Source organism: Methylibium sp. T29-B, from assembly GCF_000576225.1.
Classification (GTDB): Bacteria; Pseudomonadota; Gammaproteobacteria; order Burkholderiales; family Burkholderiaceae_C; genus Methylibium; species Methylibium petroleiphilum.
The window spans coordinates 1-54,432 of record NZ_AZSN01000002.1; the positions used below are offsets into that span (position 1 = coordinate 1).

At 68.8% G+C, this 54,432-nt stretch carries 58 protein-coding genes and 6 pseudogenes (1 of these 64 only partly in view); 46 read left to right on the plus strand and 18 right to left on the minus strand.

The genetic code is table 11. The annotated features are described in order from the left end of the window. From Y694_RS00445 to Y694_RS00455, 3 genes and pseudogenes are all read left to right on the plus strand, one after another. Positions 1-261: PHB accumulation regulatory domain-containing protein (locus tag Y694_RS00445; RefSeq protein ID WP_036228801.1), on the plus strand; the 261-nt coding region annotated here is incomplete at its 5' end. A 63-nt stretch (positions 262-324) separates the two neighbouring features. After that, positions 325-1,739, plus strand: a pseudogene (gene rimO / locus Y694_RS00450) (30S ribosomal protein S12 methylthiotransferase RimO). Positions 1,740-1,746: 7 nt separating this feature from the next. Further along, positions 1,747-2,946, plus strand: a complete 1,200-nt coding sequence (locus tag Y694_RS00455; protein ID WP_036228806.1) for a cystathionine beta-lyase — start codon at positions 1,747-1,749, stop codon at positions 2,944-2,946. Positions 2,947-2,955: 9 nt separating this feature from the next. On the opposite strand, the gene smpB is transcribed toward Y694_RS00455, so the two are convergent. Then, positions 2,956-3,423, minus strand: a complete 468-nt coding sequence (gene smpB / locus Y694_RS00460) for an SsrA-binding protein SmpB (protein ID WP_011829215.1) — start codon at positions 3,421-3,423, stop codon at positions 2,956-2,958. A 29-nt stretch (positions 3,424-3,452) separates the two neighbouring features. Between smpB and Y694_RS00465 the strand changes: the two genes are divergently transcribed. Together Y694_RS00465 and Y694_RS00470 are read left to right on the plus strand one after the other, a co-directional pair. Further along, entirely contained in the window at positions 3,453-3,914 is a 462-nt protein-coding gene (locus Y694_RS00465; RefSeq protein ID WP_011829216.1) for a type II toxin-antitoxin system RatA family toxin, read from the plus strand. Further along, complete coding sequence (locus Y694_RS00470; protein WP_036228810.1) at positions 3,901-4,221, plus strand: RnfH family protein; 321 nt, start codon at positions 3,901-3,903, stop codon at positions 4,219-4,221. Before Y694_RS00465 ends, Y694_RS00470 begins: the two co-directional genes overlap by 14 nt. Here Y694_RS00470 and Y694_RS00475 read toward each other — a convergent pair. Then, positions 4,205-4,702, minus strand: coding sequence for a DUF4124 domain-containing protein (locus Y694_RS00475; protein ID WP_011829218.1), 498 nt, complete (start codon positions 4,700-4,702; stop codon positions 4,205-4,207). The genes Y694_RS00470 and Y694_RS00475 overlap by 17 nt on opposite strands. A 149-nt stretch (positions 4,703-4,851) precedes the next feature. Here Y694_RS00475 and guaB point away from each other — a divergent pair, with 149 nt between their 5' ends. From guaB to Y694_RS00495, 4 genes and pseudogenes are all read left to right on the plus strand, one after another. Further along, complete coding sequence (guaB, locus tag Y694_RS00480; protein WP_011829219.1) at positions 4,852-6,321, plus strand: IMP dehydrogenase; 1,470 nt, start codon at positions 4,852-4,854, stop codon at positions 6,319-6,321. Between the two features lie 45 nt (positions 6,322-6,366). Continuing rightward, positions 6,367-7,653 (plus strand): annotated as a pseudogene (locus Y694_RS00485) (MFS transporter); the annotation flags it as partial. Between the two features lie 24 nt (positions 7,654-7,677). Beyond that, positions 7,678-9,282: a glutamine-hydrolyzing GMP synthase gene (guaA, locus tag Y694_RS00490; protein ID WP_011829221.1), complete on the plus strand. Its 1,605-nt coding sequence runs from the start codon at positions 7,678-7,680 to the stop codon at positions 9,280-9,282. A 216-nt stretch (positions 9,283-9,498) separates the two neighbouring features. Then, positions 9,499-10,899: a site-specific integrase gene (locus Y694_RS00495; RefSeq protein ID WP_051495430.1), complete on the plus strand. Its 1,401-nt coding sequence runs from the start codon at positions 9,499-9,501 to the stop codon at positions 10,897-10,899. 116 nt (positions 10,900-11,015) lie between these two features. Here Y694_RS00495 and Y694_RS00500 read toward each other — a convergent pair whose 3' ends face one another. The 5 genes from Y694_RS00500 to Y694_RS00520 all read right to left on the minus strand — a co-directional run bounded on the left by Y694_RS00500 (position 11,016) and on the right by Y694_RS00520 (position 14,684). Beyond that, positions 11,016-13,322: a copper-translocating P-type ATPase gene (locus tag Y694_RS00500; protein WP_275452070.1), complete on the minus strand. Its 2,307-nt coding sequence runs from the start codon at positions 13,320-13,322 to the stop codon at positions 11,016-11,018. 61 nt (positions 13,323-13,383) lie between these two features. Then, positions 13,384-13,650: a hypothetical protein gene (locus tag Y694_RS00505; RefSeq protein ID WP_152543424.1), complete on the minus strand. Its 267-nt coding sequence runs from the start codon at positions 13,648-13,650 to the stop codon at positions 13,384-13,386. 25 nt (positions 13,651-13,675) lie between these two features. Next, positions 13,676-13,855 carry a DUF2933 domain-containing protein gene (locus Y694_RS00510; protein ID WP_081771227.1) on the minus strand — a complete coding sequence of 60 codons (180 nt, stop codon included), beginning with the start codon at positions 13,853-13,855 and terminating at the stop codon, positions 13,676-13,678. A 70-nt stretch (positions 13,856-13,925) separates the two neighbouring features. Then, positions 13,926-14,336, minus strand: coding sequence for a hypothetical protein (locus Y694_RS00515; protein WP_036228817.1), 411 nt, complete (start codon positions 14,334-14,336; stop codon positions 13,926-13,928). 87 nt (positions 14,337-14,423) lie between these two features. Continuing rightward, on the minus strand, positions 14,424-14,684 hold the full coding sequence (locus tag Y694_RS00520) for a heavy-metal-associated domain-containing protein (protein ID WP_036228819.1): 261 nt from the start codon (positions 14,682-14,684) through the stop codon (positions 14,424-14,426). Positions 14,685-14,859: 175 nt separating this feature from the next. On the opposite strand from Y694_RS00520, the gene Y694_RS00525 reads away from it, so the two are divergent. From Y694_RS00525 to Y694_RS00545, 5 genes and pseudogenes are all read left to right on the plus strand, one after another. Further along, positions 14,860-15,207 carry a copper-binding protein gene (locus Y694_RS00525; RefSeq protein WP_197028703.1) on the plus strand — a complete coding sequence of 116 codons (348 nt, stop codon included), beginning with the start codon at positions 14,860-14,862 and terminating at the stop codon, positions 15,205-15,207. 231 nt (positions 15,208-15,438) lie between these two features. After that, positions 15,439-15,822: a hypothetical protein gene (locus Y694_RS00530; protein ID WP_036228823.1), complete on the plus strand. Its 384-nt coding sequence runs from the start codon at positions 15,439-15,441 to the stop codon at positions 15,820-15,822. A gap of 79 nt (positions 15,823-15,901) precedes the next feature. Further along, positions 15,902-17,137, plus strand: a complete 1,236-nt coding sequence (locus Y694_RS00535) for a TolC family protein (protein ID WP_036228824.1) — start codon at positions 15,902-15,904, stop codon at positions 17,135-17,137. After that, positions 17,134-18,621: an efflux RND transporter periplasmic adaptor subunit gene (locus Y694_RS00540; protein WP_036228826.1), complete on the plus strand. Its 1,488-nt coding sequence runs from the start codon at positions 17,134-17,136 to the stop codon at positions 18,619-18,621. The genes Y694_RS00535 and Y694_RS00540 overlap by 4 nt, the downstream gene beginning before the upstream one ends. Beyond that, positions 18,618-21,799, plus strand: a pseudogene (locus Y694_RS00545) (efflux RND transporter permease subunit). Before Y694_RS00540 ends, Y694_RS00545 begins: the two are co-directional and overlap by 4 nt. A gap of 67 nt (positions 21,800-21,866) precedes the next feature. Here the strand turns inward: Y694_RS00545 and Y694_RS00550 are convergent. Then, the gene (locus Y694_RS00550; protein WP_036228828.1) at positions 21,867-22,256 is read right to left on the minus strand and encodes a DUF2917 domain-containing protein; all 390 of its coding nucleotides are present in this window, start codon (positions 22,254-22,256) and stop codon (positions 21,867-21,869) included. A gap of 173 nt (positions 22,257-22,429) precedes the next feature. Between Y694_RS00550 and Y694_RS00555 the strand changes: the two genes are divergently transcribed. The 11 genes and pseudogenes from Y694_RS00555 (at position 22,430) to Y694_RS00605 (ending at position 34,083) form a co-directional block, all read left to right on the plus strand. After that, positions 22,430-23,653 carry an efflux RND transporter periplasmic adaptor subunit gene (locus Y694_RS00555; RefSeq protein WP_051495434.1) on the plus strand — a complete coding sequence of 408 codons (1,224 nt, stop codon included), beginning with the start codon at positions 22,430-22,432 and terminating at the stop codon, positions 23,651-23,653. Positions 23,654-23,673: 20 nt separating this feature from the next. After that, positions 23,674-26,808 carry an efflux RND transporter permease subunit gene (locus tag Y694_RS00560; RefSeq protein ID WP_036228832.1) on the plus strand — a complete coding sequence of 1,045 codons (3,135 nt, stop codon included), beginning with the start codon at positions 23,674-23,676 and terminating at the stop codon, positions 26,806-26,808. Between the two features lie 10 nt (positions 26,809-26,818). Further along, entirely contained in the window at positions 26,819-28,261 is a 1,443-nt protein-coding gene (locus Y694_RS00565) for an efflux transporter outer membrane subunit (protein WP_036228834.1), read from the plus strand. A gap of 100 nt (positions 28,262-28,361) precedes the next feature. Next, complete coding sequence (locus Y694_RS00570) at positions 28,362-28,793, plus strand: hypothetical protein (protein WP_036228837.1); 432 nt, start codon at positions 28,362-28,364, stop codon at positions 28,791-28,793. A gap of 146 nt (positions 28,794-28,939) precedes the next feature. Beyond that, positions 28,940-29,287: a hypothetical protein gene (locus Y694_RS00575; protein WP_036228838.1), complete on the plus strand. Its 348-nt coding sequence runs from the start codon at positions 28,940-28,942 to the stop codon at positions 29,285-29,287. Between the two features lie 11 nt (positions 29,288-29,298). After that, entirely contained in the window at positions 29,299-30,741 is a 1,443-nt protein-coding gene (locus tag Y694_RS00580; RefSeq protein WP_051495437.1) for a TolC family protein, read from the plus strand. Positions 30,742-30,758: 17 nt separating this feature from the next. Continuing rightward, a pseudogene (locus Y694_RS00585) lies at positions 30,759-32,181 on the plus strand (multicopper oxidase family protein). Positions 32,182-32,205: 24 nt separating this feature from the next. Next, a complete protein-coding gene (locus Y694_RS00590; RefSeq protein ID WP_051495439.1) occupies positions 32,206-32,751 on the plus strand; it encodes a cupredoxin domain-containing protein in 546 nt (181 codons plus the stop codon). Next, on the plus strand, positions 32,748-33,242 hold the full coding sequence (locus Y694_RS00595) for a DUF411 domain-containing protein (RefSeq protein WP_036228842.1): 495 nt from the start codon (positions 32,748-32,750) through the stop codon (positions 33,240-33,242). Before Y694_RS00590 ends, Y694_RS00595 begins: the two co-directional genes overlap by 4 nt. After that, positions 33,239-33,610 (plus strand): copper-binding protein, encoded by a 372-nt coding sequence (locus Y694_RS00600; RefSeq protein WP_051495442.1) that lies wholly within the window; start codon positions 33,239-33,241, stop codon positions 33,608-33,610. Before Y694_RS00595 ends, Y694_RS00600 begins: the two co-directional genes overlap by 4 nt. Positions 33,611-33,696: 86 nt before the next feature. Then, complete coding sequence (locus tag Y694_RS00605; RefSeq protein ID WP_036228848.1) at positions 33,697-34,083, plus strand: hypothetical protein; 387 nt, start codon at positions 33,697-33,699, stop codon at positions 34,081-34,083. A gap of 36 nt (positions 34,084-34,119) precedes the next feature. Here Y694_RS00605 and cueR (Y694_RS00610) read toward each other — a convergent pair. After that, positions 34,120-34,592: pseudogene (gene cueR / locus Y694_RS00610) on the minus strand (Cu(I)-responsive transcriptional regulator). A gap of 2 nt (positions 34,593-34,594) precedes the next feature. After that, complete coding sequence (locus Y694_RS00615; protein WP_036228957.1) at positions 34,595-37,045, minus strand: heavy metal translocating P-type ATPase; 2,451 nt, start codon at positions 37,043-37,045, stop codon at positions 34,595-34,597. 199 nt (positions 37,046-37,244) lie between these two features. Here Y694_RS00615 and Y694_RS26960 point away from each other — a divergent pair, with 199 nt between their 5' ends. The 5 genes from Y694_RS26960 to Y694_RS00630 all read left to right on the plus strand — a co-directional run bounded on the left by Y694_RS26960 (position 37,245) and on the right by Y694_RS00630 (position 39,086). After that, positions 37,245-37,481: a heavy-metal-associated domain-containing protein gene (locus Y694_RS26960; RefSeq protein ID WP_409072455.1), complete on the plus strand. Its 237-nt coding sequence runs from the start codon at positions 37,245-37,247 to the stop codon at positions 37,479-37,481. Positions 37,482-37,538: 57 nt separating this feature from the next. Continuing rightward, positions 37,539-37,973, plus strand: a complete 435-nt coding sequence (locus tag Y694_RS00620) for a c-type cytochrome (RefSeq protein ID WP_231497443.1) — start codon at positions 37,539-37,541, stop codon at positions 37,971-37,973. A gap of 54 nt (positions 37,974-38,027) precedes the next feature. Continuing rightward, positions 38,028-38,471, plus strand: coding sequence for a hypothetical protein (locus Y694_RS00625; protein WP_036228958.1), 444 nt, complete (start codon positions 38,028-38,030; stop codon positions 38,469-38,471). A gap of 212 nt (positions 38,472-38,683) precedes the next feature. Further along, on the plus strand, positions 38,684-38,848 hold the full coding sequence (locus Y694_RS23965) for a hypothetical protein (RefSeq protein WP_155935767.1): 165 nt from the start codon (positions 38,684-38,686) through the stop codon (positions 38,846-38,848). Further along, positions 38,820-39,086, plus strand: a complete 267-nt coding sequence (locus Y694_RS00630) for a DUF305 domain-containing protein (protein ID WP_152543435.1) — start codon at positions 38,820-38,822, stop codon at positions 39,084-39,086. Before Y694_RS23965 ends, Y694_RS00630 begins: the two co-directional genes overlap by 29 nt. A gap of 88 nt (positions 39,087-39,174) precedes the next feature. On the opposite strand, the gene Y694_RS00635 is transcribed toward Y694_RS00630, so the two are convergent. After that, entirely contained in the window at positions 39,175-40,191 is a 1,017-nt protein-coding gene (locus Y694_RS00635; RefSeq protein ID WP_036228853.1) for an NAD(P)-dependent alcohol dehydrogenase, read from the minus strand. A 120-nt stretch (positions 40,192-40,311) separates the two neighbouring features. On the opposite strand from Y694_RS00635, the gene Y694_RS00640 reads away from it, so the two are divergent. From Y694_RS00640 to Y694_RS00665, 6 genes and pseudogenes are all read left to right on the plus strand, one after another. Beyond that, positions 40,312-41,265 carry a LysR family transcriptional regulator gene (locus tag Y694_RS00640; protein ID WP_051495445.1) on the plus strand — a complete coding sequence of 318 codons (954 nt, stop codon included), beginning with the start codon at positions 40,312-40,314 and terminating at the stop codon, positions 41,263-41,265. A gap of 91 nt (positions 41,266-41,356) precedes the next feature. Then, positions 41,357-42,190: a PhzF family phenazine biosynthesis protein gene (locus Y694_RS00645; protein WP_036228856.1), complete on the plus strand. Its 834-nt coding sequence runs from the start codon at positions 41,357-41,359 to the stop codon at positions 42,188-42,190. 98 nt (positions 42,191-42,288) lie between these two features. After that, positions 42,289-42,672, plus strand: a pseudogene (gene cueR / locus Y694_RS00650) (Cu(I)-responsive transcriptional regulator); the annotation flags it as partial. A 286-nt stretch (positions 42,673-42,958) separates the two neighbouring features. After that, on the plus strand, positions 42,959-43,270 hold the full coding sequence (locus tag Y694_RS00655) for a hypothetical protein (protein ID WP_036228858.1): 312 nt from the start codon (positions 42,959-42,961) through the stop codon (positions 43,268-43,270). A 12-nt stretch (positions 43,271-43,282) separates the two neighbouring features. Beyond that, positions 43,283-44,128 (plus strand): RNA polymerase sigma factor, encoded by an 846-nt coding sequence (locus Y694_RS00660; protein ID WP_036228861.1) that lies wholly within the window; start codon positions 43,283-43,285, stop codon positions 44,126-44,128. Then, on the plus strand, positions 44,125-44,649 hold the full coding sequence (locus Y694_RS00665; RefSeq protein WP_036228863.1) for a PaaI family thioesterase: 525 nt from the start codon (positions 44,125-44,127) through the stop codon (positions 44,647-44,649). The genes Y694_RS00660 and Y694_RS00665 overlap by 4 nt, the downstream gene beginning before the upstream one ends. Here Y694_RS00665 and Y694_RS00670 read toward each other — a convergent pair whose 3' ends face one another. Genes Y694_RS00670 through Y694_RS00680 form a run of 3 tightly spaced genes read right to left on the minus strand, consistent with a single transcriptional unit; the run spans position 44,650 to position 46,440 of the window. Further along, the gene (locus tag Y694_RS00670) at positions 44,650-45,327 is read right to left on the minus strand and encodes a glutathione S-transferase family protein (RefSeq protein WP_409072456.1); all 678 of its coding nucleotides are present in this window, start codon (positions 45,325-45,327) and stop codon (positions 44,650-44,652) included. A gap of 23 nt (positions 45,328-45,350) precedes the next feature. After that, a complete protein-coding gene (gene gstA, locus Y694_RS00675) occupies positions 45,351-45,959 on the minus strand; it encodes a glutathione transferase GstA (RefSeq protein WP_036228868.1) in 609 nt (202 codons plus the stop codon). Between the two features lie 55 nt (positions 45,960-46,014). Then, on the minus strand, positions 46,015-46,440 hold the full coding sequence (locus Y694_RS00680) for a DoxX family protein (RefSeq protein WP_051495447.1): 426 nt from the start codon (positions 46,438-46,440) through the stop codon (positions 46,015-46,017). A gap of 79 nt (positions 46,441-46,519) precedes the next feature. Here Y694_RS00680 and Y694_RS00685 point away from each other — a divergent pair, with 79 nt between their 5' ends. The 4 genes from Y694_RS00685 (at position 46,520) to radC (ending at position 49,160) form a co-directional block, all read left to right on the plus strand. Beyond that, the gene (locus Y694_RS00685; RefSeq protein WP_036228869.1) at positions 46,520-47,404 is read left to right on the plus strand and encodes a LysR family transcriptional regulator; all 885 of its coding nucleotides are present in this window, start codon (positions 46,520-46,522) and stop codon (positions 47,402-47,404) included. Between the two features lie 232 nt (positions 47,405-47,636). Further along, the gene (locus tag Y694_RS00690) at positions 47,637-47,903 is read left to right on the plus strand and encodes a hypothetical protein (RefSeq protein ID WP_036228872.1); all 267 of its coding nucleotides are present in this window, start codon (positions 47,637-47,639) and stop codon (positions 47,901-47,903) included. A 109-nt stretch (positions 47,904-48,012) separates the two neighbouring features. Then, positions 48,013-48,411: a tautomerase family protein gene (locus Y694_RS00695; RefSeq protein WP_036228873.1), complete on the plus strand. Its 399-nt coding sequence runs from the start codon at positions 48,013-48,015 to the stop codon at positions 48,409-48,411. A 227-nt stretch (positions 48,412-48,638) separates the two neighbouring features. Next, the gene (radC, locus tag Y694_RS00700; protein WP_036228876.1) at positions 48,639-49,160 is read left to right on the plus strand and encodes a RadC family protein; all 522 of its coding nucleotides are present in this window, start codon (positions 48,639-48,641) and stop codon (positions 49,158-49,160) included. A 54-nt stretch (positions 49,161-49,214) separates the two neighbouring features. Here radC and Y694_RS00705 read toward each other — a convergent pair whose 3' ends face one another. The 4 genes from Y694_RS00705 to Y694_RS00720 form a co-directional block, all read right to left on the minus strand. Beyond that, positions 49,215-49,712: a CIA30 family protein gene (locus Y694_RS00705; protein ID WP_049820785.1), complete on the minus strand. Its 498-nt coding sequence runs from the start codon at positions 49,710-49,712 to the stop codon at positions 49,215-49,217. Between the two features lie 44 nt (positions 49,713-49,756). After that, positions 49,757-50,074 (minus strand): type II toxin-antitoxin system RelE/ParE family toxin, encoded by a 318-nt coding sequence (locus tag Y694_RS00710; RefSeq protein WP_036228879.1) that lies wholly within the window; start codon positions 50,072-50,074, stop codon positions 49,757-49,759. After that, a complete protein-coding gene (locus Y694_RS00715; RefSeq protein ID WP_036228883.1) occupies positions 50,071-50,322 on the minus strand; it encodes a type II toxin-antitoxin system ParD family antitoxin in 252 nt (83 codons plus the stop codon). The genes Y694_RS00710 and Y694_RS00715 overlap by 4 nt, the downstream gene beginning before the upstream one ends. A gap of 134 nt (positions 50,323-50,456) precedes the next feature. Beyond that, entirely contained in the window at positions 50,457-50,870 is a 414-nt protein-coding gene (locus tag Y694_RS00720) for a MerR family transcriptional regulator (RefSeq protein ID WP_011829260.1), read from the minus strand. Positions 50,871-50,934: 64 nt separating this feature from the next. Here Y694_RS00720 and Y694_RS00725 point away from each other — a divergent pair, with 64 nt between their 5' ends. From Y694_RS00725 to Y694_RS00745, 6 genes are all read left to right on the plus strand, one after another. Beyond that, positions 50,935-51,285, plus strand: coding sequence for a mercuric transporter MerT family protein (locus tag Y694_RS00725; RefSeq protein ID WP_011829261.1), 351 nt, complete (start codon positions 50,935-50,937; stop codon positions 51,283-51,285). A 9-nt stretch (positions 51,286-51,294) separates the two neighbouring features. Continuing rightward, a complete protein-coding gene (merP, locus tag Y694_RS00730) occupies positions 51,295-51,579 on the plus strand; it encodes a mercury resistance system periplasmic binding protein MerP (protein ID WP_011829262.1) in 285 nt (94 codons plus the stop codon). A 1-nt stretch (position 51,580) separates the two neighbouring features. Further along, positions 51,581-51,802 carry a GDCCVxC domain-containing (seleno)protein gene (locus Y694_RS22985; protein WP_081771238.1) on the plus strand — a complete coding sequence of 74 codons (222 nt, stop codon included), beginning with the start codon at positions 51,581-51,583 and terminating at the stop codon, positions 51,800-51,802. A 970-nt stretch (positions 51,803-52,772) separates the two neighbouring features. Then, a complete protein-coding gene (locus Y694_RS00735) occupies positions 52,773-53,246 on the plus strand; it encodes a single-stranded DNA-binding protein (RefSeq protein ID WP_231497444.1) in 474 nt (157 codons plus the stop codon). 76 nt (positions 53,247-53,322) lie between these two features. Next, complete coding sequence (locus tag Y694_RS00740) at positions 53,323-54,186, plus strand: DUF932 domain-containing protein (protein ID WP_036228891.1); 864 nt, start codon at positions 53,323-53,325, stop codon at positions 54,184-54,186. Positions 54,187-54,236: 50 nt separating this feature from the next. After that, positions 54,237-54,432 carry the start of a hypothetical protein gene (locus Y694_RS00745; RefSeq protein WP_231497445.1) on the plus strand. Its footprint extends 215 nt past the window's final position, so 196 of the gene's 411 nt are visible here — the first part of the coding sequence; its start codon is at positions 54,237-54,239; the stop codon falls past the right edge of the window.

Here is a 54,432-nt window from a genome sequence, read left to right on the forward strand (position 1 = left end):
CTGCTGGGCTCCTACCTCGAGAAGAACATCCAGGCCTTCACCGAGATGCAGAGCCGCTTCGCCGAGCAGTCCGGGCTGAGCACCGGCAAGGCCTACAGCCCCGAGCTGTGGGCGCAGTTCATGAACGTGCAGGCGCCGATGATGCAGGGCCTGATGAGCAGCTACCTCGACCAGTCGAAGAACCTGTTCGTGCAGATGCAGGAGCAGATGCACAAGCAGACCGAGAGCCTGTTCTCGGCAACCACCGGCGCGAAGAAGTAGCCGCCACCGGCCGGCCTCGGCCCACGCGAAGGCAGGACGACCCGGATCGGCGAAAATCCGCCGATGACCCAGACTGCTGATGCGGCTTCGACCGCCCTGACCTCGGGCGACGCCGCCTCCCGCAACATCCCCAAGATCGGCTTCGTCTCGCTCGGTTGCCCCAAGGCGCTGACCGATTCGGAGCTCATCCTCACGCAACTGCGTGCCGAGGGTTACGACACCTCGAAGAGCTTCGCTGGTGCCGACCTGGTGATCGTCAACACCTGCGGCTTCATCGACGACGCTGTGAAGGAGAGCCTCGACACCATCGGCGAGGCGCTGGCCGAGAACGGCCGGGTCATCGTCACCGGCTGCCTGGGCGCGAAGGCGGGCGAGGGCGGCGGCAACCTGGTGCGCCAGATGCACCCGAGCGTGCTGGCGGTGACCGGGCCGCACGCGACGCAGGAGGTCATGGACGCCGTGCACGTGCACGTGCCCAAGCCGCACGATCCCTTCGTCGACCTGGTGCCGGCCTACGGCGTGAAGCTCACGCCCAGGCACTACGCCTACCTGAAGATCAGCGAAGGCTGCAACCATCGCTGCAGCTTCTGCATCATCCCCAGCATGCGCGGCGACCTGGTGTCGCGGCCGATCGGCGACGTGCTGAACGAGGCACGTGCGCTGTTCGAGTCGGGCGTGAAGGAACTGTTGGTGATCAGCCAGGACACCTCGGCTTACGGCGTCGACGTGAAGTACCGCACCGGCTTCTGGGACGGCAAGCCGGTGAAGACGCGCATGACCGACCTGGTGGAGCGCCTGGGCGAGCTGGCCGAGCACTTCGGCGCGTGGGTGCGGCTGCACTACGTCTATCCCTATCCGCACGTCGACGAGATCCTGCCGATGATGGCCGCCGGCCGGGTGCTGCCCTACCTGGACGTGCCGTTCCAGCACGCGCATCCCGACGTGCTCAAGCGCATGAAGCGGCCCGCCAACGGCGAGAAGAACCTCGAGCGCTGCAGCGCTGGCGCGAGGCTTGCCCGCAGATCGTGGTGCGCTCGACCTTCATCGCTGGCTTCCCCGGCGAGACCGAGGCCGAGTTCGCGCACCTGCTCGACTTCATGCGAGAGGCCCGCATCGACCGGGCCGGCTGCTTTGCCTACTCGCCGGTCGAAGGCGCGAGCGCGAACGCGCTGGCCGGCGCCTTGCCCGAGGCCGTGCGCGAGGAACGCCGGGCGCGCTTCATGGCGGTCGCCGAGGCGGTGTCGGCCGAGAAGCTGCGCGAGCGCGTCGGCGCCGAGATGCAGGTGCTGATCGATGCTGCACCGGCGCTCGGCAAGAAGGGCGGCCGAGGCCGCAGTTACGCCGACGCGCCCGAGATCGACGGCGTGGTGCACCTGCTGCCGCCGCAGAAGGCCTCGAAGCAGTTGCGCGTGGGCGAGTTCACGCGCGCCCGCATCGTCGGCACCCAGGGCCACGACCTGGTGGGCCAACCGCTGTGAGTCGCGCATGAGCGGCGGCAGCGACGACGGACGGCGCGGGGACGATCCGCTCACCACCGGCCTGATCCACCACCGCTACGAGCCGCCGGCTGGCTTCGGCGCGGTGCCGCCGGCGGTGCACAAGGCCTCGACGGTGATCTTCCGCAACGTGGCGGCCCTGCGCGCCCGCAACTGGAAGGAGAAGACCGGCTACACCTATGGCCTGCACGGCACGCCAACCACCTTCACGCTCGAGGAACGCATCGCGACGCTCGAGGGCGGGCGCCGGACCCTGCTGGCGCCGAGCGGCCTCGCGGCGATCGTGCTGGTGAACCTGACCCTGCTCAAGTCGGGCGATGAGGTGCTGCTGCCGGCCAACGTCTACGGTCCCGGCAAGGAGCTGGCACGGCAGGAGCTGGCGCGCCTCGGGGTCACGCACCGGTTGTACGACCCGCTGGATGCCGCGGCACTGGCTGCGATGATCGGACCGCAGACGAAGCTTGTCTGGCTCGAGGCGGCGGGATCGGTGACGATGGAGTTCCCCGACCTGGCCGGCCTGGTGGGTGCCTGCCGGGCGCGGGGCGTGACGACCGCGCTCGACAACACCTGGGGCGCCGGCATCGCCTTCTCGCCCTTCGATCAGGGCGTCGACATCTCGGTGCACGCGCTGACCAAGTACCCGTCGGGTGGTGGCGACGTGCTGATGGGCTCGGTGACGACACGCGACGAGGCGCTGCACCAGCGCCTGACGATGACGCACATGCACCTCGGCCTGGGCGTCGGTGCGAACGATGTGGAGTTCGTGCTGCGCTCGCTGCCGACGCTGGCGCTGCGCTATGCCGCGCACGACGCCGCCGCGCGCCGGCTGGCGGCGTGGTGGCAGACGCGGCCCGAGGTGGTGCAGGTGCTGCACCCGGCACTGGCCGGCGCACCCGGCCATGCGCACTGGGCCGCCAGCTGCCGTGCCGCAGCGGGGCTGTTCTCGGTGGTGTTCGATGCGCGCTTCACGCAGCCGCAGGTCGACGCCTTCGTCGATGCGCTGCGGCTGTTCAGGATCGGCTATTCCTGGGGCGGACCGATGAGCCTGGCGGTACCCTACGACCTGACCGTGCTGCGCGGACCGGCCGCGGCGGGGCAGGGCACGCTGGTGCGTTTCTCGGTCGGGCTCGAGGCCGTGGAGGATCTGCAGGCCGACCTCGAACAGGCCCTGGCCATACTGCCGCCCTGAGGTGTGGGCTCAGGTGTCCTTGCGGGGGCTGCTGATCTTGTGCCGCATCAACTGGCCTTTCTCCCGCTCCCAGTCGCGCTTCTTCTCGGTCTCGCGCTTGTCATGCAGGTCCTTGCCCTTGGCGAGGGCGATGTCGGCCTTCACGCGCCCGCCCTTGTAGTGCAGGTTCAGCGGCACCAGCGTGTAGCCCTTCTGCTCGACCTTGCCGACCAGACGACGGATCTCGTCCTTCTTCATCAGCAGCTTCTTGGTCCGGTCGGCCTGCGGGTGGACGTGGGTGGACGCGGTGCGCAGCGGGTTGATCCGGCAGCCGATCAGGAACAGCTCGCCGTCCTTGACGACGACGTAGCCATCGGTCAGCTGCACCTGGCCGGCGCGGATGGCCTTCACTTCCCAGCCTTCGAGCACCATGCCGGCCTCGAACTGCTCCTCGATGGTGTAGTTGAAGCGGGCCTTCTTGTTGTCTGCGATGGCCATGAAGCCTCTCAATAGAATCGCTTCATTGTATGAAGCACGTCAAGAAGTCCGTTCTGCTGTGGTACTCGGCGCAGGAGATGTACGCACTCGTCACCGACGTGCCGGCCTATCCGCAGTTCCTGCCGTGGTGCGACCGCACCGAGGTGCTCGAATCGACCGAGCACGGCATGACGGCCCGCCTGCATCTGGCCTACCACGGCGTCCGCCACGCTTTCACCACCCGCAACGAGCACCAGGCCGGCCGGTCGGTCGTGGTCTCGCTGGTCGACGGGCCGTTCTCGCAACTGGAGGGTGTGTGGCAGTTCGTGCCGCTGGGCGCCCCGGCCGACGACAGCGCGGCGCCGCGGGCCTGCCGCGTCGAGCTCGACCTGCGCTATGCCTTCAGCAGCCTCGCGCTGGAAGCGGTGGTGAGCCCGGTGTTCGATCGCATCGCCAACACCCTGGTCGACTCCTTCGTCAAGCGCGCCGAGCAGGTGCATGGGCCGCGCTGAGGGTCAGCCGGTGCGGGTGGAGGTGGCCTACAGCCCGCGCGGGCGCGCGGTCGACCTGAGCGAGCTGGTGCTGGCCGAGGGCTGCACCGCGCTGCAGGCGCTGCAGGCGAGCGGCCTGCTGGAGCGGCACCCGGAGATCGACCTGGCGGTGCTGCGCGTCGGCGTGTGGGGACGTCTGTGTCCGACGGACGAACGGCTGCGCGAGGGCGATCGGGTGGAGGTCTACCGACCGCTGACGGTCGATCCGAAGGAAGCGCGGCGCCTGCGCTACCGCCGCCAGCGCAGCCTGCTCAGCGGCACTCGGTGACCATCGCCTGGCGGGTCTGCTCGACCTCTCGGGCACGGGCGGCGTCGTCGAGGATCTCGCGCTCGCCCTGGGCGTTGGTGCGGGCGATGCGCTGGCCGCTGTCGAGCGAGCGCATGTAGGTGCGGGCGCGTTCGCAGTTCTGCGCCTTCTGCTGGGCGACACGTGCCTCGTCGGCGCGTCGCTTGGCGGCCTCTTCCTGCTCGGCCTGCTTGCGCTTGGCCTCGAGCGCGGGATCGCTGGCGCTGGCGGCAGCGGCCGGTGCCGACGCCGCACTCGCGGCGGGCTGCACGACCACCGGCGCAGCGCTCAGCGGGCGCTGCAGGATGTCCTTCGCCGGCGTACCGGAGGGCGGCGGCAGATCGCTGTACTGGACCTGGCCTCGGCCGTCGCGCCACTTCCATTGCGCCTGGGCCGGCAGGCAGGCGACGAGCACGCAGGCGCCGAGCAGGGCGCCGAGCCAGCGGGTGGTGAGTGCGGTCATGGCGCGAGTTTAGCGGTCGACCCGCGAACGGCCGTGCAGCGCGACGGCAGGGGTCCGGTCGCCGGCGGCAGCGAGCGTGCATTCCTCACGCCGGAACGTCGCACAGAGCCGCCTCCGTATAATCTGCTTTTGCGACTGGAGCTTTTCCCATGCGCCTTCTCGGCAAAGCACTCACCTTCGACGATGTGTTGCTGGTGCCCGCCTTCTCCCAGGTCCTGCCGCGCGACACCAGCCTGGCGACGCGTCTGTCCCGCAACATCACGTTGAACCTGCCGCTGGCGTCTGCCGCCATGGACACGGTGACCGAGGCGCGCCTCGCGATCGCGCTGGCGCAGGAGGGCGGCATCGGCATCGTCCACAAGAATCTCAGCCCCAAGCAGCAGGCCGCCGAGGTCTCGCGCGTCAAGCGCTACGAGTCGGGACTCCTGCGCGATCCGATCACCATTTCATCGGGCGTTCGGGTCCAGGACGTGATCAACCTGTCGCGCCAGCACGGCATCTCCGGCTTCCCGGTGGTCGACGACGGCAAGGTCGTCGGCATCGTCACGGGTCGCGACCTGCGCTTCGAGACCCGACTGGATGCGCCGGTGCGCGAGATCATGACGCCGCGCGAGCGCCTCGTCTCGGTCAACGAGGGCGCCACGCTCGAGGAAGCCAAGTCGCTGATGCACCGGCACAAGCTCGAGCGCGTGGTGGTCGTGAACGCCGCCAACGAGCTGCGCGGCCTGTTCACGGTGAAGGACATCACCAAGCAGACCAACTTCCCGAACGCAGCGCGCGACGCCCAGGGCAAGCTGAGGGTCGGCGCCGCGGTCGGTGTCGGCGAGGGCACCGAGGAGCGCGTCGAGGCGCTGGTGAAGGCTGGCGTCGATGCGATCGTCGTCGACACGGCGCACGGCCACAGCAAGGGCGTGATCGAGCGCGTGCGCTGGGTCAAGAGGAACTATCCGCAGGTCGACGTGATCGGCGGCAACATCGCCACCGGCGAGGCGGCGCTGGCGTTGGCCGAGGCGGGCGCCGACGGCGTGAAGGTCGGCATCGGGCCGGGCTCGATCTGCACCACCCGCATCGTCGCTGGCGTCGGCGTGCCGCAGATCACCGCGATCGACAACGTGGCCACCGCGCTCAAGGGCAGCGGCGTCCCGCTGATCGCCGACGGCGGCATCCGCTACTCCGGCGACATCGCCAAGGCCCTGGCCGCCGGCGCCAACACCGTGATGATGGGGGGCATGTTCGCCGGCACCGAGGAAGCGCCGGGCGAGATCGTGCTGTACCAGGGCCGTAGCTACAAGAGCTACCGCGGCATGGGCTCGATCGGTGCCATGCAGCAGGGCAGCGCCGACCGCTACTTCCAGGACAACACGGGCGCCAACCCGAACGCGGACAAGCTGGTGCCCGAGGGCATCGAAGGCCGGGTGCCCTACAAGGGCTCGGTGATCGCCATCCTGTTCCAGATGGCCGGCGGCTTGCGCGCCTCGATGGGCTATTGCGGCTGCGCCTCGGTGGAGGAGATGCGCGAGCGTGCCGAGTTCGTCGAGATCACCTCGGCCGGCATCCGCGAGAGCCACGTGCACGACGTGCAGATCACCAAGGAAGCGCCGAATTACCGCGCCGACTGAACCGACACGGCGGCACGCCGAGGGCGTGTCGATCCGTGGCGCCCGCGCCGACGGCGGGCTGGAAAGACCGAGCCGATGACCTCCCCGCCGCGGGCCCGCGTAGCGGCCATGCCCTTCATCCTGATCACGGTGCTGATCGACATGGTGTCGATCGGCCTGATCATCCCGGTGCTGCCGCTGCTGGTCGGCAGCTTCACCGGCTCGCCCTCCGACACCGCGTTCTGGTTCGGCGTGGTCACCTTCGCCTTTGCGATCGCCAACTTCTTCGGCTCGCCGATCCTCGGCGCACTGTCCGACCGCTACGGGCGCCGGCCGGTGCTGCTGATCGGCTTCTGCGGCCTCGCGCTCAACTTCTTCTTCACGGCGCTGTCGACGGCGCTGTGGATGCTGGTGGCGGTGCGCCTCGTCGGCGGGGCGATGCAGGCGAATGCCGCGGTCGCCAACGCCTACGTCGCCGACATCACGCCGCCCGAACAGCGGGCACGGCGCTTCGGACTGCTGGGCGCGATGTTCGGCCTGGGCTTCATCCTCGGGCCGGTGCTGGGCGGGCTGCTCGGCGCGATCGACCTGCACCTGCCGTTCTACGTGGCAGGCTCACTGGCGCTGGTGAACTGCCTGTACGGCTGGCTGGTGCTGCCCGAGTCGCTGCCTGCCGAGCGCCGGCGTGCGATCGACTGGAAGCGCGCCAACCCGTTCAGCGCGCTCCGGGACCTGGCCGGCCTGAAGGGCGTGGGCTCGCTGGTGGCGGTGCTGGCGCTGTCGGGGCTGGTGCAGTTCACGCTGCACATCACCTGGGTGCTGTACACCACCTACAAGTTCGGCTGGGGACCGCTGGAGAACGGCTGGTCGCTGTTCGCGGTCGGGCTGATGTCGGCCCTGGTGCAGGGCATGCTGCTGGGGCGGCTGCTCAGGCGCTTCAGCGCGCAGCGGCTGGCGGTGACCGGCTTGGTGTCGTCGAGCCTGGCCTATGTCTGCTGGGGCCTCGCGACCGAGGGCTGGATGATGTACGTGGTGATCGCGTGCAACGTGCTCGGGTTCGGCGTCACGGCCTGCCTGCAGAGCATCGTGTCGAACGCTGCCGACCCGCGCACCCAGGGGCAGACGATGGGCGCGGTGTCGTCATTGAACAGCCTGATGGCCGTGGTGGCGCCGGTGATCGGTGCACCGCTGCTCGGCCTGGTGTCGCACCTGCCGCAGGGCGACTGGCGCATCGGCGCCCCCTACTACTTCTGCGCCGTGCTGCAGGCCACGGCCATGCTGCTGGCGCTGCGGCATTTCCGTGCGCAGCGCGGCCAGCGCGCCGCGGCTGTCGCGACCGAATCTCCCGTCTGATCGAACCGTCTCGAGCCCTCCACCATGCACGACAAGATCCTCATCCTCGACTTCGGTTCCCAGGTCACGCAGCTGATCGCAAGGCGCGTCCGCGAGGCGCATGTGTACTGCGAGATCCACCCGAACGACGTGTCGGACGAGTTCATCCGCGAGTTCGCGCCGAAGGGCATCATCCTGTCGGGCAGCCACGCCAGCACCTACGAGGACCACGACCTGCGCGCCCCGCAGGCGGTGTGGGAGCTGGGCGTGCCGGTGCTCGGCATCTGCTACGGCATGTTCACGATGGTGGTCCAGCAGGGCGGCGAGGTTGAGGCCAGCGCGCACCGCGAGTTCGGCTACGCCGAGGTGAGGGCGCATGGCCACACCCGGCTGCTGCAGGGCATCGAGGACTTCAGCACCCCTGAGGGCCATGGCATGCTGAAGGTGTGGATGAGCCACGGCGACAAGGTCACCAAGCTGCCGCCCGGCTTTAAGCTGATGGCCAGCACGCCGAGCTGCCCGATCGCCGGCATGGCCGACGAATCGCGCGGCTACTACGCGGTGCAGTTCCACCCCGAGGTCACGCACACGGTGCAGGGGCGCGCGCTGCTGGAGCGCTTCGTGCTCGAGATCGCGAAGGCGCAGCCCGACTGGGTGATGAAGGATCATGTCGCCGAGGCGGTGGCGGCGATCCGTGCGCAGGTGGGTGACGAGGAGGTGATCCTCGGCCTGTCGGGTGGCGTGGACTCCAGCGTGGCGGCGGCGCTGATCCACCGCGCCATCGGCGACCGGCTGACCTGCGTGTTCGTCGATCACGGCCTGCTGCGCCTGAACGAAGGCGACATGGTGATGGAGATGTTCGCCGGCAAGCTGCACGCGAAGGTGGTCCGCGTCGATGCCGCCGAGCTGTTCATGAACGAGCTGGCCGGCGTGGCCGACCCCGAGGCCAAGCGCAAGATCATCGGCCGGCTGTTCGTCGATGTCTTCAAGGCCGAGGCGGCCAAGCTCAAGGCGAGCGGCGCGGGGCACCGCGGCGCGACCTTTCTGGCGCAGGGCACGATCTACCCGGACGTCATCGAGTCGGGCGGTGCCAAGACCAAGAAGGCCACCACGATCAAGAGCCACCACAACGTCGGCGGCCTGCCCGAGCAGCTCGGCCTGAAGCTGCTCGAGCCGCTGCGCGACCTGTTCAAGGACGAGGTGCGCGAGCTGGGCGTGGCCCTGGGCCTGCCGCACGACATGGTCTACCGCCATCCCTTCCCGGGCCCTGGCCTGGGCGTGCGCATCCTCGGCGAGGTGAAGAAGGACTACGCCGACCTGCTGCGCCGCGCCGACGCGATCTTCATCGAGGAGCTGCGCAACACCGTCGACCCGGCCTCCGGCAAGACCTGGTACGAGCTCACCAGCCAGGCCTTCGCGGTCTTCCTGCCGGTCAAGAGCGTGGGCGTGATGGGCGACGGTCGCACCTACGACTACGTGGTCGCGCTGCGCGCGGTGCAGACCAGCGACTTCATGACCGCCGACTGGGCCGAACTGCCCTATGCGCTGCTCAAGCGCACCTCGGGCCGCATCATCAACGAGGTGCGCGGCATCAACCGCGTGACCTACGACGTGAGCAGCAAGCCGCCAGCGACGATCGAGTGGGAATGAGCCAGAATGGCTCGACAGCGTTCGGCGTAGTTCGCCGAATCGCAAATTCCCGTGACGTGACAATGGGTTAGCGTTCAGGCAGTACATCGGCGTTCATCGTCGACCGCGACCAAGTGACGGTATCCCTGACGGGCTTTGCGCTGCTACGCTGAAGTCGCTCGAAAAGTACCGTCAGGCGGTCTGACGGTATCGGGTGACGGTATCGGTGAGGCCCTCATGTCAGTCGTACGCCACCTGGACGAGTCCGCCAGCGCGGTCCCTTCGCGGGTCCGCTCGCTCACGGATCTCCAGCTCAAGGCCCTGAAGCCGCGGGACAAGGCCTACAAGGTCAGCGACCGGGACGGGCTGTATGCCTACGTGGCGCCTTCCGGGAGCGTCAGCCTGCGGTTCGACTACCGCATCGGCAAGCGGCGGGAGACCCTGACTCTCGGTCGCTACGATCCGACAGCCCCGGCGCGCGTACCCCGGCCCATGGACGTGCTCGACTACGGCATGGGCCTGTCCCTGGCCGAAGCCCGACTCCTGCTGATCAAGGCGAAGCGTTCGCTCGACGAGGGCGTGTCGCCGTCGCGTGCGAAGGCGGAGAAGAAGGCCGCAGAAACCGACGCGCTGACGTTCGGCAAGTGGGTCGAGCGCTACTTCGAGTTCAAGGGCGACCCGAAGAGCAAGGGCGAGCAGCTCGCCGACAGCACGCTCGCGATGCGTCGATCGACCTACAAACGCGCGCTGGAGAAGCCGCTCGGCAGGTTGATGCTTGAGGAGATCACGCCGAACCGGCTCGCCGCCCTGTGCGATGACATCAAGGCACAGCGGGGTCCGGCTGTGGCAGTGCACGCGCGGGAAATCGTCCTGATGGTCTACCGGCATGTCCAGCGCAAGGGGATCGAGGTGTCGAACCCGGCCGAGCGCGTGCAGGCGAGCGCCATCGCCCGCTTCGAGCCGCGTGATCGGGCGTTGTCCCCGAGCGAGCTGCGCCTGTTCCTCGCGGCGCTTGATCAGGCTGCGACGATGCCCACGCTGCGGCTGGCCGTTCGCTTCGTGCTCCTGACGGGCGTTCGCAAGGGCGAGTTCATCGGCGCGACCTGGGACGAGGTCGACTTCGACGGCGAGACCTGGACCATTCCATCGCGCAGGATGAAGGGCGGCAAGCCGCACATCGTCTACCTGAGCGACCAGGCGCTGGACATCCTGACGACGCTGCGATCGTGCTTCTCGGCGAGCCGCTATCTGCACCCCGGACGGTACGACAGCGATCTTCCGATCAGCGATGCGACCCTGAACCGGGTCATCGCCATGGCAATTAGCCGAATTCAGACGACGGTGCCGGACTTCCTGCCGTTCACCGTGCACGACCTGAGACGGACGTTCAGCACCTCGCTGAACAGGGCCAAGTTCGATGAGCGCTGGATCGAGATGGCCCTGGCGCATGCCCCTCGAAACCGCATCGCCGCAACCTACAACGTCGCGCGCTATGCAGCCGAGCGTCGAATCATGATGCAGGCCTGGGCGGACATGCTGACCCTGTGGGAACAAGGCAAGTCAGCACGGGACGTGATTGCGAAGGCCAGGCGAGATGCTTCCGAAGTGATGGACCTGGAACTTGCCGACGATCTTTGATCGCCCTTGTTGGTGTCGCTGAAGCTCTGACGGACCCGCCTTCGGCATCGGGCGACTGCCGGCTTGGAGGACACCCGTTCAAGGTGAAACCGAAGCCGGCGCAAGCCCTGCCTGCGTCAGTCCACCTTCGCCGTCCGCAGGCGCAATGCGTTGCCGATCACGCTCACCGACGACAACGCCATCGCCGCCGCGGCGACCACCGGTGACAGCAGCAGCCCGAAGAACGGGTACAGGACGCCGGCCGCGAGCGGAATGCCCGCGACGTTGTAGGCAAAGCTCAGGAACAGGTTCTGCCGGATGTTCTTCATGGTTGCGTGCGACAGCGTGCGCGCCCGCACGATCCCCATCAGGTCGCCCTTGAGCAGAGTGATCCCCGAACTCTCCATCGCCACATCGGTGCCGGTCCCCATCGCGATGCCCACGTCGGCTGCAGCCAAGGCTGGCGCGTCGTTGACGCCGTCGCCGGCCATCGCCACCACCCGGCCCTCGGCCTTCAAACGCTGCACGACCGAGGCCTTGTCCTCGGGGAAGACCTCGGCCACGACCTCGTCGATGCCGAGTTCGCGGCCGACCGCCTCGGCCGTGGTCTTGCCGTCGCCGGTCAGCATGACGATGCGCACGCCCGCGCCCTTGAGAGCCCGCAGGGCCTGGGCCGTCGTCACCTTGATCGGGTCGGCAATCGCCACGAAGCCTGCCAGCGCGCCGCCCACGCCGACGAAGATGACCGTCGCCGCCTTCTGGCGCTGCGCCTCCGCTGCGGCGACCTGGATCGCCGTGTCGATGCCGTGCTCGGCCAGGAACTTGGCGCTGCCCGAGACGATCACCTGGCCGTCGACGGTGCCGATGACACCCTTGCCGACGGGCGAGTCGAAGTCCGTGACGGGCGACAGCGGCAGCTTGCGGTCCTGCGCGTCCATCACGATGGCCATCGCCAGCGGATGCTCACTGGCACGCTCGACGCTCGCGAGCTTCTGCAGCACGGCGTCGGCGGTGAAGCCCGGCGCGGGCTCGATGTGAACAACTTTGGGCCGGCCCTCGGTCAGCGTCCCGGTCTTGTCAACGACCAGCGTGTCGACCTTCTCCATGCGTTCGAGCGCCTCGGCGTCGCGGATCAGCACGCCGTTCTGCGCGCCACGGCCGACACCCACCATGATCGACATCGGCGTGGCCAGCCCCAGCGCACAGGGGCAGGCAATGATGAGCACGGCTACCGCCGTGATCAGCGCGTAGCTGAACGCCGGCGACGGCCCCCAGACCAGCCAGGCGACGAACGTCAACACCGCCACGCCGATCACCACGGGGACAAACCAGCCCGCCACCTCGTCGGCCATGCGCTGGATGGGAGCCCGGCTGCGCTGGGCGGCGGCCACCATGTGCACGATCTGCGAGAGCAGGGTGTCGGCGCCGACCTTCTCGGCGCGCATCACGAAGCCACCGGTCTGGTTCAGCGTTCCGGCCGTGACCTTGGAGCCCATCGCCTTCGCCACCGGGATCGGCTCGCCGGTCACCATCGACTCGTCGACGTTGCCCTTGCCCTCGGTGAGTTCGCCGTCGACCGGCACCTTCTCGCCGGGGCGCACGCGCAGCAGGTCTCCGACCTGGATGGCGTCGACCTGGACGGCTTCGTCGCTGCCGTCGGCGTTCACCTTCACCGCCGTCTTCGGTGCCAGGCCAAGCAGGGCCTTGATGGCGCCCGAGGTCTTCTCACGGGCGCGCAGCTCGAGCACCTGGCCGAGCAGAACGAGCACGGTGATGACCGCCGCCGCCTCGAAGTAGATCGCGACGGCGCCATCGGCCATGCGCAGGTTCGCGGGGAACAGCTGCGGTGCCACCGTGCCGACGATGCTGTAGAGCCAGGCCGCGCCGGTGCCCAGCGCGATGAGTGAGAACATGTTCAGGCTGCGGTTCTTCACCGACGCGACGGCGCGCACGAAGAAGGGCCAGCCCGCCCACAGCACCACCGGGGTGCCGAGAAGCAGCTGTATCCAGTTCGACATCTGCTGGCCGAGCACGTGACTGAGGTTCGTCAGGTGGCCGCCCATCTCCAGCGCGAAGACAGGCACGGTCAGTGCGGTGCCGATCCAGAAGCGCTTCGTCATGTCGCGCAGCTCGGGGCTCTCGCCTTGCTCGGCAGTGGCCAGCACGGGCTCCAGCGCCATGCCGCAGATGGGGCAGCTCCCCGGTCCCATCTGGCGCACCTGTGGGTGCATCGGGCAGGTGTATTCAACCTGGCTTGTGTCGACACCGGGGACTGGTTTCGGCTGCGACGGTGCGTGGGCGTGGTGCCCGTGGTCGTGGTGGCCGTGCGCCGCGTGGTCGTGGTGCCCGCCCTTCATCACGGTGCCGTCGGGCATCACGTGGGTGCCTTCGGCCGCATGCACGTGATGCGCGTGATCGTGGGTGGTGCTGGTGCGGTCGGGCATGGCGCTCTCCTGTTGTCGCCGACAGTCTCCACCTTGTCCCGGTGGGAAGGTCAAGGGCGCGCTATCGAGCGGCGAAGACGGCTGCAATCCACAGGCCGAGCACGGCCAAGCCAAGCCAGCATAGCCAGAACAATGCCCGCTCCCACCAGAGGGGTGGCCCGTCCTGACGCTCGAGCTGGACCTTCAGGGTCATGCCGATGCCGTGGACGAGTGCGCCGCCAGCGAGCAGCGGCAGGGCGTAGGCGCGGAGCCACTCCGGCAGTAACAGTGCCGCTCCAGCGCCCAGAGCGATGGCTCCCAGCCCCGAGGCCAGCTCGGCAGCCTTCACGTGACCGCGAGGCCCGGACTTCATGTCAAGGCGGCGGCGTATGGTCCTTGCGCTGCCCGTGGTCGCGATGGCCATGGTGCCCGTGTCCATGGAAGAAGTGCATCAGCGGGCATGCCAGCAGGAACAGGTAAGGGATGGCCTGCGTCACGTGCGTCAAATGCTCGGTGAGCAGGTAATAGATGCCGACCGCGCCCGCGACGAGCATAAAGGCGCCCAACGGCGAGCGCCAGCGCGACGGTGGAGTGGGATCCTGGGGATGCATGACCCGCCTCGACCTACTTGGCCGCTGGCGCCTTCATCGCCTCGCGGTCCATCATCATCTTCATCATCATTTCCATCATGTCCATGCGCTTGCCCATCATCTCCGGGCTCATGGGCATGCCGCCCATCCCCATACCGCCCTTGCCGCTGCGCATCTGGCCCATCATCGCCATGTTGTCCTGCATGAGCTTCATGTGCTCCTGCATCAGCCGGGACCGATCCTCCGGCGTCTTGGCAGCCATCATCCTGTCGTGCATCTCCTGCATCGACTTCATCATCGAGTCCATCTGCCCGGGTGTCGGTGCCGCGGGACCGGCAGCTGCGGTACCTGGCGGGTGATGGGCGGCGTGGTCCTGTTCCTTGGGGCCAGCGGCACACCCGGCCAGCACGAACGAGGTGCCGAGTGCTGCGAGGGCGAGCTTCATATGGCCTCCTGAGATTGCGTCGGTCAGTATGTGCGCGGCACCTGCTGTGCGGCCTTGACATGCCTCAAAGGCTTCTGCACTCCCAGGTCAGCTGCGGCATCCGCAGCAGCCACCCGTCTTCACGGGCTCTGCCACCACCGTCGCGGCCTGCACCGGCACGGGCGTGTAGCCGGCCTCGGCGATGGCGTCGTTCAGTTCCTGGGCGTCCGCTTCGGTCGGCTCCACCATGACGAGATGCTGCGCCAGGTCGATGGTGACCTTCGCATCCTTGTCGGTGGCCTTGATGGCCTTGGTGATGGTGCTGACGCAGTGGCCGCAGGTCATGTCGTCTACGCGGAAGACTTGCATCGCTTGCTCCTTGGGTTGTCGATGGCGTCATCATTGACCTTGCCACTGTGACAAGGTCAACACTGCTGGGCGTGCCTCTCCAATCGTTGACCTCGGACGGAACCCGAGCCGTATTCGAAGAGTCAACGCGGCGAGCGGGTGTGCCTTACCTCACCGCACGAAACCGGAGCTCTCCATGAAGCTGTATTCGCTTGTTGTTGGCACTGCAATGACTTTGTCTGGCGCGGCCTTCGCCCAGACCTCGACCGCGGACCACTCGGCGCATCACCCTCCTGCTGCATCTGCCGCTGCGGCTGCAACTGCGACCAGCGAAGGCGAAGTCCGTAAGGTCGACAAGGAGCAAGGCAAGGTGACGCTGAAGCATGGCCCCATCGCCAACCTCGACATGCCAGGCATGACGATGATCTTCAAGGTCGCCGACCCCAAGATGCTCGACAACCTCAAGCCAGGCGACAAGGTGAAGTTCGCGGCGTCCAACAAGGACGGTGCCATCACCGTCACGGCCATCGAAGTGGCGAGGTGAGGATCGCATCTGCAACCTCCTTCTGTCGCTGACGCTGGTTGCAGGCACGACCGACGGGTCAGCGCAGCACGTCGACCACCACGTTCAGGCCGGCGGCCATGCCGGCCTGTAGGGCTTGGAAATCAAGGCGCCGTCGGCCGCGCAGATCCCGGGTGGCCGGGATGACCCAGGTCAAGCCACGCGTGCCGGCCCACGCTCGAATTCGGCAAGGACGCTAGACTGTCCTGATCCATGCTGCGTCGTCGCCTATTCCGCCTCATCACCGCAGTCCTTGCGGTGATGTCGCTGCTGTTCTCGCAGCTGGCGCTGGCGAGCTATGTCTGCCCGGGCCAGCCGGACATCGAAGCCATGGCCGCGATGGCCGAAGCGGGCACGCCCTGCGAAGGCATGGACCAGGACCAAGCGGTCCTGTGCCACCAGCACTCCGCCGACCCTGGCAAGACCTTCGAGGCGGTGAAGCTGCCGGCGGTGGGCCAGCCGGTGGTCGCGCAGGTGCTTGAGCTGCCGCTGGTGCTCGAGGCCCAGCAGGCTCGCGCCGTCCCGACGACGGCCACGCCGGAGGCCCAGCCGCCTCCGGACCCGCTCTTCCTGTCCACGCTCAGACTCAGGGTCTGACCCGCTCCGTCGACTGACCGGTGCTGGTGCGGCATGTCCGCACGCAAGCCACGTTCCCGCTCGTCCTCGGAGTCTTTCGATGTCCATCCACATCCTGCGCGCAGCCGCTTTGGCCGCCGCCTTGCTTTCGGCCAACTGGGCCACCGCGGCACCCTTGTCGCTCGAACAGGCCCTGGACCTGGCGGCCCAACGCTCGCAGATGGCACGCGCCGCACGAGCCGGTGCGACAGGCGCGGCCGAGATGGCGCGTGCCTCCGGGCAGCAGCCCGACCCGATGCTTGCCGTCGGCATCGACAACCTGCCCGCGACCGGCTCGAACCGCTTCCGCACGAGCGCCGAGGAGATGACGATGAAGCGCATCGGCATCGCCCAGGAGTGGGTCCCGGCCGACAAGCGCACCGCACGCGAGGCCGTGGCCAACGCGGTCGCCGGCCGCGAGTTGGTTGCTGAGCATGTCGCGGTGGCCGAGGCTCGCCTGCAGACCGCGCTGGCCTACATCGACGCCTATTACGCGGGCATGGCGCTGGAGCTCACCACGCTCAACGAGAAACATGCCCGCGAAGAGCTCGAGGCCGGCAAGGGCCGCCTGGCGACGGTCTCTGGCAGCAGCGCCGAGGTGCTCGGCCTGGCCGGTGCTGTCGGCGTGGCCGAGGACGAGTCTGCCGACCAGCGACAGCAACAGGGCGCCGCGGCCGCGGTGCTGCAGCGCTGGACCGGCATGCCGGTCGACGGGCTGTCGGAGCCGCGAACAGCGACCGTCCCCGCGCTGGACGCGTACGTCGCCGCACACCCGGTCGTCGTGACCAAGCTGCGCGACATCGAGGTCGCCCGCCAGGAAGCCTCGGCGGCCACCTTGAACCGCAAGCCCAACTGGACCTGGGAGGTGTCGTACGGACAGCGGCAGGGCATGTCGGACCTCGTCTCCTTCGGGGTGCGCATTCCCTTGCCCGTTGCGCCCGCCGCCCGACAAGACCGCGAGACAGCCGCCCGGCTGGCACTTGTGGACAAGGCGGAGGCAGAACTCGAAGAGGCACGGCGCGCAGCGGCGGGCGAGTACGCGGCACTCGTCAGCGACGCCCGGCGGCTGCAGGAACGCATGGAGCGCTTCGACGCCGGCGTGCTGACTCCCCTGCGGCAACGCACCGCAGCCACGCTGGCCGCCTACCGCTCCAACCAGGCCAGCCTGGTGATGCTGTTCGAGGCGCGCCATGCCGAGGTCGAGGCGCAGCGCAAGCTGCTGGCGCTCCGGCGCGACCTGACCAAGACACAGGCGCAACTCGCCTTCAAGCCGATTGCGCAAGGAGCCGTGCGATGAGCCGCCTTCAAGTCTCTCTCGTTGCCCTGGCCGCGGTGGCCGGGATTGCCGGTGCCGCGTTCTACCTGGGCCGCAGCACCGCCGACCACGCCTCGATGGCGTCATCCGCCACGGCTTCATCGGGGGCCGAGCGCAAGGTCCTGTATTGGCACGACCCGATGGTGCCGGGCCAGAAGTTCGACAAGCCGGGCAAGTCGCCGTTCATGGACATGCAGCTCGTGCCGGTCTATGCCGATGAAGCCGGCGACAGCGGCGTCAAGGTGAGTCCGCAGGTCCAGCAGAACCTCGGCATCCGAACGGCCGTGGTGACGAGGGCGGAGGTCAGCTCCTCGTTCGATGCGGTGGGCGCGGTGCAGTTCGACGAGCGATTGAGCGTGGCTGTGCAGACACGGACCGCCGGCTACCTCGAGCGGCTCGCCGTCCGGGCGCCGATGGAGAGGGTGGTCAAGGGGCAAGCCCTGGGCACGGTGTTCGCGCCGGATTGGCTCGGGCCGCTGAACGACATCGTCGCCCTGACGAAGGCGGGCGCATCGCCGGAGCTGCTGGCGGCTGCCCGAGAGCGCACCCGCGCGATGTCCATCCCTGCCGAGCTGGTCCGCCAGGCCGAGGCAGGCGGGACGCCACAGGCGCGCTACACGCTCGTCGCGCCCGCGAGTGGCGTCATCGCGGAGCTCGGCGTGCGGGAGGGAGTAGCGGTCTCTCCCGGCATGACACTGTTCCGCATCGCCGGCCTGGAGCGCGTCTGGGCCGTCGCCGAAGTGCCCGAGGCGCAGGCTGTGCGGCTCCAGCGCGGCCAGAAGGTGAATGCCGTCCTGCAGGCTGACCCGACGCAAAGCTTCACCGGAACAATGCAGGAGGTCCTGCCCCAGGTGAACGCGGCCACGCGCACCCTGCAGGCCCGCTTCGAGGTCGACAACCGTGGCGGCAGGCTGGTGCCCGGCATGTTGCTGCGCCTGCAATTCGCTGGCCCGGTTGCGTCCCGGCTCGTCGTACCTGCCGAATCGGTCATCCGCACCGGCACGCGCGCTGTCACCATCGTGCGCAAGGCCGACGGGACCTTCGAGCCGCGCGAGGTGAAGCTCGGCGTCGAACTGGGCGAGCAGCTCGAGGTGGTCCAGGGGCTGGCGGAAGGCGATGAGGTGGTCGCCAGCGGTCAGTTCCTCGTGGACTCGGAAGCGCGCCTGCGGTCGGTGCTCGGCAGCATGGCTTCGGCCCAGCCGGCATCCGCCGCGGCATCGACGGCCAGCTCGGGCACCTTCACGGCGCAGGGCAAGGTGGAGAGCGTCGATGCGGACAGCATCACCATCTCGCACGGTCCCGTGCCGGCGTTGAAGTGGCCAGAGATGACGATGGGCTTCGGCAAGGCCGACCCGAATGCCTTCGCCGACGTCAAGCCCGGCGACACAGTGCAGTTCGAGTTCCGGCAGGGCGGGCCGATGGACTACGAACTGGTCTCCATTCAGCGCAAGGGAGCGGCGAAGTGATTGCCGCGCTCATCCGCTGGTCGGTGGTCAACCGCTTCCTGGTGCTCATCGCGACCGCCTTCCTCGTGGTGGCCGGCCTGTGGTCGGTGTCGCGCACACCCGTCGACGCCTTGCCCGACCTGAGCGACGTGCAGGTGATTGTTCGCACCACCTACCCCGGCAAGCCGCCGCAGGTGGTGGAGGACCTGGTCACCTATCCGCTGACCACGACCATGCTCAGCGTGCCCGGTGCCAAGACCGTGCGCGGCTATTCGTTCTTCGGCGATTCCTTCGTCTACATCCTGTTCGACGACAAGACCGACCCGTACTGGGCCCGGTCCCGCGTCGTCGAGTACCTGAACCAGGTGCAGAGCCGGCTGCCGCCGGGGGCGACTGCTGCCCTCGGGCCGGACGCCACCGGCGTGGGCTGGGTCTACGAGTACGCCCTCGTTGACCGCAGCGGCAAGAACGACCTGGGACAGCTGCGCGCCTTGAACGACTGGTTCCTGAAGTTCGAGCTCAAGACCGTGCCCGACGTGGCCGAGGTGGCCAGCATCGGCGGCATGGTGCGGCAGTACCAGGTGGTGCTCGACCCCGACCGCATGCGCCAACTCGGCGTCACGCAGAGCATGGTGATGGAGGCGCTGCGCAAGGCCAACCAGTCCTCGGGCGGCTCGGTCGTCGAGCTGGCAGAGGCCGAGTACATGGTGCGCTCGCAGGGCTTCCTGAAGTCGCTCGACGACTTCCGTGGCATCCCCATCGCCTTGACCGGTGCCACGCCGGTGCTGCTGCGTGATGTCGCCTTCGTGCAGATGGGCCCGGAGATGCGCCGGGGCATTGCCGAACTCGACGGGGAGGGCGAGGTCGCGGGCGGCGTCGTCGTGATGCGTTCGGGCAAGAACGCCCGCACGACCATCGCGGCAGTGAAGGCCAAGCTGGAAGCCTTGAAGCCCAGCCTGCCCCCGGGCGTCGAGGTCGTGGAGACCTACGACCGCTCCAAGCTCATCGACCGGGCCGTCGACAACCTACAGGTGAAGCTTATCGAGGAGTTCGTCGTCGTCGCGCTCGTGTGCGCGGTCTTCCTGTTCCACCTGCGCTCAGCGCTCGTCGCGGTGGTCACGCTGCCCGTCGGTGTGCTTACTGCCTTCATCGTGATGTACTGGCAGGGCATCAGCGCCAACATCCTGTCGCTGGGGGGCGTGGCCATCGCACTCGGCGCGATGGTCGACGCGAGCGTGGTGCTCGTCGAGGCGGTGCACAAGCAGCTCGAACACTTCGAGGACGAGCATGGAAGGCAGCCCGGCCTCTCCGAACGCTGGGCGCTGGTGACGCAGGCCTCGGTCGAGGTGGGGCCGGCGCTCTTCTTTTCGCTGCTGGTCATCACGCTGTCCTTCCTGCCGGTCTTCACGCTGGAGGCGCAGGAGGGGCGTCTGTTCTCGCCGCTGGCCTTCACCAAGACCTATGCGATGGCCGCAGCCGCGGGGCTGTCGGTGACGCTGGTGCCGGTGCTGATGGGCTACCTCATCCGGGGCCGCATCCCGAAGGAGACGGCGAACCCGGTCAACCGCTTCCTCATCGCCGTCTACCGGCCTGCGCTTGAGGCGGTGCTGCGCTTTCCGAAAGCGACGCTGCTCGCGGCGGCGGTCGTGCTTGCCGCGACGCTCGTTCCTTGATGCGCCTGGGCGGCGAGTTCATGCCGCCCCTCGACGAGGGCGACCTGCTCTACATGCCGTCGGCGCTGCCGGGCCTGTCGGTGTCGAAGGCGACCGAGCTGCTGCAGCAGACCGACCGCCTCATCAAGACGGTGCCCGAGGTCGAACGTGTGTTCGGGAAGGCCGGCCGCGCCGACAGCGCCACCGACCCGGCGCCGCTGGAGATGTTCGAGACCACCATCCAGTTCAAGCCGCGCGCGCAGTGGCGGCCTGGCATGACGCCCGACAAGCTGGTCGACGAACTGGACCGCGCCGTCAAGGTGCCGGGCCTGTCGAACATCTGGGTGCCGCCCATCCGCAACCGCATCGACATGCTGGCCACGGGCATCAAGAGTCCCGTCGGCATCAAGGTCGCGGGCACGGACTTGGCGGTCATCGACAAGTTGACGACGCAGATCGAGTCGGTTGTGAAGAACGTGCCAGGTGTGTCGTCGGCACTGGCGGAGCGACTCACCGGTGGTCGCTACATCGACATCGATGTCGACCGGGCGGCGGCGGCGCGCTACGGCCTATCAATGGCGGACGTACAAGCCATCGTTGCGACGGCCATCGGCGGCGAGAACGTCGGCGAGGTCGTCAGTGGACGGGAGCGGTTCCCCATCAACGTGCGCTATCCACGGGAGATTCGGGACTCGCTCGAACGCCTGCGCACGCTGCCCTTCGTGACGGACCGGGGTGCACAGCTACTCCTCCAGGACGTGGCCCGCGTGAGGCTGGCCGAAGGACCGCCGATGCTGCGCAGCGAGAACGCGCGCCTGTCGGGCTGGGTCTACGTCGATGTGCGCGGGCGCGACCTGCGCTCGGTGGTCGTGGACATGCAGGCCGCCGTGGCAGGGCAGGTGGCGATGCCGGCGGGTTACGCCGTCTCGTGGTCGGGCCAGTTCGAGTACCTCGAGCGAGCCACGGAGCGCCTGAAGCTCGTCGTACCCGCCACGCTGGCGGTCATCTTCGTGCTGCTCTACCTGCTGTTCCGGTCCGTGGGCGATGCGGCACTGGTGATGGCGGCCGTGCCGTTCTCGCTGGTCGGCGGGTTCTGGCTCATCTGGGTGATGGGGCATGCCATCTCGGTGGCCACGGCCGTCGGGTTCATCGCACTGGCGGGTGTCGCAGCCGAGTTCGGCGTGGTGATGCTCGTCTACCTGAAGAACGCGCTCGACCGGCGTCTTGCGGCTGGCGAGCCGGACAACCCGGATACCTTGCTTGCCGCCGTCCGCGAAGGCGCCGTGCTGCGCGTGCGTCCCAAGGCGATGACGGTGGCGGTCGTGATGGCCGGCCTGCTGCCCATCCTGTGGGGTGGCGGTACCGGATCAGAGGTGATGACCCGCATCGCCGCGCCCATGGTCGGTGGCATGGTGACCGCCCCGCTTCTCAGCATGTTGGTCGTTCCAGCGGCGTGGTACCTGCTGGGCCTTCGCCGTGTACGTCAGCGGAGCCGGCAGGAGTTCGTGGCACGTGAGCCGGCAGACCCGCCGACTGCCGTCGCCTGAACACGCCGGCTGCAGAAAGAGCGTGGATTTGTAGAGCGACGCTGCAGGCGCGGCGGCGTCTGTCGCGTCAGGTGGAACCCGCCAGCGCCCGGATTGAGCCGAGTGCGGGACGGATGCCGGAGACCATGGCATTCCAGGCCGCCGCGAAGGCACCGCGTGCCGGAAGGGGCCGCGGCATCCGGTAATGCAGCGGGCCGTGCCCGTAGACCTCCAGTCGAGCGTGCCCGAAGGCCGACACCCGCAGCTCGCACTCGCGCGTCAGGACGTGCACGTCACCGGGCGCCAGGAGGATGTCGTCAGGCTCGCCGTCGACGGTGGCCCACACGGTCCCGCCGGCGCTGCGCAGCAGGTCCCCCGCACGAACCGACAGGGTCAACAGGTGCTGATCGTCCAGCCGGATTTCGGTGCGCGTGCCGATGCCGAAGGGCTGCGAGCGAGGTGTCTTCATCGCGTTCATGTCCGTGCTCCTGTGGAAGAGGGGGTGCACGGAAGTCTTTTCCTTGCCACGGCGTCAAGGTCAAGGTCGATCCATCGCAGTCGGCCACCTCGCGCGATGGCCCGCGATGGGCGCTTGACCTTGCCACAGCGGCAATCCGCAGCATGCCGGCATTCCAACCCCAGGAGCCGAACATGAAGACCACCCACGAACCCCGTGTGCCGCGCGCACGCAGCCTTCCGGCCACGCTGGCCATCGGCGCGATCTCCGTGCTTGCCGCCGCGGTGCTGGCCGCATGCCAGCCCGCCGTGCCTGACGCACAGGCGGCCCCTGCCGCAGCCCCTCAGGCGCCGACGGTGCCGGTCGCCCTGGTGCGCTCCGTGGCGATGGACGTCGGGCCGACGCAGGTGGCTCGTGTCGAAGCCGCGCAGCAGGTCGAACTGCGCACCCGTGTGTCCGGGCCCATCGACGCAATGCTGTTCCGCGAAGGCGATGCGGTTCGCGCCGGCCAGCCGCTGTTCCAGATCGACCCGAGGCCCTTCGACGCGGCGCTGGCCCGTGCACGCGCCGAGCTTCAACTGGCGAAGGCGCGTGAGACCTTGACCGGCACCGAGGCCGAGCGGGCCCGCCAACTGCACGCTGACCGCGCGATCGCCGGCGAGGAGATGGAGCGCCGTGTGGCGGCCCATGCCGAAGCGCAGGCGCGGCGTGCCGCGGCCGAGGCCGCCGTGCAGACGGCCCAGTTGGAGCGCGACTTCACGCTGGTGCGCTCGCCGATCGACGGCCGCATCGGCCGTGCGCTCGTGACGGCCGGCAACGTCGTCACCGCCGGCGGCAACGCCACGCCGCTGGCCACGCTGGTCAGCATCGCGCCGCTGCATGTGCACATCGACGTGGCCGACCGCAGCCTGCTGCAGCGCCTGGCCGAGAACCGTGGCGCCAAGGGCTGGCGGGCTCGCATCCTCGACGCCGACGGCCAGCGCGAGCTGGCACTCGCGCCGATCGACTTCACGAACCACTCCATCGATGCCGCCACCGGCACGGTACGCCTGCGCGCCCGAGTCGATGCCGCGGTGCCCGGCCTCATGCCTGGCCAGTACGTGCGTGCGCAGCTGGTGACGGGCACAGCCCAGCCTGTGCTGCTGGTGCCCGACAAGGCCATCGGTACCGACCAGGGCCGGCGCTTCGTGCTCGTGGTCACCGAGGCCGGCCAGGTCGAATACCGCCCGATCGGCGTCGGCGCGGCGCAGGGCGCCGACCGCATCGTGACCGAAGGGCTGAAGGCGGGCGAGCAGGTGATCGTCTCGGGCCTGATGCGCGTGCGTCCGGGCATGGCGGTCAAGCCTCAGCCTGCCCAAGGGCCTGCGGAGCCGGCGCAGGGGCAGGCGCAGAACGGCGTCGAGCCCGACCGTTCCTGATCCATCGGGAGTCAATCACCATGAACCGTCTTGCCAGACTCTTCGTCGACCGCCCGATCGTCGCGATCGTGCTGTCCCTCGTGCTGCTGCTTGCCGGCCTGCTTTCGATGGGCAGGCTGCCGCTGACCGAGTACCCCAACGTCATGCCCACCACCGTGCAGGTGCGTGCCGCGTACCCGGGCGCGAACCCGCAGGTGATCGCCGACACGGTGGCCACGCCGCTCGAGACCGAGCTCACCGGCCTGCCGGGCCTGCAGTACATGAGCTCGAACTCCAGTGGCGACGGCCGCTACCTGCTGACGCTGACCTTCGCCGCCAGCGTGGACCCGGCGCGCGCCGAGACCGACACGCAGAACCGCGTCGCCCGCGCGCTGCCGCGCCTGCCGGCCGAGGTGCAGAAGCTCGGCGTCGTCAGCGAGAGCGTCGCGCCCGACATGCTGATGGTCGTGCACCTGACGTCGCCGCAGGGCCGTTACGACCTGCTGCACCTGTCGAATTTCGCCCAGCTGCAGGTGCGCGACGCTCTGTTGCGCGTGCCCGGCGTCAGCAAGGTGGTGGTCTGGGGCGCGGGCGACTACAGCCTGCGCGTCTGGCTCGACCCCGACCGCATGGCCGCGCGCGGCCTGGTCGCCGGCGACGTGGTCGACGCGATCCGCGCGCAGAACCTGCAGGTGGCCGCGGGCTCGGTGGGCCAGCAGCCCGACGCGCGCAGCGCGCATCAGCTGCCGATCACGGTGGCCGGGCGCCTGAGTTCGCCCGAGGCCTTCGGCGACATCGTGCTGAAGAGCGGCCCCACCGGCGAGCAGCTGCGGCTGAAGGACGTAGCGCGTGTGGAGCTCGGTGCGAGTTCGTATTCGCTGCGCAGCCTGCTCGACGGAAAGCCGGCTGTCGGCATCCAGATCGTGCAGGACCCGGCCGCCAGCGCCGTCGAGGTGGCTGCCGCCGTGCGGGCCGAGATGACGAAGCTGCAGCAGGGCTTCCCGCAGGACATTGCGCACCGCATCGCCTACGACCCCACGTTGTTCGTCAAGGCGTCGATCCGCAACGTCATCCAGACCTTGGCCGAGGCGATGGTGCTGGTCGTGCTGGTCGTGCTGCTGTTCCTGCAGAACTGGCGCGCGTCGCTGATCCCGATCGCGGCCGTGCCGGTGTCGCTGGTAGGCACGCTGGCGGTGATGCACGCCGCCGGCTTCACGCTGAACACGCTGAGTCTGTTCGGGCTGGTGCTGTCGATCGGCATCGTCGTCGACGACGCGATCGTCGTCGTCGAGAACGTCGAGCGGCACCTCGCCCGCGGGCTGAAGCCCCGCGAAGCGGCACTCGCCGCGATGAAGGAGGTCACCGGGCCGATCCTGGTGATCACGGCCGTGCTGGCCGCCGTCTTCATCCCCACGGCATTCATGGGCGGCCTGTCGGGCCAGTTCTACCGGCAGTTCGCGCTGACGATCGCGATCTCCACGGTGCTGTCGGCGATCAACTCGCTGACCCTGTCGCCGGCTTTGTCGGCGATGTGGCTGAAGCCACATGCTGGCGGTCACGACGGGCGCCTGGCGCGCTTCTTCGGCGGCTTCAACCGCGCCTTCGAGCGCGCTTCGGAGCGCTACGCCGGGCTGACGCGGGCCGGCGTGAAGCGCGGCCTGCGCCTGTTGGTCGTCTACGCCGTGCTGGTGGCCGGCGCGGTGTGGAGCTTCAAGAGCGTGCCGTCGGGCTTCGTTCCGGCCCAGGACAAGTACTACCTCGTCGGCATCGTGCAGCTGCCGCCCGGCGCGTCGCTGGACCGCACCGAGGCGGTCACGAAGCAGGTCACCAAGATCGCGCTAGCTCAGCCGGGAGTCGAGAGCGTGGTGGCCTTCCCGGGTATCTCGATCAACGGCTTCGTCAACAGCCCGAACGCCGCCGTGATCTTCACGATGCTCGATCCGTTCGAGCAGCGCAAGGACGCGAGTCTGGCCGCCGGTGCCATCGCCGGTGCGCTGAACGGCCGCTTCCAGGGTATCGACGAAAGCTTCATCGCGATGTTCCCGCCGCCGCCGGTGCCCGGACTCGGCCAGGCTGGCGGCTTCAAGTTGCAGATCCAGGACCGCAGGCAACAGGGCCACGAGGCGCTGAACGCGGCGCTGGGTGCCGTGATGGCCGAGGCCGGCAAGGAGCCGCGCCTGGTGGGTCTGTTCAGCGGCTACCAAACGGGCGTGCCGCAGCTCGCGCTGAACGTCGACCGCGAGAAGGCGCTGGCCATGGGCGTGCCGCTGGAGGCCATCTACCAGTCGCTGCAGGTCTACCTGGGCTCGCTCTACGTCAACGACTTCAACTTCCTTGGCCGCGCCTGGCAGGTCAACGTGCAGGCAGACGCGCCGTTCCGCGCCGACGCCACCGCGCTGGACCGGCTGTGGACGCGCAATGCGCAGGGGCAGATGGTGCCGCTGGCCGCGCTGGTGACGAGCCAGCCGGCGACCGGCCCCGACCCGGTGGGCCGCTACAACGGCTACGCGTCGGCCGACCTGTCGGGCATGCCGGCGCCGGGCGTGAGTTCGGGTGAGGCCGTGGCGGCGATGGAGCAGATCCTGGCCCGTGCGCTGCCGGACGGCTTCACCTACGAGTGGACCGACCTGACCTACCAGCAGATTCAGGAAGGGTCGAGCGGCCTGTGGGTGTTCCCGCTGGCCGTGGGACTGGCCTTCCTGATCCTGGCCGCGGCCTACGGCAGCTGGAGCCTGCCGCTGGCCGTGCTGGCCATCGTGCCGACGGTGATCCTGGGCGCGCTGGTTGGCGTGTGGCTGAGCGGGGGCGACAACAACCTGTTCACGCAGATCGGCCTGGTGGTGCTGGTGGGTCTGGCGACGAAGAACGCGATCCTGATCGTCGAGTTCGCTCGCCGGCGCCAGCAGGAAGGAACGTCGGCGGTCGACGCCGTGGTCGAGGCGGCGCGGCTGCGCCTGCGGCCGATCCTGATGACCTCGCTGGCCTTCGTGATGGGCGTGCTTCCCCTCGTCTTCGCCAGCGGGGCCGGCGCCGAGATGCGCCAGGCCGTCGGCGTGGCGGTCTTCGCCGGGATGCTGGCGGTCACCGTCGCCGGACTGGTCTTCACCCCGATGTTCTACGTGCTGCTCCAGCGGCGCCGCGCCCGGCGCGCGGCCGCGCTGGCCGTAGCGCAATGAGGAGATTCACATGATCAAGACAAGCTTGACCACGATCGCACTGGCCGTCCTGCTGGCGGCCTGCGGTACCGCAGCGCCGCTGGCCGTGCCGGCGCCGGAGCTGCCGGGGGCTTTTGCGCAAGGGCAGGGCATCGAAGTCGGCCGCGTGGCCCAGCCCGACTGGTGGAGCGTGTTCGCGGACCCGGCGCTCGATGCGCTCGTCCAGCGCGGCCTCGAGGCCAACCTGGACCTCCGGCAGGCCGCCGAGCGGGTGCAGCGCTCGCGCGCCCTGGCCGCAGGTGCACACGCCGATCGCGGACCGGGCGGCGGCGTGGCCGCCGGCGCGCGGGCTCAACAACTCGGCCGCTTCGAGGCGCCCGGGGCGACGCGTGACGAGCGCCGCAGCGACAGCGTGTCCGCTGCGACCAGCCTGTCCTGGGAAGTCGACCTGTTCGGCCGACTGCGCAGCGCGGCGCAGGCGGCCGATGCGCGCGCCCGGGCTGTCGAGGCCGATGCCGCCGCGATGCGGCTGGCCGTCGCTGCCGAGATCGCGCAGGCCTGGTTCAGCCTGAACGGCACGCGGGCGCAGATGCAGTTGGCGAGCAAGGTGGCGGATAACCGCCGCTCGACACTGGACCTCGTGCTGCGACGGGTCGCGGCCGGCTACGCGTCGCCGCTCGACGAGGCACGGGCGCGCGCCGAGCTCGCCGCGGCCGAGTCGGATCGGCCCGCCCTCGATGCAGCGCTGGCGGTGTCCAGCCATCGCTTGGCGGTGCTGCTCGGCGCGTCGCCCTCGGGCTACGAGGCGCCCTCAGCGGCACATCGGTCGCCGATGCCGGTGGCGCTTCGCCTGCCCGATCCTGCGCAGTGGGCGGCACAGCGCCCGGACCTGCAGGCCGCCGAGGCCCGTCTGCAGGCCTTGTCCCTGGACGTGGAGGCGGTGCGTGCCGAGTTCCTGCCGCGGCTGTCCATCTCCGGCGTGCTCGGCGTCGTAGCCGGCTCGGTCTCCGGGTTGGGTGCGGCCGGTGCCGCGTCGTGGTTCGTGGCGCCAAGCGTGTCCGTGCCGGTGTTCGACCACGCCCGTATCGACGCCCGGCTGCAGGCGACCCGGGCCGGTGAGCGCGAAGCCCTGCTGGCCTACCGGCAGCGTGTGCTGCTGGCAACAGAAGAGGTGGAGAGCACACTGGCCCAGGTGCGGCAGGGACAGCTGCGTCTGGCCTCCCTGCAGGAGCAGGCCCGGCAGGCCGTGGTCGCCGAGCAACTCGCGCGCAAGCGCTTCGAGGCCGGCGGCACCGACCTGCTGGAATTGCTTGACGCGCAGCGTTCCGCACAGCAGGCCGAGATCGGCTTGTCGGTGGCCCTGACAGGCCAGCAGCAGCAGGTGGTGGGCCTGCAGCGCGCGCTGGGCGCGCGCTTCTTGCCGGTGGATGGGGATGCGAAGCTAGCCTTCGGAAGCCGATCCTCGCCGAACTGAGGACGGCTGAGCCGTTGCCGTGCATTGACAAGCGGAACGTGGCCGACGGATTAACCCAGCTCACAACACCCCGTCCAAGGGGACGAAGTAGACTCTGCGCATGAATGTGTTCGCCCGAACGCTGCTGGTCTGGCTGGTTGTCCTTGCGCTTCCGCTGCAAGGGGCGGCGGCCGCCACCATGGCGTTCTGCGGCGCGGCCCACCACGGCGGCGGGACTGCGCTGGGTGCGGTGGGCCACCCGGCCTCTGGGCACTCGCATCACGGTGCTGCTGGCTCCGAACACCACGCCGATGACGACGTGTCGGCCAATGTCGTCTCCGACGACGCATCGTCCGCGTTGAAGGCTAGCCAGCCGGCCGATCAGACGTGCAGCGTCTGCGCTTCGTGCTGTTCGCTGGGTGCCATCCTGGCGACCGTGCCGGTGGTTCCTGCCGCCGATTCAGAGCCGACGGTGTTCACCACAGTCGTGCCCACCGTCGACGCGTTCGCCGCCGACGGCCCCGACCGCCCCCCTCGAATCGTTCTCGCGTAACTGGCCTGGGGCAGCCGCGCGCGCAGTGACGCGCGCCCGCTCGCCAGGTTCCGTTTCGTTCCCGCCGCTTCCGCGGCAGGGACGCCTGCAGACGTTCACGCGAGGATTCCATGGTCCCCACTCCATTGCACCGGTGCAGGCCGTGCGTGCTGCCGAGCCTGCTGCTCACGATGCTGCTTGCCGCGCAGGCACAGGCCCAGTCCCCCACCACACCTCGGCCCGATCCGCTGGATCCGAAGGCTCAGGTCCCGGCACTGCGCTACGAGTCGTCGTTCGAGCAGTTCCGACGCGCCGGCGACGACAAGCCCTTGGCCTGGCGCGAGGCCAATGACGCCGTGGCCCGCATCGGCGGCTGGCGGGTCTACGCGCGCGAGGCGCAACAACCCGATCCCGCCGCAGCGAACAAGCCGGCGGCACCTGCGCAGGCTCCAGCTCCATTGCCGGCGCCTGCGGCCCCGTCAACGCCGATGGGTCCTTCCGGCCACAAGCACTGAGAGGTCGCACGATGAGCCATGACATCCAAGATCTAGCCCCCTCAAGGCGCGGCGCTCGCGGCCTCCGGGTGCTGGCGCTTGTCACCAGCGCGGTGATGTTGGGAGGCTGCGCGAGCTTCAGCGCCGATGGTGGGTTCGGCGCGGTCGAGCGGACCACCAAGGAACGGACCGGCAAGGATCTGCAGTGGGCGCGCAGCGACGCCGAGCTGGACACCATCCACAAGCGCGTGGCAGAACTGCTGGCCAAGCCGCTCACGGTGGACGATGCCGTGCAGATCGCGCTGCTCAACAACCGCGGGCTGCAGGCCGACTTCTCGGAACTCGGCATCACCGAAGCGGAAGTCGTACAGGCCGGACGCCTGCCGAACCCGGGCTTCAGCTTCGGGCGCATGAGCCAGGGCGACGAGCGCGAGATCGAGCGCGGCCTGCACTTCAACCTGGCGCGCCTGGTCGCAATGCCGCTGGTCGGACGGATGGAGGCACGCCGTTTCGAGCAGGTGAAGGCTCGTGTGGCGATGAGCGTGCTGTCGCTGGCCGCCGACACGCGCAAGGCCTACTTCACCGCGCTTGCAGCGGAAGAGACCGTTCGCTACATGCGGCAGGTCAAGGAGGCGGCCGACGCCAGCGCCGAACTGGCCCGGCGGATGGAGCAGGTCGGCAACTTCAACAAGCTGCAGCGTGCCCGGGAGCAGTCGTTCTACGCCAACGCGGTGCTGCAGCTTGCGCGGGCAGAGCAGGCCCAGCGCTCGACGCGCGAGAGGCTGGTGCGCCTGCTCGGCGTCTGGGGTCCGCAGACTCAGTTCACCCTGCCCGAGCGCCTGCCGGACCTACCTGCATCGCCCAAGGAACTGCCCGACATCGAGCAGGTGGCGATGGCGCAGCGGCTGGACGTGCAGAGCGCCAAGCTGGCGGCGGAGCAGACCGCCAGCAACCTGGGCCTGACGCGGACCACCCGCTTCGTCAACGTGCTGGAACTCGGCCTGGTGCGCAACAGCTCTAACGAGGCGCCCACGCAGCGCGGCTGGGAGATCGGCTTCGAGCTCCCGCTCTTCGACTGGGGTGGCGCGCGCGTCGCACGCGCCGAGGCGGTGTACATGCAGACGCTGCATCGCGCTGCCGAGACCGCGATCAACGCGCGCTCCGAGGTGCGCGAGGCCTACACCGGCTACCGCACGGCCTACGACATCGCACGTCACCACCGTGACGAAATCGTGCCGCTGAATCAGCGCATCGCCGAGGAGAACGTGCTTCGCTACAACGGCATGTTGATCGGCGTGTTCGAACTGCTTGCCGATGCGCGCACGCAGATCGCCAGCGTCAACGCCGCCATCGAAGCGCTGCGCGATTTCTGGATCGCGCAGGCAGACCTCGACATGGCCCTCATCGGCAAGCCCAGCCTCGCGGCTGCTGCCGGCCCCGCGATGGCGGCCGAAGCCGCCGGGGCAGGCCACTGAACATGAAGGACTCTCACATGCTCTCTCGACGCAAGATGCTCGGCGGCGCCGGCGCCATCACCGCGGCCGCGGCCGCCGCCGCCGTCAGCAAGGTGGCGATGGCGGCGCTGCCCGAGCCCGTCATCCAGACCAAGCCCGATACCATGCCGCCGCTGGTGCCGAACACAGGGCGCCCCTACAACCCCGTCGTCACGCTCAACGGCTGGACGCTGCCCTGGCGCATGAACCAGGGCGTGAAGGAGTTCCACCTCGTCGCCGAGCCGGTGGTGCGCGAGATGGCGCCCGGCTTCAAGGCGCACCTGTGGGGCTACAACGGGCAGAGCCCCGGGCCGACGATCGAGGTGGTGGAAGGCGACCGTGTTCGCATCTTCGTCACGAACAAGCTTGGCGAGCTGACCAGCATCCACTGGCACGGTCAGCGCCTGCCCAACGGCATGGATGGAGTGACTGGGCTGAACCAGCCCGGCATTCCGCCCGGGAAGACCTACGTCTACGAGTTCGTGGCGCGCCGCCCCGGCACCTTCATGTACCACCCGCACGCCGACGAGATGGTGCAGATGGCGATGGGATGATGGGCTTCTGGATCACCCACCCGAAGAACAAGCACCCGCTGATCGACGAGGTCGACCGCGACTTCTGCTTCCTGCTGAACGCCTACGACATCGAGCCGGGCAGCGCCACGCCGAAGATCATGACCATGCTCGACTTCAACCTGTGGAGTTGGAACAGCCGCATTTTCCCGGGCATCGACCCGCTGGTGGTGCGCCACATGGACAAGGTGCGCATCCGCGTCGGCAACCTGACGATGACCAACCACCCGATCCACCTGCACGGTCACGAGTTCCTGATCACGGGCACCGATGGCGGCCCGACACCCAAGAGCACACGCCAGTACGAGGTGACGGCCGACATCGCGGTGGGCAGATGCGGCAGTTGGACTTCCTGGCCGACGAGGAAGGCGACTGGGCCTTCCACTGCCACAAGAGCCACCACACGATGAACGCGATGGGCCACAACGTGCCGACCATGATCGGCGTGGACCACCGCGGCGTGGCCAAGCAGATCACGAAGCTGATCCCCGACTACATGGTCATGGGCGAGCGCGGCATGAAGGACATGACCGAGATGGAGATGCCGCTGCCCGACAACACGGCCGCCATGATGACCGGCACCGGCCCGTTCGGTGCTGTCGGCATGGGCGGCATGTTCAGCGTTGTGAAGGTGCGCAAGGGCCAGAAGCGAGGCGACTACACCGACCCGGGCTGGTACCAGCACCCGCCGGGGACCGTGGCCTATGAGTTCACGGGCGCGCTGCCCGACCCGGCGCGCTTCAAGGCCGACGCCAGCCCGGGGGCCGGCTCCATGCCGTCGATGGCCAAGCCCGCCCAGGACATCGAGGTCAAGGTGCGCAAGCCTGCAGGCGGCCACTCGGGCCACTGACCATCACCGACCCAGGAGAACTGCATGAACGAAGCAACGACGACCAAGGGTGGCCGCCGCGCCGCCATCACGCGCCTCGCGGCCACCGCCGCGGCTTTGGCGGTACCGCTGCTGGCCTCCCGCGCGCAGGCCCACACCGACAAGCCGCACGCTCCCAAGTCAGGCCCGGTGGTCAAGGAACAGAAGGACTGGGGCATTGCCGGCGACGCCAAACGCGCCAAGCGCAGCATTGCGGTGGGCATGGGCGACAACATGCGCTTCACGCCCCAGCGCATCGAGGTGCGGCAGGGCGAGACCGTCAAGTTCGTCGTCCGCAACGACGGCACGCAGTTGCACGAGTTCGTCATCGGCACCAAGGCCGAGAACGCCAAGCATGCCGAGATGATGGTGAAGTTCCCGAACATGGAACACGACGAGCCGTACATGGCGCATGTGCCACCCGGCAAGTCCGGCGAGATCGTCTGGACCTTCAACCGCGCCGGCGAGTTCGAGTTCGCCTGCCTGATCGCCGGTCACTACCAGGGCGGGATGGTGGGCACGATCGTCGTTGCACCGGCGCGCAAGGCATGAAGCGCCGTCGCGCAATCGCGTCCCTGCTCGGCGCTGGCGGACTGCTGGCGATCCCGGCGGTGCTGCAAGCACAGGGCCAGGCGCAAGCTCAGGCCGTGTGGGTCGAGGTCTGGAAGAGTCCGACCTGCGGCTGCTGCAAGGACTGGATCACGCACCTCGAGGCCAGCGGCTTCCGCGTCAAGGTCAACGACACAGGCAACACCGCGGCCCGTGCGCGGTTGAACGTGCCCATGAAGCTCGGCTCGTGCCACACGGCGCTGGTGGGCCGGTACGCCATCGAGGGGCACGTACCAGCAGCCGACATCCGCCGGCTGCTGAAGGAGCGGCCCGAGGCGATCGGCCTGGCCGTACCGGGCATGCCGGTCGGCTCCCCGGGCATGGACGGCCCCGCTTTCGACAACTTGCAGGACCCCTACGACGTGCTGCTCATCGCCAAGGATGGCAGCACGCAGATGTTCAACAGCTACTTCAAACAAAAGGAACGTTCATGAAGCTCCAAGCAACTCTCCGGCGCACCCCCGGCCTCGTATTGCTCCTCTCCGCCGCTGCCCTGGCGCCGGCCTGGGCTACCAGCCACCAGGGTGGTCACAGTGCGCATGGCGATCATGGCAAGCCGACCGCGCAGGCAGCCGTCGGCGACATGACGGACGGCGAAGTGCGCAAGGTCGACAAGGAGGGCGGCAAGCTGACCCTCAAGCACGCCGACATCAAGAGCCTGGACATGCCGGCGATGACGATGGTGTTCGCCGTCAAGGACAAGGCGATGCTCGACAAGCTGAAGGCCGGCGACAAGATCAGGTTCAAGGCCATCAACGATGCGGGCAAGTACACCGTCACAGAGATGCAGATGGCACAGTAGCCCGTGGTGGGCCCGCCCGCGATGGACCGGGCCCCCATCTCTGCGACCCTTGGACGGTCGGTTTGACAGGCCTTAGACCCCAAGACATGAACATCAAGAACATCCGAACCTGCGGCATGCTGGCCGCGGTGGCACTGTGCGGCGCGGCCTCTGCTTCCAACCACATCGTTGACATCACGTGGTCGCCCGACGGCCGCTTTGCGCACAAGGCGCAGGTGGCCGCGGGCAAGTTCGTCGAGGTCTGCGGCAAGCTGGCGTCGGGGGACGGCGTGCGCTGGAGCTTCACGGCCGCGGCACCTGTCGACTTCAACATCCACTACCACGTCGGCAAGGATGCCGTGTTCCCGGCCAAGCAGTCGCAGGTCGCCATTGGCCGCGACACGCTGAACGTCACGGTGACACAGGACTACTGCTGGATGTGGACGAACAAGGGCAGTGCACCGGTGAACCTGACGGTCGAACTGGCGCGCTGATTGCAGCCGCGCTCACCAGGCCGGCCGCGGTGCCCGTCAGCTGGCCCGGCGACGCGCCCGCCCTGGTTGCAGTCCCGCCGTCTTGCCGGACGCGTGGCGCGGCGCGGCCGTCGGGGCGCCTGCTTCGTGGGCGAGCGTGTCGATGATGGGGCAGTCGGGCCGGTCGTCCCCGTGGCAGCAGTGCACGAGGTGCTCGAGCGTGGCTTCATCGCGTGCAGTTCCTTGAGCTTCTCATCGAGTTCCTGGATGTGCGCCTGCGCCAGGGCGCGCACCTGTCGGCTCGGGCGCTTGCGGTCTTGCCACAGACCGAGCAGTTCGCGAATCTGCTCGATGGAGAAGCCCAGGTCGCGCGACTGGCGGACAAAGCGCAGCGTGCTGACGTCCTTGGCGGTGTACTGCCGGTAGCCCGACTCGGTGCGCAGGGCCTCGGGGAAGAGGCCGACGCTTTCGTAGTGGCGGATCATCTTCGCCGACACGCCGGAAGCTTTCGCGGCTTCGCCGATGTTCATGCTCATCGTTGTTCTCCGAAGGCTGCCACTGGTGAGGGCCGAACTGTCGGCTTTGTTGCACGTCCGTCGGCCACGCCGCGCCAGCGGCGCAGCGTCAGGGCGTTCAGCACCACGCTGACGCTGCTGAAGGCCATCGCGGCACCGGCGATGACCGGGTTCAGCAGTCCGAAAGCCGCCAGCGGAATGCCCAGCACGTTGTAGCCGAAAGCCCAGAAGAGGCCTTGCTTGATCTTCGAGTAGGTGCGGCGCGAGATGTCCAGCGAGTCGGCCACCAGCTGCGGGTCGCCGCGCATCAGCGTGATGCCGGCGGTCTCGGTCGCCACGTCGGCGCCTCCCGCCATCGCGTACGACACGGAGGCAGCGGCCAGCGCCGGGCCGTCATTGAGGCCGTCGCCGACGAAGGCGACGATCTCGCCGGCATCGCGCAGTTCCTTCACGATGGCCGCCTTGTCGCCCGGCAGGATCTCGGCACGAACATCGTCGATGCCCAGTTCCTTCGCGACGGCCTCGGCCGCGCCGCGGTTGTCGCCGGTCAGCATCACGGTGCGGATGCCGAGCTGGTGCAGCCTGGACACGGCTTCCGTCGCCGCAAGCTTGACCGTGTCGCCGAAGGCCAGCAGGCCCAGCAGACGCTGCTGGCCGGCATCGGACCGCACCAGCCACGACACGGTCCTGCCTTGTCGTTCGAGGCGCTGCGCTTCGCCGTGCAAGGGTCCTTCCTCGAGGCCGAGCTCGCGCAGCAGGCGCGTGCTTCCCAGGGCCAGCGTCTGACCGCGCACGACGCCCTGCACGCCGCGCCCCGGCAAGGCCTGGCTGTCGTGCGCCTCGGGCACGGGCAGTCGCTCGTGGCGAATCTGGCCCAGCACGGCGACGGCCAGCGGGTGGCTGCTCGTCTTCTGCAGCGCTGCAGCCAGGCGCAGCACCTCGTCCCGGGCCATGCCCTCCGCCGCCACGACGGCGGCCAGCGACGGCTTGCCCTCGGTGAGCGTGCCGGTCTTGTCGAACGCGACGACGGTCACCGCGTGCGCCACTTCCAGCGCCTCGGCGTCCTTGATCAGGATGCCGTGGCGCGCGGCCACCCCCGTGCCGGCCATGATGGCCGTGGGCGTGGCCAGGCCGAGCGCACAGGGACAGGCGATGACCAGCACGGCCACGGCGTTGATGAGCGCCTGTTCCCAGTCACCGGTGAAGCCGACCCAGCCCAGGAAGGTCAGTAGCGCGATGCCCAGCACCACGGGCACGAAGACCGCGCTGACGCGGTCGACGATGCGCTGGATCGGTGCCTTCGCGGCCTGGGCCGATTCGACCATGCGGATGATGCGGGCCAGCGTCGTCTCGGCGCCGATGGCCGTGGTGCGGACGGTGAGGGCGCCTTCGGCATTGATGGCACCGCCGGTCACCTTGTCGCCCACGCCCTTGGCCACCGGCAGGCTCTCGCCGGTGATCAGCGACTCGTCGATGTGGCTGCGGCCTTCGACGATGTCGCCGTCGACCGCCACGCGGTCACCGGGGCGAACGACGACGAGATCGCCGACGACGACGTGCTCCACCGGGAGGTCCACCTCGCGGTCGCCGCGGCGCACGCGCGCGGTGGTCGGGCGTAGAGCGTTCAGCGCGCGGATCGCGTCGGCGGTCTGGCGCTTGGCGCGCTGTTCGAGCCACTTGCCCAGCAGCACCAGCGTGATGACGGCCGCCGACGCCTCGAAGTACAGGTGGGGCATGCCATGCGCGGCATGCTCGAAGAGCAGGTAGACCGACAGCCCATAGGCCGCCGAGGTGCCCAGCGCCACCAGCAGGTCCATGTTGCCGGTCTTGGCGAGCGCAGCCTTCCAGCCGGCGCGGTAGAAGCGCCCGCCGAGCCAGAACTGCACCGGCGTCGCCAAGGCCAGCTGCACCCAGCCGTCCAGCATCCATTCGATGCCGAATAACTGAAGCAGCATCGGCAGCACCAGCGGGAGCGTCAGCGCACCGCTCAAGGCGACCGGCCACCACGCCGGCAGACGTGCTGCCGGTTGGGGCTTCGTTTCCTGAAGATCCTTGGCGGAGTAGCCGGCCTTCTCGATGGCGGCCTTCAGCGCGGTGACCGGCACCGTCGACAGCGCCCGGATGCTGGCCTTCTCGGTGGCGAGGTTGACCATGGCGCCTTCGACCCCGGGCACCTTGAGCAGGGCCTTCTCGACGCGGGCGACGCACGAGGCGCATGTCATGCCCTCGACCTGCAGCGTGGTCTCGGTCGTCGCGACCTCGTAGCCGGCCTTGCGCACGGCAGCGGTCAGCGTGTCCGCGGTCACCCCGGAATCGGCACTTACCGAGGCCTGTTCCGTCGCCAGATTGACGCTGGCCTGCTGAACGCCGGGCACCGCCTTGAGTGACTTCTCGACGCGCATGACGCAGGAGGCGCAGGTCATGCCAGTGACCTGCAGCTTGATCTCGGAGAATGCGGCGGTGCTCATGGTGATCTCGGGCGGTTGTTCGATGGTGCGCATCGTCAAGGTTCTGACGATGGCAAGGTCAACCGCCGTCGAGCAATTCTGCCCACCGTGATTGTGGATTCACGGAGAGATTCGCTTGACCTTCCCACACTGGGAAGGCCGAGAGTCGGGCGGTCAACCACCCTCGGAGAGAGCCATGATTGCCTTCCAAGTCAACGACATGACCTGTGGCCACTGCGTCAGCACCATCACCAAGGCGCTGAAGGCACGGACAAGGATGCCAAGGTCCAGATCGACCTGGCGACGCACCGGGTGCAGGTGGAGCCGGTCTCGGCCGATGCCGCGAAGCTCGAGGAAGCCATCAAGGACGCCGGCTACACGCCCGTACCCGTTGCAGCGGTGGGCCTTTAGGCTTCGGAGCCCGCACGTGGATCGTGTTGCCGGCATTGGGACCTGAGCGATGCCCGTGAGGCGGAAGTACAGGACAGTGGCGCTCGGCGTCGGCGCTGTTGCCGTGACGGTCATCGTCGCCTATGTCCTCTGGGGCGCCGGCGGACCTGCGGAGCCGGTCTATCGCCTGCGTCCCGACGACATCCGGCTCACGGCGATGGGGCAGCGCGTCTACTCGGCGCAGTGCGCGGCCTGCCACGGCGCGAGGCTGGAAGGGCAGGCGAACTGGCGCGAGCGCGGGCTGGACGGCAAGCTGCCGGCTCCACCCCACGACGCGAGCGGGCACACCTGGCATCACGACGACGAACTGCTGTTCCGCATCACCAAGCATGGCGTGGCCAAGGCCGCGAACCTGAAGGACTACGCCTCGGCGATGCCGGCCTACGATGGCGTGCTCAGTGACGAGGAGATCGTCGCCGCGCTCTCGTGGATCAAGTCGCAGTGGCCCGCGCAGATTCGCTCGCGTCACGACGACCTCAACCGCGCGAACGGTCGTTGAGCCGTGTGGCGCCTTGACTTCCTTCGCCGGGCGATCCGCCGGACCGTCGACGCGGTGACCGAGGCCCCGGAGTTCAACGTGGTCCTCTTTGCGCTGCCGCTCAACTTCGCGTGGGAGATCCTGCAGGCGCCCTTGTATGCAGGCATGGCGGACACGCCGCACGCGCTGGTGACGAGGGCGTGCCTGCAGGCCACGTTCGGCGACGCAGTGATCATGCTGCTGGCCCACGGCACCGTCGCCGCCATCGCACGCAGCCGCCGCTGGATCGTTGCGCCACGCGGATGGCAACTGGCCTTGTTCGTATCGATCGGCGTTTCGATCACCGCAGCCATCGAGTGGCTGGCGACGCGCGGGTACTGGAGCGCGCAGTGGACCTACCTGCCGACGATGCCGCTGGTGCCCGGTGCAGGCATCGGCCTGGCGCCGCTGCTGCAGTGGGTCGTGTTGCCGCTGCTGACCGTGTGGCTCGTGCGGCGGCAACTGGCCCGGCGTCCGTAAGCCCTTCCCAGGCACCGACCGCTTCACGCAGGCGGTCGTGATGCATCTCATCGGTGGGTACGCTGGCGCACAGCCGGCGCCGGCCGAAGCCGTGATGCTCGGAAGTTGAAAAGCTGTGGCCTTTCAGGAATGCGATATGCCTGTCGGCTGTCAGGGGTCCGCCTGCCTTGCCATGGCGCACCGACCATTCGACATCACTCCAGGAGGCATCGATGAACTTCAAGACCTTTAGCCCCTTCAAGTCCGTGTGCCTGGTGCCGCTGACAGCACTCTGGCTCGCATCCACGCCGGCGCAAGCCCAGACGGCGCCTGCGATGGCCCCCGTCCGCCAGCGCACCCATGGCACCGATGCACAAGGGCACCGCCGGACCGCATGACATGAAGGCGTCCATGATGATGGGCATGGACGGGATGCAGAAGATGCCGATGTCAGGCGACACCGACAAGGACTTCGCGATGATGATGAAGCTGCACCATCAGCAGGCTCTGAATATGGCCGAGCTGGAACTGGCGAATGGCAAGTCCGCAGAGATGAAGGCCATGGCCAGACAGATCATCGCGGCGCAGAAGAAGGAGATCGCGCAGTTCGACAAGTGGCTCGCCAAGCAGAAGTGAGGCGTGACGGTGGATGGTCCTGGATGGATCGCGGGCGGCACCTTGCACGGCATGGATGGAGTGCCTCTCGCCCCGGACTGCGACGCGCTCAGGCCTCGGGCGCGATGTCGATGACGACCTTGCCGACATGCCGTGCCGCGGCCAGGTACTCGTAGGCTGCTGCGGCCTGGTCGAAGCCGAAACGGCGATCGATCAGGGGACGAATGCCCGAGCGCTCGACGAAGCGGACCAGCTCCTCGGCCATCGTGCGGCTGCCGACCAGGATGCCGCGCAGGCGCAGGGCGCCATCGATGAGGGCGTCGGCATCGAGTGCGCCGCCCCAGCCGGAGGTGCCGCCCACCACGGCGAGCGTGCCTTCCGGACGCAACGCGGCCATGGATTGTCCCAGCGTGTCGCGCCCCGACGTCTCGAGCACCAGGTCCACGCCCCGCCCGCCGGTCAGTTCCCGGACTCGGGCGGCCCACTGGGGCTGCGCGCGGTAGTTGATCGTGTCGTCGGCGCCCAGGCGGCGGGCGATGTCCAGCTTGTGGTTTTCGGACGACGTGATCAGCACCCGCAGGCCGGCCGCCTTGGCCAGCTGCAGGGCCCAGATCGATACCCCGCCGGTGCCGAGCAGCAGCACCGTGCTGCCCGGCTTGAGCGCACCGGCGACGAACAGGGCGTTCCAGGCGACGACGCCCGCACAGGACAGGGTGCTGGCTTCGGCGAAGCTGAGTGACGCCGGCACTGCCACTAAAGCGTGCGCGGGCAGCACCACGTTTTCTGCCAGCATGCCCGGCCCGCGCGCGCCGAGCGAACCGGCGGTCTTGTCGGGGGTGACGGCGCCGTCGATCCAGTTCGGGAAGAAGCTTCCCATGACCCGGTCGCCTGCCCGCCATTGCGAGACGGCCGCGCCGACTTCCAGCACCACGCCCGCACCGTCGGAACAAGGCGTGATGGCGGGCGAGCCTTCGGTACCACCCCGCGCGATCTCGAGGTCGCGGTAGTTCAGCGACACGGCATGCATGCCGATGCGAACCTCGTGCGGCTGAAGCGGCAGCGCTGGAATCTCGACACGTTCCAGGCCCTTGATGCCTTGTCCCCGATGAAGTCGATAGGCGTGCATGGCGTTCTTTCGAAGTGGAAGGGGAACTGCCGACGGCGTTCCGATCGATCAAAGTCTATGAGGACAGGAGTTCCTCTTTGAGGTATGTTGGGAGCCAGTGTGTAGAGCCGGAGGCGCCAATTGAGTGCTCTCGAAACGGAAGAACGTCTCAAGGGCATCGCGACCTTCGTGCAGGCCGTCGAGGCCGGCAGCTTTGCGCTGGCGGCGGCCCGGCTGCGGCAGACGCGATCGGCCGTGGGCAAGAGCATCGCGCGGTTGGAGCAGCGCCTGGGCACGCGCCTCTTCAACCGCACCACCCGTCGCCAGAGCCTGACCGAGAACGGGCAGGCCTTCTTCGAGCGCTGCAAGCGGGCGCTGGCCGAGATCGAGGCCGCCGAGGCCGCGCTCGATGCCTCGGGCCGCGACCTGATCGGTCGGCTGCGCGTCAGCGCGCCGCTGCTGCTCGGGCGCGAGATGGTGGCCCCGCTGTTGTCGCGGCTGGTGGCACTGCATCCGCGGCTGGAACTCGAGGTGGCGCTGTCCGACCGCGTGGTCGATCTGCTGGAGGAAGGCTTCGACCTCGGCGTGCGCCTCGGCACGCTGCGCGACAGCGCCACGCTGGCGGCGCGGCGCCTGGGCAGCTTCGACTTCGTGATCTGTGCGGCACCCGCCTACCTGGGCCGCCGAGGCGTTCCGGTGAGCGCCGACGACTTCCGGCATCACACCGCCATCGTCTACGCCAGCAGCGGGCCCGAAGCGCCCTGGCTGGCCGCCGACGCCGACGGCCGCGAGCAGGAACTCCTGGTGCAGCGCCGCCTGCGCTTCGACGACGTCCAGGCGATCGCCGATGCGGCACTTGCTGGCGCCGGCCTGGCGCGGCTGCCGCGCTGGCTGGCTGCGCCCCACGTCGCGGTGGGTAACCTGAAGTTCATTGGCGACGGGCGCCACGCCCACGCCGTGGCGGTGCACGCCGTGTGGCCGCAGACCCGGCATCTGCCGATGAAAACGCGCGCCGCCATCGACCTGCTCGCCAGCGAGATTCCCGGCATGCTGTCCGACGGCCCCCGCTTCAAAGCCATCGGCGAGATCGCTTGATTGGTGCCTCGGCGGCGCCTGAGTTGTTCTTCAATGAACCCAATGAGGACTTCGCGTCCGCCTAGAGTGGCTTAGCCATCAAGGAGCATCGATGAAAGTCCAGAAGATTGCCGCGTTCTCCGATGGCGACGTGGGCGGCAACCCGGCCGGCGTCGCAATCTGCGAGGTCTTTCCCGAGGCGGCCAACATGCAGGGCATCGCCGCGCAGGTGGGGTTCTCGGAGACGGCCTTCGCGGTGCCGAGCGGCCCCCGCTGGCGGGTGCGCTACTTCTCGCCGGAGTCGGAGGTGCCGTTCTGCGGCCACGCCACGATCGCCCTGGGCGCAGCACTGGCGCTGCGCCACGGCGACGGGGTCTTCGCACTGACGCTCAACAACGCCGAGATCACCGTGGAGGGTCGTCGCAGCGGCGACCGCGTGGCGGCCGCGCTGCAATCGCCGCCCACCCGCAGCCGGCCGGCGGCGCCTGCGGTCGTGGACGAAGCCCTGGCCCTGTTCGGCTACACGCAGGGCGATCTCGACCCGCGCATCCCACCCGCCGTTGCGCACGGCGGGGCCGACCACCTGGTGCTCGCGCTCCGTTCGCGCGCTGCGCTCGCTGCGATGAAGTACGACCTCGACGCGGGGCGCCGCCTGATGAACCGGGAGGGCTGGGTCACGATCCTGCTGGCCCACGCGGAGACCGCGCAACGCTTCCACACGCGCAATCCGTTTGCCTCCGGCGGCGTCTACGAAGACCCGGCCACGGGCGCGGCCACCGCTGCGTTCGCGGGCTACCTGCGCGACATCGCATGGCCCCACCAGGGCGCGATCGACATCGTGCAGGGTGAGGACATGGGCGTGCCCTCCCGCCTGCGCGCCGAGATACCGCCGGAGCCCGGCAGCTCGATCCGTGTCTCGGGTACCGCGAGACTCATGGAGTCGTGATCGGAAGAGTTCTGGGGGCTTGACCTTGCCACGATGACAAGGTTGACACTCTTTTCCAGGCGCAACACCCACATCACGGAGGATCCATGGCACGACTCATGAACATCGGTGAAGCCGCAGAGGCGGCAGGCGTCTCGGCGAAGATGATCAGGCACTACGAGCAGATCGGCCTGGTCCCGGCGGCCGCCCGCACGGACTCGGGCTACCGCCAGTACAGCGAGCGCGACGTCTCCATCCTTCGATTCATCCGCCAGTCGCGGCAGCTGGGCTTCTCCATGGAGCAGATCGCCAACCTGCTGGGCCTGTGGAGCGACGACCGTCGCGCCAGCCGCGAGGTGAAGGCCCTGGCCCAGGGACACCTCGATGCGATCGAAGAGAAGATGCGCGAGATGGCCGAGATGCAGCGCGCCCTGAAGCGGCTCGTGACCTCGTGCCACGGCGACGACGATCCGCACTGCGCGATCCTCGACGAGCTGGCGGTCCGCAGCACCGAGGCTCCCGCGCCGGGTGCGGTGGGCGGGCAGCCGCTGCGCAAGTCCACGGCCAGGGCGGCGCACCCGGCACGGCCGCAGGCTTCCGCCTCGGCCCCGCTGGACTTGATGGCGTGGACGCGCAACATCCACGCCAGCTCGGGTCATCACTGACCTGGTCGAGCGCGAGTCCTGAAGCTGCGACTGCTCGCTTCATGTCACAGCTGCCGAACCCGGTGTGTCTAAGGAGATAGGGCCGCATCCGCAGTCCTGTTTCGTTCCATCCCAAGGAGACACCATGGACCGCACTGCTCTCATCACCGCGCAGCCCTTCGACGTGAAGATCCTCGCCAACGGCCGGGACATCAGCGACAAGTCACCGGTCGTCCAGGTTCGGTACCACGCCGACGGCAGCGGCTCGCGCACCTTGCGCGACGGCAGCGTCGTCGCCGGGCGATGGCAGTTCCTCAACCCGCAGCAGACCCAGATCCAGGTCGACGGTCCGGAGGGCGCTTCACGCTGGGTGGTGGTCGAACTGAACGACCGGGTCTACCGCAAGGTCGACATCGACACCGGCGTGGAGTTCGTGCACCTGCCCCAGGGCCGGTGACGGGGGCGGGCGATGAAGATCGAAGTCGAGGCGGCTCTCGTCCTGCGCGCCCAGGGCGGGGAACTGCTGGCACTGGAAGCGGTGCTGCGCCAGATCCAGACGCCCGTCTACAACCTCGCGGTGCGAATGCTCGGGCGCCGCGACGACGCACAGGACGCTACGCAGGAGATCCTGCTCAAGGTCACGACGCACCTCGGTGGCTGGCGCGGCGAGAGCGCCTTCGGGACCTGGGTCTACAGCATCGCCGGCAACCATCTGATCAATGCGCGCAGCCGCTCGCCGCACCGGCACGAACTCAGCTTCGAAGAGCTGGGCGAGCAGCTGGACCGCGGACTGGAGTACGCCGAGCGCATCGGCTTCGGCGAGCGGGCTCTGACGCCCGAGGACAAGCTCGAGGCTCGGCGCACGGCGCTGTCTTGCACCCAGGCCATGCTGACCTGCCTGGACGCGCCGGGCCGGCTCGCCTACGTGCTGGACGAGATCTTCGGCCTGGAGTCCCCGGCCGCGGCCGAGGTGCAGGGCATCACGCCGGCCGCTCACCGGCAGCGGCTGGCCCGTGCACGCCAGGCCGTGCACGGCTTCATGGCAGAGCGCTGCGGCCTCGTGAGAGCGGACGCGCCGTGCCGCTGCGTGCGGCAAACCCCCGGCAAGCGCGCCGCCGCGGCCCGGGGTCGCACCGTGCCAGGCCTGACGGTCGACCCCTCAGAGCTCGACGCAGCGAGCCAGGCGCTCCAGGAGCTCACGGCGCTGGGCGATGCCGCGGCACTGTTGCGCGGTGCCCCGGAATACCGGGCGCCCGATGCGATGCTTCAAGGCATCCGCCTCGTCGTTGCCCAAAGCGGGATGCTGCGGCAATGAGCGCGCTGCCGTTCGCGTTGCCCTTCGCCATCGAGCCCGAGCCGCTGGCGCTGCGCCTGGCCGCCTTTCACGGCCGGCCGGAAATCGTCTGGCTCGGCCTGGCAGGTCGGTTCGAGGGCGACGGCATGGCCGTGGTGCGCTTCGAGCGCCTCACGCCCGGCCACCTCGGCGGTGCCGGTACCGCTGCGCTGAACGGTGGAATGATCGCCTCCGGCTTCGATGCGGCCTGCGTTCTCGCTGCACTGGGTCACGTCGACACCGAGGTGGTCGCGACCCTCACGCTGCAGGTCCAGTACCTGCGCCGCGCCATGGCCTCGCCGTCGCTGATCTTCCGCGCCAGCGCCACGAAGGCGGCGCGCAGCGTGGTCTTCGTGCACGCGGTGCTGGAAGACCCGTCGCGAGGCAGCGAGCCCCTCGCGGTCGCGCAGGCCACGCTGGCCCCGGTACGGGCGCGGTCAACGCGGCCGCACGGGGAGGTTGTCGGCCGGCCGGCCGAGGCCCTCTCGCCTCTGCCAGTCTGATCAGGCGACCGCCGCCGCCGCGATCGCGGCGTCGATGCGGCGCGACAGCGCAGACCCGCGGGCAAGCAGGAAGCCTTGCAGCCGCTCGCCATAGGTCGGCGACACCGCCTCGACCACCGAAGGCCGCACGGCCAGCGCCTCGCGCCAGCGCTGCACTTTCGGGACTCCGGTCGAGAAGCCGAAGTCGCTGATCCGGTCGAAGGTGTCGAAGTAGCGGAACGCCGGCGCGAAGGCCGCGTCGACCATGCCGAAGGCAGGGCCCGCGAAGTAGGGCCCGTCGCCGAGCTCGGCTTCGAGCTGCGTGAAGCGCGCCTGGATGTCGGTGGCACGCGCCTTCAGCGCGGCCTCGTCCGGGGCGTTGTAGAAGGCGCCGATCGCGTTCAGCAGCGCCGAGCCGAACTCCATCCACGCGCGGTGCTGCGCACGCTGCACCGCGTCCTGCGGGTGCAGGCGGGGCAGCGCGGTGTCCTCGAGGTACTCGCAGATGACGGCGGACTCGAAGATCGGCGCACCGTCCACCAGCAGCACCGGCGTCTTGCCCAGCGGCGAGACCGCGAGGAACCAGCCCGGCTTGTTCGCCAGGTCGATGTCGCGTCGCTCGAAGGGCAGGCCCTTCTCGGCCAGCACGATGGCCGCCCGCTGCACATAGGGGCAGAGGGCGTGCGACACCAGCACCAGGCTTGCGTTTCGTGACGGCCCGCTCACTTGGTCAGTCCTTCGGCCGCCAGCGCGGCCTGCACCTGCGGCCGTTGCGAGACCCGGTCGAGATAGGCCCGAAGGTTCGGGTACGCCGTCAGCGGCATGGCCAGGAAATTGGCCCAGTTGACGATGGTGAAGGCGTAGGCATCGGCGACGCTGAACTCACCTGCGAGGAACGCCTGCTGCGACAACAAGCGGTCGAGTTCGGCAAAACGCTCGGCGAGCTTGTCCTTGACCGCACGGCGGGTCGAATCGGCGGTCTCCTTGTGCCACAGCCAGGGGCTGAAGACCTTGTGCAGTTCGGTGCTGACGAAGGTCAGCCACTCGACAACCATCAGACGACGGGCTGAGCCTGCCGCGCCGATCAACGCCTGCGCGGGATCGAGGTCCGCGACGTACTGCAGCAGCGACGCCACCTCGGTGTGGCGCGAGCCGTCGTCGAACTCCAGCAGGGGCACGTAGCCGCGCGGGGAGATGTCGAAGTAGTTGGTGCCGTCTGCAGTGACGTGCCGGGCGAGGTCGACGGCGACGCCGTCGAACGGGGCGCCGACCTCGCGCAAGGCGATGTGGACGGCCAGCGAGCAGGCGCCGGGTGCGTAGTAGAGCTTCATGGATCGTTCTCCAGGTTGGGTTGTGATGTGCGTGGATGCAATGGACGAGACAGGGTCATGCGGAACGGAAGCGGGGCACCAACAGCGGGCTTCGCTTGATCGCGGCGGCACCGTCCCCCAGCAGCCACAGCGCGATGGACGCGGCAATCAGGAACACCGGGTACTCCCAGCCGCCGCCGCTGCTGGTGTGGACCCATCCGTTGGGCAGGTGCACCCAGGCGGCCACAGCCATCACCGGCACCAGCGCCAGAGCCGCCTGCCGCGCATAGAGGCCCAGCAGCAGGGCGATGCCGCCCAGCAGTTCGGCGGCGAACACAGGGTAGGCCAGCACGCCGGCGAAGCCGATGCTCGCGAAGTACTGCGCCGTGCCCGGCAGGGTGAAGACGAGCAGCTTGAGCAGCGCGTGGGCGATCCACATCAGGCCCAGGCTGACGCGCAGGACCGTGATGCCGAGCTGGGTGGAGGAAGGAAGGGTTTGCATGGCGGAACTCCGATCGGGTGGTGAAGACCTTCACTGTAGGATTGCGAAGAAGCAAGCAGAATAGTTGGAGAAGCAAACGATGATTGCAGCGACGCAATACCAGATGAGTCCCAGCGACCTCGACGTCGTTCTCGCGCTGGCGCGTGGTGGAACGCTCGCGACGGCGGGCGAGCGGCTCGGGGTGGACGCGTCCACGGTGTTCCGTTCGCTGCAGCGCATCGAGCGCGGTCTGGGCCGGCCCTTGTTCGAGCGCACCCGCTCGGGCTATCTCGCCACCGAGCTGGCCACCCAGCTGGCGGGGCATGCCGAGCAGTTGGAGGCGGCGCTGGACGCGGCACGGGCCTGCGTCGAGTCGGCGCCCGCGCAGATCTCCGGCAGCGTGCGCATCACGACGACCGACACCATCCTGCACGGCCTGATCGCACCGGCGCTGAAGTCGCTGCAGGCGCAGCACCCCCTGCTGAGCTACGAGCTCCACACGGGCAACGAGCTGGCCAGCCTGACCCGCCGCGACGCCGACATCGCCGTCCGGGCCACGAAGCGGCCGCCACAGCACCTCGTGGGCAAGCGCATCGGGCCGATCCGTGTGGCGCTGTATGCGGCCGCGAAGGGCAGGGTGCGCAGCTTCGCCGATGTCGAGGCCGGCAAGGCGGACTGGATCGCTCCGGACGATGCCCTGCCGGAGCACCCTTCGGTGCTTTGGCGCAAGCGCCACTTTCCCAAGGTGGCGCCGCGCTACCGGGTCAACAGCATCCTGTCGGTGCTGGAACTGGTCGCGCTGGGCCTGGGCGTCGGCATCGTGCCGCTGTTCCTGGCCGCGGGGCGTCGGGACGTCGTTCGTCTGACGGAGCCGCTCGACGAGTCGGAGACGGAGCTGTGGCTGCTGACGCATCCGGAGTCACGCCATCTCCGACGGGTCGGCGCGGTCTACACGCACCTGGCCCACGCCATGACGATGCCCTGAGCCCACTGCGCCATCGGGTGCTCCGAACCGGCAGGTGCGCCGTCGCCCAGGCCTTGACCTTCCGGCAGTGACAAGCTTGAAAGTTCGTCTCAGGCGGGCCGTCCGGACCGCCCTGCAACGAGATTCTTGCCATGAGTGCCGTCGTCATCGCCGTGCAGACCGAACACAGGCTCGCCGCCGCCGCGAAAGGACGCGCCGCAACCCGGCGACGCTCGCAGCATGGGAGGCCGGCATGAAGTTCATCTCGCTGCGAGTGCGGTCCTGCCTGGTGGTCCACGGCTACACGCCGGACAACCGCGAAGTCGTCGAGCGGGTCGAGGACGGGGCGTGGACCGACAAGATCATCGCCACCGAGCGCATCCAGTCTGTGAGCGAGCAGTACGTCCTGGTGACCGGCTCGCACGGCCGCCTGATGTACTGGGAGTACGAAGGCGGCATGGACGCTGTCCGGCAGCAAATGATCCGCAGCGGCCTCTTGCTGGACCGACCGGCCGAATGATCGACGACGACGTTTTCGAGTCCCCCGCGACGGCCGGCTGTGCCGTCACCAACGGTCGAGCCGCCCAGAGGTGTCCCGGCCTCCCTCAACCGCTGACATCACACTCACCATGCCCTACCTGAACCTGAACCTGCCGACGGCACCGTCCGCCGACGTGGCCGCCAAGGCCGCAGAAGTGCTGACCCGTCTGACCGCCGAGTTGCTCGGCAAGAAGCCCGAGCTCACGGCGGTGGCGATCACGGCCACCGCACCGGGAGCCTGGTACGTCGGCGGCCGCGCGCTGCCGGCCGGCCTGTCGTCCTTCTACCTCGACATCAAGGTGACCGAAGGGACGAACACCAAGAACGAGAAGGCGCGCTACGTCGAGGCCGTCTTCAAGGCCATGACGGAGCTTCTGGGGGAACTCGCGCCTGCCAGCTACGTCGTCATCCACGAGGTGCACGCCGACGCATGGGGCTACTCGGGGCAGACCCAGGAGTTCCGCTACATCAAGGGCAAGCCTCTCTGAGTACTCCGCCGACAAGCATTCGCTGAGGAGGCAACAGGTTACTGCTAGTCGTCGTGGCGAGTGGGCTTGCCGTGTCGACCCACGCTACCACGCCGTTCTCGCTGTCAAGGTCTGCGCGCTCGCGGGGCGAGCGCTTGCGGCCTGCGGCCGTCTTCGAACCCTGACAGCTGCGCTGCGCCGTGGTGCTCCGGTCTCGGGCAATCCCGCCCGACACACCGGAGTCCGCCATGTCGTCCTCTTCGACTCATCCTTCCGCTGCCGTTGCGACCGATGCGCTGCTGGTGCGCGATGTCGACGGCCAGTACCGACCGGCGCTTGCCGAGGAGGTACTGAGCCACGCGCGGCGCGTGCTGGCCCACCGCGTGCGGCGCGGTGCCACGATGTCGTCGCCGCAGGCGGTGAAGGACCATCTGCGGCTGGAGATCGGGGCGCTGGAGCACGAGGTGTTCTGCGTGCTGTTCCTCGATGCACAGCACCGGATCATCGAGCTGAAGCAGATGTTCCGCGGCACGGTGACGCAGACCTCGGTCTACCCGCGCGAGGTGGTCAAGGAGGCGCTGGCCTGCAACGCTGCGGCGGTGATCCTGGCGCACAACCACCCTTCGGGTGCGGCCGAACCGAGCCGTGCCGACGAGTTCCTGACGCAGACGCTGAAGACGGCGTTGGCGCTGGTGGACGTGCGGGTGCTCGATCACTTGGTGGTGGCGGGCGCCGAGGTTCGTTCGTTTGCCGAGCTTGGACTGCTCTGAGCGCGGTGGGGCGCCGGGCGCGCCCCTTGCGTTCTCGCTATTCCGTGGCGTTGATCAGGCGAGCCCGATCCTCCGGATGTCGAGCGCGAAGGGGCCTGCCTGGCGGGCGGCGATCATCAGGCCGACCTGGCGGATGCGCGCTGGGTCGAGTGGTGGAGCATCGGCAATCTCGTGTCCACGGAAGCTGGCGCGGAAGTCGGCCAGCGGCAGGCGCAGGGTCTGCCAATCGCTGCCTGCTGGAGCAAAGCCGGCTTGATAGTTCAGGCTGTCGAAGCCGTCGTCGGTCAGCAGGCTGAGCTTGAACTGCTTCTTGTCGCCGCGTACCTCGAGCAGGCAGGCCGCCGCGCCCGGCAGACCCCGTTCACCCGGGCTGGACCGCACGGAGGCGAAGCCGCCATGGCGCTCCAGGGAGACGGTGCCCTCAAACACGGCGTGTCCTGCCGGGTCGTGGCGGAGAGTGCTGCGGGAGACGCCGCCCATGACGCGGTCGTCGATGGCACGCCAGGCGGCCACTGCGACAGGGTTGGCGAATTCGAACAGCAGCGTCGGCACGGCGAGGGTTTCGGGGGTTGCAGGGCTGGGCGCTTCAGGCGCCGTCACTCATCGGTGCTCAGGATGGCGACGATGTCCTGGCGATCGCCGAGCAGGCGGACGACGTCCAGGTGGTCCGTGGCCTCGAAGTAGAGCCATTGCATGGGAAAGCCGGTGACGCGCCAGGAACGCAGGCCCGGGATCTCGCACAGCAGCCCCAGGCGGGGCGAGCCCATGCCGGGCATGCGCTCGATCGGTTCGAGGGCGGCGATGGCGGCGTCGAACATGCGCTCGGCCAGCTCGACACTGCCTTCGTTGGCGTAGTGCCTCGTGGCTTCCAGCAGATCGGCCTCGGCCTGCGGGCGCAGGTGGGCGCGCTTCAACGTGGCTTGCCCAGGGCCTGCTTCTTCAGCTGGGCGGCGCGATGGGGGGTGAGCTCCTGGCCGGGGCCGGAGTTCAGGCCCTCTTCGATCAGCTCGCGCAGGCGCTTCTTCGCCTGCTCTTCCTGGTCGCGGCGGATCAGCTCGCGCAGGTACTCGCTGGTGTTGCCGTACTGGCCGGAGCGCACGCGTTGATCGACATAGTCGCGCATGGCTTCGGGCAGGGCGAAGCTCATGGTGTTGGTACTCATGGCCGCAATGCTGCTTGCGACTATCAATAGTTGTCAAGAGCTTCCGTGCCCTCGTGGTTCACACACCGGAGCAGGGCGCTTCCGCCGCAGGACTCAGTTCGATCGGATGTGCTGCCGGCACCGCTGCCCTTCGGTCAGGACGGCAGATCCTCCGTTTGCATCAAGGCTTCGATCAACGGGCAGTTCACCTTGCGCTTCGTGGTCGCGCAGCGACTCACCAGTTCCTGCAAGGCTCCTTCGAGCACCCGCAGGGCCTGCAGGCGTTGCCGCACGTCTGCCAGCTTGTCCTCGCCGATCTGGCGCGCTGCCGAGCATCCCCGACCATCGTCGAGCGACAGCAGCGCCTGCACGTCATCGAGGGTGAACCCCAGCGACTGGGCGCGCTTGATGAACCGAAGCCGGGTCAGCGCCGGTGGCGCATACCTACCGATGCCGCCAGCCGGGCGGTCGGGGACAGCCAGCAGCTTGCGACGCTGGTAGTAGCGGACCGTCTCGACGTTGACCCCCGCCGCTGCAGCGAGCTGGCCAATCGACATCTGTTCTCTCATGGGCTTGACTCCGTACTCAGGTACGTACCTAGACTAGCGCGGATCCAAGTTGACAGGAACCTGCGTGTTACGACCCTGGACCACATCCGGCTCGATGCTGAGCGGCGTTGCCGCCGCTATCGGCGCATCGGCCTGCTGCGCCGGGCCGCTGCTGCTGGTGGTACTCGGCATCGGCGGCGCCTGGGGTTCGCGGCTGGTCGCCCTGGAGGCCTACCAGCCGTACTTCATTGCAGCCGCGCTGACCTTCTTCGGCCATGCCTTCGTCAGGCTCTACCGCGCGCCGGAGAACTGCGAGCCCGGCGAGGCCTGCGCGGCCCCGGCCGTGCGCCGCAGGCAGCGCGGCATCTTCTGGGTCGTCGCGGTCGCGGCCGCAGCCCTGATGTCCTTTCCCGTGTATGCGCCGCTCTTCTACTGAGGTGAACCCATGAAGCTCGTCCCAATCCTGATGGCTGGCCTGCTCGCGTCTGCCGGAACCGCGGCTGCGGGCTCCCGCACCGTCACGCTGGACGTGACCAAGATGGACTGCGCGGTGTGCCCGATCACCGTCCGCAAGGCCCTGGAGAAGGTGCCGGGCGTCGAGAACGCCAAGGTCGACTTCAAGAGCAAGCGGGCGATCGTGGCGTTCGATCCCGCGAAGACCTCGCCAGAGGCACTCGCGCGGGCCACGGCCGACGCGGGGTTCCCTTCGTCCGTGAACCAGGGTCAGTGAGGTGGGCGCGATCGTTCTTCAGTCTGTCGTGACCTGTCCGCAGTGCGGCCATGCGAAGGAGGAAACGATGCCGACCGACGCCTGCCAGTGGTTCTACGAGTGCGAGCGCTGCAAAGTGGTGTTGCGTCCGAAGGCGGGCGACTGCTGTGTGTTCTGCTCCTTTGGCACCCACAAGTGCCCGCCGATTCAGGCGGATGGATCTTCGTCGTGCTGTTCGCGCTGAGCGTCTCGTTGGCGACCTGAGGCGGTGATCCGCACTGCGCGGCCTGTGCCATCGGCGTCGTTGTCGCTCGAGTTCGAGGTAGTGGTCTCCCGGTCCCGTTGGATGCATGGCAATGCCTCCGGGCGAGGTGTCGTTGGCCCGCCACGTTGAGATTGATCGATTCGAGCGCGGCCGATGTGCAGCAGCGGGTGCATGCAGGTCCTGGTGGGCCTGGGCGTCTCCCCGCTGTGCGGGGCCGGGCTGTCGCGCTGCGCGTCGAGCCGCCGGGGTACCGGCGTCTCGCCCCTGACGGGCTTCCATCCCTGACGCAACGCGGTCAGGCCGGCAGAGCCGGCTGAGACACGCGGCGGCCCTTTCCCGTGCCCGGGGATCGCGGGCCCTGTTCCCTTCACGCTGCGCGTGAACGAGGCCCGCTTGGCGAACTGACCGGCTTGCAGGTCGCTGCGCTCGGTGCGGCGCCGGCCAGATCGCCACCCCGGTCACCCGCCATGCCCGGAGCCGGGCCGCTGAATGCCGCAAGGCAGACAGATGCTCGCAGCGGCTCGACCGCCGCGCCATTCGCTGCGCTCGGTGGCACGTCGGCCGCAGAGCCGCCGCTGCTCGTGATCGTGGGGTCGGCTGCGCTGCAGACGCTGTGCCAGGCGGGGCTGGCACGGCGGCCGCGACGCTGCGCCGCCCTGGGGGAGGAGGCAGCCCGTGCGCCAGTCGTCCCACCGCGCTCCCCCCACGCGCCCCCGTCAACCAGTGAGGGGGACTTGTGGGGGGATCTTCAAGCGGTGGGCCGGGAAACCGGCTCACTGCTTCGGCTGCGAACAACCCCACCCCATCCCCCAACCCCTTCCCGTGAGGAAAGGGGCCATGCCCACCCCCCGCCCGCCCGTGGGCGGGAGCGAGGAAGTCCGAGCGAGAGGATCAGTTTTCAGGGAACCCGGACCGGGACCCGGCTGGTTGCTCTCGATCGGAGATCGTCATGGCGAACGTTTCTGTCATCCAGCGTCACGCGCACCTGGCCGGGGCCGTCAAGCTCGAATTCGTCAACGGCCGCGAAGGCAAGATCGCCAAGGCCGTGCTGACCGCGATCAGCAACACGCGGCGCGGTTCGGGTGAAGCCCGCGAGGAGGAATCCACCGCGATCCAGTGGACGCTGTGGGGCAAGCAGGCCGAGAACGCGGCCGAGTACCTGGGCAAGGGCTCGCACGTCAACATCGTCGGCCGGCTGCGCAACAACAACTACGAGAAGGACGGCGAGACCGTCTACGGCATGGCGTTCACGGCCGAGGAGATCGACTATCTCGACAGCCGCGCCGAGAGCGAAGCCCGCCGCAACGGCGACCCGGTGCCGAAGGCGGCACCACCAGCGCCGAGCGCCCCAGCGCCCCGGCTGCGAGCCGCAAGCCCCGCAGCGCGCGCCAGCCGGCGCACGCCGACGCCTGAACCCTCATAGGGTAGGCGTGAAGCTGGTCCACAAACAACCGAGCCGCGCCCGCCCTTCGAACACTCAACGATCGAAGGAAACCATCATGTACTCGACCCCGACCCTGGCGACCCGCTTTGCCCGCAACACCCGCGTGATGCGCGGTGACCAGCCCCTGAGCGAAGACCAGATGCGCGCCGCGGCGCCGTCCATCTTCGCCGAGGGCAAGCACGCGAGCCGCTCCGAGCGCTACACCTACATCCCCACCATCGATGTCCTGCGCGGCCTGCGCAAGGAGGGCTTCGAGCCCTTCATGGTCGCCCAGGGTGCCAGCCGCGTCGAGGGCAAGGCGGAGTTCACCAAGCACATGATCCGCATGCGCCACGCCGGACAGGTGCAGACCCGGCCCGAGGCGAACGAGATCATCCTGATCAACAGCCACGACGGCGCCAGTTCTTACCAGATGCTGGCCGGCATGTTCCGCTTCGTCTGCTGCAACGGCCTGGTGGTGGGCGAGGTGGTGGACGACATCCGCATCCCGCACAAGGGCAACATCCAGGGCGAGGTGATCGAAGGCGCGTTCCGCGTGCTCGACGAGTTCGAGGCCGTGAACGAGCACACCGAGGCGATGAAGGCGCTGCAGCTCCAGCCGCCCGAGGAGATCGCCTTCGCGACGGCCGCCCTGGCACTGCGCTTCGGCGAGCACACGGTGGAGGAGGGCGGCGGCCACGCGCCTGCGCCGGTGACGGCCGAGCAGCTCATCGAGGCGCGCCGGCCCGAGGACATCGGACACAGCCTCTGGACGACGTTCCAACGCGTGCAGGAGAACGTGATCCGCGGCGGGCAGCCCGGCCGCAGCGCGCAGGGGCGCCGGCTGCAGACCCGCCCCGTGGGCAGCATCGACCGCGGCGTGAGCCTGAACCGTGCGCTGTGGATGCTGGCCGAGGAGATGCGCAAGCTGAAGGGCTGACCCGGCCGCCCGAGCCCGCCAGATTCCGCCCCGAATCTGGCGCGCTCGCAGTGCTGCACCGGCCCGACCATCGGGCTGGTCTTCCCACTCCATCCGAGGAGGCGCCGATGAGTCCCGATGCGATTGAAGCCGCGCTCACGGAATTCGACACCCGGTCGCGCAAGGCGACCCAGGCAGGAGCTCAGGCGTTCGCGCGACTGCTCGAGCTGGCCGAGGAGCGAGACTCCGGCCAGATCCCGCGCGTCG

Bases quoted from the DNA above. Each gene is read 5' to 3' on its own strand.
- Y694_RS00455 (WP_036228806.1), top strand. From the start codon at position 1,747: ATGAGCGGCGGCAGCGACGACGGACGGCGCGGGGACGATCCGCTCACC.
- smpB (WP_011829215.1), bottom strand. From the start codon at position 3,423: ATGGCCATCGCAGACAACAAGAAGGCCCGCTTCAACTACACCATCGAG.
- Y694_RS00465 (WP_011829216.1), top strand. From the start codon at position 3,453: ATGAAGCACGTCAAGAAGTCCGTTCTGCTGTGGTACTCGGCGCAGGAG.
- Y694_RS00470 (WP_036228810.1), top strand. From the start codon at position 3,901: ATGGGCCGCGCTGAGGGTCAGCCGGTGCGGGTGGAGGTGGCCTACAGC.
- Y694_RS00475 (WP_011829218.1), bottom strand. From the start codon at position 4,702: ATGACCGCACTCACCACCCGCTGGCTCGGCGCCCTGCTCGGCGCCTGC.
- guaB (WP_011829219.1), top strand. From the start codon at position 4,852: ATGCGCCTTCTCGGCAAAGCACTCACCTTCGACGATGTGTTGCTGGTG.
- guaA (WP_011829221.1), top strand. From the start codon at position 7,678: ATGCACGACAAGATCCTCATCCTCGACTTCGGTTCCCAGGTCACGCAG.
- Y694_RS00495 (WP_051495430.1), top strand. From the start codon at position 9,499: ATGTCAGTCGTACGCCACCTGGACGAGTCCGCCAGCGCGGTCCCTTCG.
- Y694_RS00500 (WP_275452070.1), bottom strand. From the start codon at position 13,322: ATGCCCGACCGCACCAGCACCACCCACGATCACGCGCATCACGTGCAT.
- Y694_RS00510 (WP_081771227.1), bottom strand. From the start codon at position 13,855: ATGCTCGTCGCGGGCGCGGTCGGCATCTATTACCTGCTCACCGAGCAT.
- Y694_RS00515 (WP_036228817.1), bottom strand. From the start codon at position 14,336: ATGAAGCTCGCCCTCGCAGCACTCGGCACCTCGTTCGTGCTGGCCGGG.
- Y694_RS00520 (WP_036228819.1), bottom strand. From the start codon at position 14,684: ATGCAAGTCTTCCGCGTAGACGACATGACCTGCGGCCACTGCGTCAGC.
- Y694_RS00525 (WP_197028703.1), top strand. From the start codon at position 14,860: ATGAAGCTGTATTCGCTTGTTGTTGGCACTGCAATGACTTTGTCTGGC.
- Y694_RS00530 (WP_036228823.1), top strand. From the start codon at position 15,439: ATGCTGCGTCGTCGCCTATTCCGCCTCATCACCGCAGTCCTTGCGGTG.
- Y694_RS00535 (WP_036228824.1), top strand. From the start codon at position 15,902: ATGTCCATCCACATCCTGCGCGCAGCCGCTTTGGCCGCCGCCTTGCTT.
- Y694_RS00540 (WP_036228826.1), top strand. From the start codon at position 17,134: ATGAGCCGCCTTCAAGTCTCTCTCGTTGCCCTGGCCGCGGTGGCCGGG.
- Y694_RS00550 (WP_036228828.1), bottom strand. From the start codon at position 22,256: ATGAACGCGATGAAGACACCTCGCTCGCAGCCCTTCGGCATCGGCACG.
- Y694_RS00555 (WP_051495434.1), top strand. From the start codon at position 22,430: ATGAAGACCACCCACGAACCCCGTGTGCCGCGCGCACGCAGCCTTCCG.
- Y694_RS00560 (WP_036228832.1), top strand. From the start codon at position 23,674: ATGAACCGTCTTGCCAGACTCTTCGTCGACCGCCCGATCGTCGCGATC.
- Y694_RS00565 (WP_036228834.1), top strand. From the start codon at position 26,819: ATGATCAAGACAAGCTTGACCACGATCGCACTGGCCGTCCTGCTGGCG.
- Y694_RS00570 (WP_036228837.1), top strand. From the start codon at position 28,362: ATGAATGTGTTCGCCCGAACGCTGCTGGTCTGGCTGGTTGTCCTTGCG.
- Y694_RS00580 (WP_051495437.1), top strand. From the start codon at position 29,299: ATGAGCCATGACATCCAAGATCTAGCCCCCTCAAGGCGCGGCGCTCGC.
- Y694_RS00590 (WP_051495439.1), top strand. From the start codon at position 32,206: ATGAACGAAGCAACGACGACCAAGGGTGGCCGCCGCGCCGCCATCACG.
- Y694_RS00595 (WP_036228842.1), top strand. From the start codon at position 32,748: ATGAAGCGCCGTCGCGCAATCGCGTCCCTGCTCGGCGCTGGCGGACTG.
- Y694_RS00600 (WP_051495442.1), top strand. From the start codon at position 33,239: ATGAAGCTCCAAGCAACTCTCCGGCGCACCCCCGGCCTCGTATTGCTC.
- Y694_RS00605 (WP_036228848.1), top strand. From the start codon at position 33,697: ATGAACATCAAGAACATCCGAACCTGCGGCATGCTGGCCGCGGTGGCA.
- Y694_RS00615 (WP_036228957.1), bottom strand. From the start codon at position 37,045: ATGAGCACCGCCGCATTCTCCGAGATCAAGCTGCAGGTCACTGGCATG.
- Y694_RS26960 (WP_409072455.1), top strand. From the start codon at position 37,245: ATGACCTGTGGCCACTGCGTCAGCACCATCACCAAGGCGCTGAAGGCA.
- Y694_RS23965 (WP_155935767.1), top strand. From the start codon at position 38,684: ATGAACTTCAAGACCTTTAGCCCCTTCAAGTCCGTGTGCCTGGTGCCG.
- Y694_RS00630 (WP_152543435.1), top strand. From the start codon at position 38,820: ATGCACAAGGGCACCGCCGGACCGCATGACATGAAGGCGTCCATGATG.
- Y694_RS00635 (WP_036228853.1), bottom strand. From the start codon at position 40,191: ATGCACGCCTATCGACTTCATCGGGGACAAGGCATCAAGGGCCTGGAA.
- Y694_RS00645 (WP_036228856.1), top strand. From the start codon at position 41,357: ATGAAAGTCCAGAAGATTGCCGCGTTCTCCGATGGCGACGTGGGCGGC.
- Y694_RS00655 (WP_036228858.1), top strand. From the start codon at position 42,959: ATGGACCGCACTGCTCTCATCACCGCGCAGCCCTTCGACGTGAAGATC.
- Y694_RS00660 (WP_036228861.1), top strand. From the start codon at position 43,283: ATGAAGATCGAAGTCGAGGCGGCTCTCGTCCTGCGCGCCCAGGGCGGG.
- Y694_RS00665 (WP_036228863.1), top strand. From the start codon at position 44,125: ATGAGCGCGCTGCCGTTCGCGTTGCCCTTCGCCATCGAGCCCGAGCCG.
- gstA (WP_036228868.1), bottom strand. From the start codon at position 45,959: ATGAAGCTCTACTACGCACCCGGCGCCTGCTCGCTGGCCGTCCACATC.
- Y694_RS00680 (WP_051495447.1), bottom strand. From the start codon at position 46,440: ATGCAAACCCTTCCTTCCTCCACCCAGCTCGGCATCACGGTCCTGCGC.
- Y694_RS00685 (WP_036228869.1), top strand. From the start codon at position 46,520: ATGATTGCAGCGACGCAATACCAGATGAGTCCCAGCGACCTCGACGTC.
- Y694_RS00690 (WP_036228872.1), top strand. From the start codon at position 47,637: ATGAAGTTCATCTCGCTGCGAGTGCGGTCCTGCCTGGTGGTCCACGGC.
- Y694_RS00695 (WP_036228873.1), top strand. From the start codon at position 48,013: ATGCCCTACCTGAACCTGAACCTGCCGACGGCACCGTCCGCCGACGTG.
- radC (WP_036228876.1), top strand. From the start codon at position 48,639: ATGTCGTCCTCTTCGACTCATCCTTCCGCTGCCGTTGCGACCGATGCG.
- Y694_RS00715 (WP_036228883.1), bottom strand. From the start codon at position 50,322: ATGAGTACCAACACCATGAGCTTCGCCCTGCCCGAAGCCATGCGCGAC.
- Y694_RS00720 (WP_011829260.1), bottom strand. From the start codon at position 50,870: ATGAGAGAACAGATGTCGATTGGCCAGCTCGCTGCAGCGGCGGGGGTC.
- merP (WP_011829262.1), top strand. From the start codon at position 51,295: ATGAAGCTCGTCCCAATCCTGATGGCTGGCCTGCTCGCGTCTGCCGGA.
- Y694_RS00735 (WP_231497444.1), top strand. From the start codon at position 52,773: ATGGCGAACGTTTCTGTCATCCAGCGTCACGCGCACCTGGCCGGGGCC.
- Y694_RS00740 (WP_036228891.1), top strand. From the start codon at position 53,323: ATGTACTCGACCCCGACCCTGGCGACCCGCTTTGCCCGCAACACCCGC.